This is a genomic window from Pseudomonas sp. Irchel 3H3 (genome assembly GCF_900187635.1).
GTDB lineage: Bacteria > Pseudomonadota > Gammaproteobacteria > Pseudomonadales > Pseudomonadaceae > Aquipseudomonas.
Genome location: NZ_FYEC01000016.1, coordinates 1 through 57,671 on the forward strand (window position 1 = coordinate 1; position 57,671 = coordinate 57,671).

Annotated in this window: 46 protein-coding genes and 3 tRNA genes; 13 read left to right on the forward strand and 36 right to left on the reverse strand. The window is 59.1% G+C overall.

Features of this window, described 5'->3' with window-relative positions:
- Positions 1-776, forward strand: a 776-nt coding sequence (locus tag CKW24_RS17535; protein WP_095169431.1) for a dipeptide ABC transporter ATP-binding protein, incomplete at its 5' end; no start/stop codon positions are given.
- 566 nt (positions 777-1,342) lie between these two features.
- Here the strand turns inward: CKW24_RS17535 and CKW24_RS17540 are convergent.
- Positions 1,343-1,606: a hypothetical protein gene (locus tag CKW24_RS17540; protein ID WP_095169432.1), complete on the reverse strand. Its 264-nt coding sequence runs from the start codon at positions 1,604-1,606 to the stop codon at positions 1,343-1,345.
- A gap of 193 nt (positions 1,607-1,799) precedes the next feature.
- On the opposite strand from CKW24_RS17540, the gene CKW24_RS17545 reads away from it, so the two are divergent.
- Positions 1,800-2,150, forward strand: a complete 351-nt coding sequence (locus tag CKW24_RS17545) for a DUF4440 domain-containing protein (RefSeq protein WP_095169433.1) — start codon at positions 1,800-1,802, stop codon at positions 2,148-2,150.
- A gap of 85 nt (positions 2,151-2,235) precedes the next feature.
- Here the strand turns inward: CKW24_RS17545 and CKW24_RS17550 are convergent, their stop codons facing one another.
- Entirely contained in the window at positions 2,236-3,819 is a 1,584-nt protein-coding gene (locus CKW24_RS17550) for a peptide chain release factor 3 (protein ID WP_095169434.1), read from the reverse strand.
- Between the two features lie 327 nt (positions 3,820-4,146).
- On the opposite strand from CKW24_RS17550, the gene CKW24_RS17555 reads away from it, so the two are divergent.
- The 5 genes from CKW24_RS17555 to CKW24_RS17575 all read left to right on the forward strand — a co-directional run bounded on the left by CKW24_RS17555 (position 4,147) and on the right by CKW24_RS17575 (position 9,228).
- On the forward strand, positions 4,147-4,863 hold the full coding sequence (locus CKW24_RS17555; protein WP_095169435.1) for an ABC transporter permease: 717 nt from the start codon (positions 4,147-4,149) through the stop codon (positions 4,861-4,863).
- 23 nt (positions 4,864-4,886) lie between these two features.
- Complete coding sequence (locus tag CKW24_RS17560; protein WP_095169436.1) at positions 4,887-5,789, forward strand: glycine betaine ABC transporter substrate-binding protein; 903 nt, start codon at positions 4,887-4,889, stop codon at positions 5,787-5,789.
- 15 nt (positions 5,790-5,804) lie between these two features.
- Positions 5,805-6,458 carry an ABC transporter permease gene (locus tag CKW24_RS17565; RefSeq protein ID WP_095169437.1) on the forward strand — a complete coding sequence of 218 codons (654 nt, stop codon included), beginning with the start codon at positions 5,805-5,807 and terminating at the stop codon, positions 6,456-6,458.
- Positions 6,455-7,612, forward strand: a complete 1,158-nt coding sequence (locus tag CKW24_RS17570) for a betaine/proline/choline family ABC transporter ATP-binding protein (protein WP_095169438.1) — start codon at positions 6,455-6,457, stop codon at positions 7,610-7,612. The genes CKW24_RS17565 and CKW24_RS17570 overlap by 4 nt, the downstream gene beginning before the upstream one ends.
- Positions 7,613-8,064: 452 nt before the next feature.
- Positions 8,065-9,228, forward strand: coding sequence for a type III PLP-dependent enzyme (locus tag CKW24_RS17575; RefSeq protein WP_095169439.1), 1,164 nt, complete (start codon positions 8,065-8,067; stop codon positions 9,226-9,228).
- Between the two features lie 43 nt (positions 9,229-9,271).
- Here CKW24_RS17575 and CKW24_RS17580 read toward each other — a convergent pair whose 3' ends face one another.
- The 4 genes from CKW24_RS17580 to CKW24_RS17595 all read right to left on the reverse strand — a co-directional run bounded on the left by CKW24_RS17580 (position 9,272) and on the right by CKW24_RS17595 (position 14,149).
- A complete protein-coding gene (locus tag CKW24_RS17580; protein ID WP_143501229.1) occupies positions 9,272-10,144 on the reverse strand; it encodes a hypothetical protein in 873 nt (290 codons plus the stop codon).
- Positions 10,145-10,196: 52 nt separating this feature from the next.
- A complete protein-coding gene (locus tag CKW24_RS17585) occupies positions 10,197-12,401 on the reverse strand; it encodes an alpha-xenorhabdolysin family binary toxin subunit A (RefSeq protein ID WP_095169441.1) in 2,205 nt (734 codons plus the stop codon).
- Positions 12,402-12,709: 308 nt separating this feature from the next.
- The gene (locus tag CKW24_RS17590) at positions 12,710-13,465 is read right to left on the reverse strand and encodes a tetratricopeptide repeat protein (protein WP_095169442.1); all 756 of its coding nucleotides are present in this window, start codon (positions 13,463-13,465) and stop codon (positions 12,710-12,712) included.
- Between the two features lie 3 nt (positions 13,466-13,468).
- Entirely contained in the window at positions 13,469-14,149 is a 681-nt protein-coding gene (locus CKW24_RS17595) for a Fe2+-dependent dioxygenase (RefSeq protein ID WP_095169443.1), read from the reverse strand.
- Between the two features lie 208 nt (positions 14,150-14,357).
- Here CKW24_RS17595 and CKW24_RS17600 point away from each other — a divergent pair, with 208 nt between their 5' ends.
- A complete protein-coding gene (locus CKW24_RS17600) occupies positions 14,358-16,685 on the forward strand; it encodes a TonB-dependent siderophore receptor (RefSeq protein WP_095169444.1) in 2,328 nt (775 codons plus the stop codon).
- Positions 16,686-16,815: 130 nt separating this feature from the next.
- A complete protein-coding gene (locus tag CKW24_RS17605) occupies positions 16,816-19,347 on the forward strand; it encodes a sulfite reductase flavoprotein subunit alpha (RefSeq protein ID WP_095169445.1) in 2,532 nt (843 codons plus the stop codon).
- A 44-nt stretch (positions 19,348-19,391) separates the two neighbouring features.
- Here CKW24_RS17605 and CKW24_RS17610 read toward each other — a convergent pair whose 3' ends face one another.
- The 5 genes from CKW24_RS17610 to ptsP form a co-directional block, all read right to left on the reverse strand.
- Positions 19,392-20,339 (reverse strand): hypothetical protein, encoded by a 948-nt coding sequence (locus CKW24_RS17610; protein WP_218274102.1) that lies wholly within the window; start codon positions 20,337-20,339, stop codon positions 19,392-19,394.
- Positions 20,340-20,382: 43 nt separating this feature from the next.
- A complete protein-coding gene (locus CKW24_RS17615) occupies positions 20,383-22,632 on the reverse strand; it encodes an alpha-xenorhabdolysin family binary toxin subunit A (protein ID WP_095169447.1) in 2,250 nt (749 codons plus the stop codon).
- Between the two features lie 276 nt (positions 22,633-22,908).
- Complete coding sequence (locus CKW24_RS17620; RefSeq protein ID WP_095169448.1) at positions 22,909-24,648, reverse strand: PTS fructose-like transporter subunit IIB; 1,740 nt, start codon at positions 24,646-24,648, stop codon at positions 22,909-22,911.
- A gap of 11 nt (positions 24,649-24,659) precedes the next feature.
- A complete protein-coding gene (gene pfkB / locus CKW24_RS17625) occupies positions 24,660-25,601 on the reverse strand; it encodes a 1-phosphofructokinase (protein WP_095169449.1) in 942 nt (313 codons plus the stop codon).
- The gene (gene ptsP / locus CKW24_RS17630) at positions 25,601-28,462 is read right to left on the reverse strand and encodes a phosphoenolpyruvate--protein phosphotransferase (RefSeq protein WP_095169450.1); all 2,862 of its coding nucleotides are present in this window, start codon (positions 28,460-28,462) and stop codon (positions 25,601-25,603) included. Before ptsP ends, pfkB begins: the two co-directional genes overlap by 1 nt.
- A gap of 303 nt (positions 28,463-28,765) precedes the next feature.
- Here ptsP and cra point away from each other — a divergent pair, with 303 nt between their 5' ends.
- Both cra and CKW24_RS17640 read left to right on the forward strand, forming a co-directional pair.
- Entirely contained in the window at positions 28,766-29,761 is a 996-nt protein-coding gene (cra, locus tag CKW24_RS17635; RefSeq protein WP_095169451.1) for a catabolite repressor/activator, read from the forward strand.
- Between the two features lie 3 nt (positions 29,762-29,764).
- A complete protein-coding gene (locus CKW24_RS17640) occupies positions 29,765-30,541 on the forward strand; it encodes a TatD family hydrolase (RefSeq protein WP_095169452.1) in 777 nt (258 codons plus the stop codon).
- A gap of 4 nt (positions 30,542-30,545) precedes the next feature.
- Here CKW24_RS17640 and CKW24_RS17645 read toward each other — a convergent pair whose 3' ends face one another.
- The 4 genes from CKW24_RS17645 to ampD all read right to left on the reverse strand — a co-directional run bounded on the left by CKW24_RS17645 (position 30,546) and on the right by ampD (position 34,714).
- On the reverse strand, positions 30,546-30,932 hold the full coding sequence (locus CKW24_RS17645) for a hypothetical protein (protein WP_095169453.1): 387 nt from the start codon (positions 30,930-30,932) through the stop codon (positions 30,546-30,548).
- 177 nt (positions 30,933-31,109) lie between these two features.
- Positions 31,110-33,140: a methyl-accepting chemotaxis protein gene (locus CKW24_RS17650; RefSeq protein ID WP_095169454.1), complete on the reverse strand. Its 2,031-nt coding sequence runs from the start codon at positions 33,138-33,140 to the stop codon at positions 31,110-31,112.
- Between the two features lie 180 nt (positions 33,141-33,320).
- A complete protein-coding gene (gene ampE / locus CKW24_RS17655) occupies positions 33,321-34,157 on the reverse strand; it encodes a regulatory signaling modulator protein AmpE (protein WP_095169455.1) in 837 nt (278 codons plus the stop codon).
- A complete protein-coding gene (ampD, locus tag CKW24_RS17660) occupies positions 34,154-34,714 on the reverse strand; it encodes a 1,6-anhydro-N-acetylmuramyl-L-alanine amidase AmpD (protein ID WP_095169456.1) in 561 nt (186 codons plus the stop codon). The genes ampE and ampD overlap by 4 nt, the downstream gene beginning before the upstream one ends.
- A 180-nt stretch (positions 34,715-34,894) precedes the next feature.
- Here ampD and nadC point away from each other — a divergent pair, with 180 nt between their 5' ends.
- A complete protein-coding gene (gene nadC / locus CKW24_RS17665) occupies positions 34,895-35,743 on the forward strand; it encodes a carboxylating nicotinate-nucleotide diphosphorylase (RefSeq protein WP_095169457.1) in 849 nt (282 codons plus the stop codon).
- 83 nt (positions 35,744-35,826) lie between these two features.
- Here nadC and CKW24_RS17670 read toward each other — a convergent pair whose 3' ends face one another.
- The 17 genes from CKW24_RS17670 to rlmE form a co-directional block, all read right to left on the reverse strand.
- Positions 35,827-36,132: a DUF6388 family protein gene (locus tag CKW24_RS17670; protein WP_095169458.1), complete on the reverse strand. Its 306-nt coding sequence runs from the start codon at positions 36,130-36,132 to the stop codon at positions 35,827-35,829.
- Between the two features lie 134 nt (positions 36,133-36,266).
- Positions 36,267-36,342: transfer RNA gene (locus tag CKW24_RS17675), tRNA-Thr, on the reverse strand.
- Between the two features lie 139 nt (positions 36,343-36,481).
- Entirely contained in the window at positions 36,482-38,587 is a 2,106-nt protein-coding gene (gene pnp / locus CKW24_RS17680; RefSeq protein ID WP_095169459.1) for a polyribonucleotide nucleotidyltransferase, read from the reverse strand.
- A gap of 194 nt (positions 38,588-38,781) precedes the next feature.
- The gene (rpsO, locus tag CKW24_RS17685) at positions 38,782-39,051 is read right to left on the reverse strand and encodes a 30S ribosomal protein S15 (protein WP_003177875.1); all 270 of its coding nucleotides are present in this window, start codon (positions 39,049-39,051) and stop codon (positions 38,782-38,784) included.
- A 115-nt stretch (positions 39,052-39,166) separates the two neighbouring features.
- The gene (truB, locus tag CKW24_RS17690) at positions 39,167-40,084 is read right to left on the reverse strand and encodes a tRNA pseudouridine(55) synthase TruB (protein WP_095169460.1); all 918 of its coding nucleotides are present in this window, start codon (positions 40,082-40,084) and stop codon (positions 39,167-39,169) included.
- Positions 40,085-40,087: 3 nt separating this feature from the next.
- Positions 40,088-40,489 carry a 30S ribosome-binding factor RbfA gene (rbfA, locus tag CKW24_RS17695; RefSeq protein WP_095169461.1) on the reverse strand — a complete coding sequence of 134 codons (402 nt, stop codon included), beginning with the start codon at positions 40,487-40,489 and terminating at the stop codon, positions 40,088-40,090.
- A 159-nt stretch (positions 40,490-40,648) separates the two neighbouring features.
- Complete coding sequence (infB, locus tag CKW24_RS17700) at positions 40,649-43,174, reverse strand: translation initiation factor IF-2 (RefSeq protein WP_095169462.1); 2,526 nt, start codon at positions 43,172-43,174, stop codon at positions 40,649-40,651.
- Between the two features lie 26 nt (positions 43,175-43,200).
- Positions 43,201-44,682, reverse strand: a complete 1,482-nt coding sequence (nusA, locus tag CKW24_RS17705) for a transcription termination factor NusA (RefSeq protein WP_071485563.1) — start codon at positions 44,680-44,682, stop codon at positions 43,201-43,203.
- 59 nt (positions 44,683-44,741) lie between these two features.
- Positions 44,742-45,200 (reverse strand): ribosome maturation factor RimP, encoded by a 459-nt coding sequence (gene rimP / locus CKW24_RS17710; RefSeq protein WP_159987310.1) that lies wholly within the window; start codon positions 45,198-45,200, stop codon positions 44,742-44,744.
- A 138-nt stretch (positions 45,201-45,338) separates the two neighbouring features.
- Positions 45,339-45,415 (reverse strand) — tRNA-Met (locus CKW24_RS17715).
- Positions 45,416-45,511: 96 nt separating this feature from the next.
- A tRNA-Leu gene (locus tag CKW24_RS17720) sits at positions 45,512-45,597 on the reverse strand.
- A gap of 22 nt (positions 45,598-45,619) precedes the next feature.
- Positions 45,620-46,003, reverse strand: coding sequence for a preprotein translocase subunit SecG (gene secG, locus CKW24_RS17725; RefSeq protein WP_095081642.1), 384 nt, complete (start codon positions 46,001-46,003; stop codon positions 45,620-45,622).
- A 4-nt stretch (positions 46,004-46,007) separates the two neighbouring features.
- Positions 46,008-46,763 (reverse strand): triose-phosphate isomerase, encoded by a 756-nt coding sequence (tpiA, locus tag CKW24_RS17730; protein WP_095169464.1) that lies wholly within the window; start codon positions 46,761-46,763, stop codon positions 46,008-46,010.
- 66 nt (positions 46,764-46,829) lie between these two features.
- A complete protein-coding gene (gene glmM, locus CKW24_RS17735; RefSeq protein WP_095169465.1) occupies positions 46,830-48,167 on the reverse strand; it encodes a phosphoglucosamine mutase in 1,338 nt (445 codons plus the stop codon).
- 16 nt (positions 48,168-48,183) lie between these two features.
- Positions 48,184-49,035 carry a dihydropteroate synthase gene (folP, locus tag CKW24_RS17740; protein WP_095169466.1) on the reverse strand — a complete coding sequence of 284 codons (852 nt, stop codon included), beginning with the start codon at positions 49,033-49,035 and terminating at the stop codon, positions 48,184-48,186.
- 8 nt (positions 49,036-49,043) lie between these two features.
- Positions 49,044-50,954, reverse strand: a complete 1,911-nt coding sequence (gene ftsH, locus CKW24_RS17745; protein WP_095169467.1) for an ATP-dependent zinc metalloprotease FtsH — start codon at positions 50,952-50,954, stop codon at positions 49,044-49,046.
- 202 nt (positions 50,955-51,156) lie between these two features.
- Positions 51,157-51,786, reverse strand: coding sequence for a 23S rRNA (uridine(2552)-2'-O)-methyltransferase RlmE (rlmE, locus tag CKW24_RS17750; protein ID WP_095169468.1), 630 nt, complete (start codon positions 51,784-51,786; stop codon positions 51,157-51,159).
- A 101-nt stretch (positions 51,787-51,887) separates the two neighbouring features.
- Here rlmE and CKW24_RS17755 point away from each other — a divergent pair, with 101 nt between their 5' ends.
- Positions 51,888-52,196 carry a YhbY family RNA-binding protein gene (locus CKW24_RS17755; protein ID WP_095169469.1) on the forward strand — a complete coding sequence of 103 codons (309 nt, stop codon included), beginning with the start codon at positions 51,888-51,890 and terminating at the stop codon, positions 52,194-52,196.
- A 9-nt stretch (positions 52,197-52,205) separates the two neighbouring features.
- Here the strand turns inward: CKW24_RS17755 and CKW24_RS17760 are convergent, their stop codons facing one another.
- The 4 genes from CKW24_RS17760 to carA all read right to left on the reverse strand — a co-directional run bounded on the left by CKW24_RS17760 (position 52,206) and on the right by carA (position 57,591).
- Positions 52,206-52,610, reverse strand: a complete 405-nt coding sequence (locus tag CKW24_RS17760; protein WP_095169470.1) for an MFS transporter — start codon at positions 52,608-52,610, stop codon at positions 52,206-52,208.
- 28 nt (positions 52,611-52,638) lie between these two features.
- A complete protein-coding gene (greA, locus tag CKW24_RS17765) occupies positions 52,639-53,115 on the reverse strand; it encodes a transcription elongation factor GreA (protein ID WP_095169471.1) in 477 nt (158 codons plus the stop codon).
- Positions 53,112-56,333, reverse strand: a complete 3,222-nt coding sequence (gene carB / locus CKW24_RS17770; protein ID WP_095169472.1) for a carbamoyl-phosphate synthase large subunit — start codon at positions 56,331-56,333, stop codon at positions 53,112-53,114. Before carB ends, greA begins: the two co-directional genes overlap by 4 nt.
- 121 nt (positions 56,334-56,454) lie before the next feature.
- Positions 56,455-57,591, reverse strand: a complete 1,137-nt coding sequence (gene carA, locus CKW24_RS17775) for a glutamine-hydrolyzing carbamoyl-phosphate synthase small subunit (protein WP_095169473.1) — start codon at positions 57,589-57,591, stop codon at positions 56,455-56,457.
- Between the last annotated feature and the right edge of the window lie 80 nt (positions 57,592-57,671).

The following is a 57,671-nucleotide window of genomic DNA, read 5'->3' on the forward strand; positions in this document are numbered from 1 at the left end:
GCTCGTTGAAAATCGCCGGCCAGGAAGTCACCGGGGCCAACAAGGCCGAGCGCAAGCAGTTGCGCAAAGACGTGCAGATGGTGTTCCAGAGCCCGTACGCGTCGCTCAACCCGCGGCAGAAAATCGGTGACCAATTGGCCGAGCCGCTGCTGATCAACACCAACTTAAGCGCTGCCGAACGGCGCGACAAAGTCCAGGCGATGATGAAGCAGGTCGGCCTGCGTCCCGAGCACTACCAGCGTTATCCGCACATGTTTTCCGGCGGCCAGCGCCAGCGGATCGCCCTCGCCCGGGCGATGATGCTGCAACCGAAAGTGCTGGTGGCGGACGAACCGACCTCGGCGCTGGACGTTTCGATCCAGGCCCAGGTGCTGAACCTGTTCATGGACCTGCAGCAGGAATTCAACACCGCCTATGTGTTCATCTCCCACAACCTGGCGGTGGTCCGCCATGTGGCCGACCACGTGATGGTCATGTACCTCGGCCGGCCAGTGGAAATGGGCCCGAAAGAGGACATCTACACCCGCCCCCTGCACCCCTACACCCAGGCCCTGCTGTCGGCCACACCGACCATCCACCCGGACCCGGACAAACCGAAAATCAAGATCGTCGGCGAACTGCCCAACCCGCTGAACCCACCGTCCGGCTGCGCCTTCCACAAGCGCTGCCCGTACGCCACCGAGCGTTGCAGCAGTGAAGAGCCGGCCTTGCGTTTGCTCGACAGCCGCCAGGTAGCGTGTCACTACGCCGAGCAATTTCTCGAGGGTGCGGCCTGACAAAACCGCTGTAAATGTAGGAGCGAGTGCCCGCTTGCGGCTTGCTCGCGATAGCGGAGTATCAGTCACCGTAAATGTTGATTGATCCACCGCCATCGCGAGCAAGCTCGCTCCTACAGAGTAATTTCAACCCAACCAGGAAAAACAGGCCGGCCGGTAGGCCGCCTCGCCCGCCTTTACCACTCAGGCCGACTGTCAGGTCGCCGTGCTCTGGCTTTTGATCTTGATCCACCCGCCCCTTCGGCAGGCTGAGCGAAGGTGTCCATCAGGGGGGAGGCGCGTAGCGCCGTGCGGCGAAGCCGCATGCATCGAGAGGAGGTGCAGCGAAGCAAACCGTAGGCGATGCCCCCTGATGGGCACCGCAGCGAAGGTACCCCGAGCCTTAGCGAGGGGCCGAACGCTGGGGCAAGACTTTTTGGGTACTTTGGGCTGGGCCGGCACTCCGGCGTTTGACAAAAGTGCCTCGCCGTAAGGGCGAAACCCTAAGCCGCCATCACCGCAGCAACGGATATACCCCCAAATCGCAGCCTTCAGCAGCTCCCACAAAAGATTGGAGCAATGACGAGCTACGTCTGGCTATCACCCTCATCCGCATCATCACTATCCGGCTCGTCGGTGGTCGAGTCATCGTCGCCCGCGCTACCTCCCTGGCCCTTGTCCCCCGGCTCGGATTCGGACTTGGCCAGCATCAATCCGCCGTCTCCGACCTGATCGCTCGACACCTGCTCACCATGGCGAGTGCACTCAGCCCACGCCGAAGACATACCCACCGACAGCAACAGCAACAGCAACACCTTAAGCAACAGCACACTGCGTTGAAAAATGCTCATAGCCGATTCCATCCTTTCAGGGAGAGCCTGGCGGCGACGAACCCGCTCGCCATGGCGTTGGCTGCAATCTAGTTGTGATCGGTCGGGTTCTCCAGATAGGACGCTGACTAAAGCCTGGAAATGCCACATCCTTCCAGATTGGTTGTGAATAACAGTTAGAGCCAATCCAGCTAACACGACGAGGCCACCTGCCATGGATCTTTCGCAAACACTGCTGCAACTGGAACAACGCCTGCTGTCACAGGGGGTTCGACGCGATGCACAAGAACTCTCATCCTTGATCGCCGATGACTTCCGCGAGTTCGGCGCCAGCGGCGGCACCTGGACCAAAGCAGACTTGATCGAACAGTTGCCTCAGCAAGCCTTCGTTCAACGCACCATCAGTCAATTCGCGGTCAAGCCGTTGTCGGAACACACTGCACTGGTGACGTATCACTGCCACAACACCCAAGCCGACAGCCTGCGCAGTTCGATTTGGCGTAAACAAGGCGAGTATTGGCAAATGCTATTTCACCAAGGCACCCATATCCCCACGTCCCTATAAACACGGGAGCGCCACAGCGACTCGCGTCGCCAACAAAAAACCCCGCGGCTTTCGCAACGGGGTTTTGGGTGTGACGGTTCAGCGCTTAGTGGTGTTCACGGGTCGCGCGGAATTTCACGTCTGGCCAGCGCTCTTCCATCAGCGCCAGATTGACCCGGGTCGGGGCCAGGTAGGTCAGGTGACCACCGCCGTCGACCGCGAGGTTTTCCACGGCCTTGACGCTGAACTCTTCAAGCTTCTTCTTATCGCTGCAATCGATCCAGCGCGCGGACCACACGGTGATCGGCTCGTAGGCGCACTCGACCTTGTATTCCTCTTTCAGGCGGCTGGCGACCACATCGAACTGCAGGACACCCACGGCGCCAAGGATGATGTCGTTGCTGCGCTCCGGGAAGAACACCTGGGTGGCGCCCTCTTCGGCCAGTTGCTGCAGGCCCTGGCGCAGTTGCTTGGATTTCAGCGGGTCCTTCAGGCGTACGCGGCGGAACAGTTCCGGGGCGAAGTGCGGGATACCGGTGAACCCCAGGGCTTCGCCTTCGGTGAAGGTGTCGCCGATCTGGATGGTGCCGTGGTTGTGCAGGCCGATGATGTCGCCGGCAAACGCTTCTTCCAGTTGCTCGCGCTCGGAGGAGAAGAAGGTCAGCGCATCGCCGATCCGCACGTCCTTGCCGGTGCGCACGTGGCGCATCTTCATGCCTTTTTCGTACTTGCCGGAGCAGATGCGCATGAAGGCAATTCGGTCGCGGTGCTTGGGGTCCATGTTCGCCTGGATCTTGAACACGAAGCCGGTGAATTTCTCTTCCACCGGTTCCACGGTCCGCTCGTTGGCAACCCGGGCCAGCGGTTTTGGCGCCCAGTTGACCACGGCGTCGAGCACGTGATCGACACCGAAGTTGCCCAGCGCAGTACCGAAAAACACCGGCGTCAGCTGGCCGTCCAGGAACTCCTGCTGGTTGAACTCGTGGCAGGCGCCCTGCACCAGCTCGAGCTGTTCGACGAAGCGGTCGTACTCGTCACCCAGGTGATCGCGAGCCTCATCGGAGTCGAGCTTCTCGATGATCTTGACTTCGGTCCGCTCGTGGCCGTGGCCCGCGGTGTAGACGATGATGTAGTCGTCGGCGAGGTGATACACGCCTTTGAAGTCGCGGTAGCAACCGATCGGCCAGGTGATCGGCGCAGCCTTGATTTTCAGGACCGCCTCGATTTCGTCGAGCAGTTCGATCGGGTCGCGGATGTCACGGTCGAGTTTGTTGATGAAGCTGACGATCGGCGTGTCACGCAGCCGGCAGACGTCCATCAGGGCGATGGTCCGTGGCTCTACACCCTTACCGCCGTCGAGGACCATCAAGGCCGAGTCGACTGCCGTCAGGGTACGGTAGGTATCTTCGGAGAAGTCTTCGTGGCCCGGGGTGTCGAGCAGGTTGATCATGTGATCGCGATACGGAAACTGCATGACCGACGTGGTAATCGAAATACCCCGCTGCTTTTCCATTTCCATCCAGTCGGAGGTGGCATGGCGGTCGGATTTGCGAGATTTCACCGTGCCGGCAACCGCAATCGCCTTGCCCATCAGCAAGAGTTTCTCGGTGATGGTGGTCTTACCCGCATCGGGGTGGGAAATAATGGCGAAAGTGCGGCGTTTCGCGACTTCGGCGGCCTGTTTGGTCATGGGAAATCGCCTGGCAGGTGATTCAAAAAAGGGCGGCGATTATAGCCCAAGTTGAACCCAGAACCGAACCGTTGAGCACATTAAGGGTGGCCAAATGCTGCCTAAGATGGGAACCTTTTAAAGCGTAGAGACGTCCACTCCCCTGTTACGACCTTTCGTCAGGGGCTGAAATATCTGCAAGTCAGCCTGACGAGGCTGTGCTCATGGCTCGACCTCATGCCGTTTTGCCGGCATTGGCGAGCTGCTTTTCGCGAACACCTTCCCGGCAGCCAGGCATGGCGTTGCCACACGGGAAGTGTGCGCCGACTGAAATAAAGGAGTCCGCCTGTGGCTATTCGCTATGGCAAAGGGCTGATAGGGGGAGCGGTTGTCGTCGCCCTCCTGGCCCTGCTGATCCACTGGATCGGCATCAACACGATCGAACTGTACCGCGACGATTTGTTGTTTTACCTGCAAGCTCACCTGATCCTCGTCCTCGCTTCCATGCTGGCCGCCCTTGTCGTGGGCATCCCTGCCGGCATCCTGCTCAGCCGCCCGACCCTGGTCGGACGCGCCGAACGCTTCATGCAAATCTTCAACATCGGCAACACCGTCCCCCCCCTGGCCGTACTGGCCATCGCCCTGGGGATCCTCGGGATCGGCAGCGGCCCTGCCATCTTCGCCCTCTTCCTCGCCTCCCTCCTGCCCATCGTGCGCAATACCTACGAGGGCCTGAAAAACGTCCAGGGCTCACTCAAGGAAGCCGCCGTCGGTATCGGCATGACCCCGCGTCAGGTGCTCTGGCGGGTCGAACTGCCGAACGCCGTGCCGATCATCATCGGTGGCGTGCGAGTAGCGCTGGCGATCAACGTCGGTACCGCGCCCCTGGCGTTCCTGATCGGCGCCAACAGTCTGGGCAGCCTGATTTTCCCCGGCATTGCCCTGAACAACCAGCCGCAACTGATCCTCGGCGCGGCGTGTACCGCCCTGCTGGCATTGCTGTTGGACGGTCTGGTGACACTGAGCAGCCGCCTCTGGCTGGAACGCGGGTTACCCCAGTCCTAACCCGGCTGAGCGAAGGAATCACGATGAAATTACCAAGCTTGTTACTGGGCTGCGTCCTGCTGTGCGCAGGATTTGCCCAGGCCGCCGAAAAACCCCTGATCCGCATCGGCGCACGGGTCTTCACCGAGCAGACCCTGCTCGCCGAAATCACCGCCCAATACCTGCGCGCCAAAGGCTACAACGCCCAGGTCACCGGCGGCCTGGGCAGCAACCTGGCCCGCAGCGCCCAGGAAACCGGGCAACTGGACATGGTCTGGGAATACACCGGGGTCTCCCTGGTGTCCTACAACCACGTCACGGAAAAGCTCGACAGCCAGCAGTCCCTGGCCCGGGTCACTGAACTGGATGCGAAGAAGGGCCTTACCTGGCTCTCGCCGTCGAAATTCAGCAACACCTACGCCCTGGCACTGCCCGAGAAAATCGCCGAGCAATTCCCCGAGGTCAACAGCATCAGCGAGCTGAACACGGCGCTGCGCAATCAGGCCGAGGACAACCCGCTGGTGGCCCTGGACACCGAGTTCGCCAACCGTTCCGACGGCCTGGCAGGCATGGTCGAGCGCTACGACATGGACCTGACCCGACGCAACATCCGCCAGATGGACGCGGGCCTGGTCTACACCGCACTGCGCAATGGCCAGGTGTTTGCCGGCCTGGTGTACACCACCGACGGGCGCCTGAGTGCGTTCAAACTCAAGTTGCTCAAAGACGACAAGCATTACTTCCCCGACTACACCGCCGCCCCCGTGGTGCGCCAGGTGTACCTCGACGCCCATCCGCAACTGGCTGGCCAACTCAAGCCGCTGGCCGATCTGTTCGATGACGAGACCATGCGCCAGCTCAATGCCCGGGTCGACGTCAATCATGAAAGCCCGTCGGCCGTGGCCGCAGACTTCCTGCGCCAGCACCCACAGCTTTCGAACAACTGAACCGGAGGAAAAGCCATGGATTTCCTGAACGCCTTTTCCCATCTGGACTGGCCACTTGTCCTGCACCTGACCTGGCAACACATCACCCTGGTCGGGATCGCCGTGACCCTGGCGATTGTCGTCGGCGTGCCCCTGGGCATTGTGATGACTCGCTTTCCGGCACTGGCCGGCCCGCTACAGGCCAGCGCCACCGTGCTGCTGACCGTGCCCTCGATTGCCCTGTTCGGCCTGCTGCTGCCGTTCTATTCGAAGTTCGGCCAGGGCCTGGGACCGATGCCGGCGATTACCGCGGTGTTCCTGTACTCCCTGCTGCCGATCATGCGTAACACCTACCTGGCGCTGACCGGCGTCGAGCCGGGTATTCGCGAAGCCGCCCGGGGCATCGGCATGACATTCGGCCAGCGCCTGCGCATGGTCGAACTGCCGATCGCGGTGCCGGTGATTCTCGCCGGTGTGCGCACCGCCGTGGTGATGAACATCGGGGTGATGACCATCGCCGCGACCATCGGCGCCGGCGGCCTGGGCGTACTCATTCTCGCCTCCATCAGCCGCAGCGACATGTCGATGCTGATTGTCGGCGCGGTCCTGGTCAGTGTGCTGGCCATCTTCGCCGACCTGCTCTTGCAATGGCTGCAACGCTCGCTGACTCCAAAAGGACTCCTGAAATGATCGAACTTCAAAACCTCAGCAAAACCTTCCGCAGCAACGGCAAAGACGTCAAAGCCGTGGACTCGGTAAGCCTGACCGTCAATGAAGGCGAAATCTGCGTGTTCCTCGGGCCATCGGGCTGCGGCAAAAGCACCACGCTGAAGATGATCAACCGCCTGATCAAACCGACCTCGGGCAAGATCCTGATCAACGGCGAAGACACCACCGACCTCGACGCAGTGACCCTGCGCCGCAACATCGGCTATGTGATCCAGCAGATCGGTCTGTTCCCCAACATGACCATCGAGGAGAACATCACCGTGGTCCCGCGCCTGCTCGGCTGGGACAAACAGAAGTGCCACGACCGCGCCCGCGAGTTGATGAGCATGATCAAGCTCGAACCCAAGCAGTACCTGCACCGCTATCCGCGTGAACTGTCCGGTGGCCAGCAGCAGCGCATCGGCGTGATCCGCGCGCTGGCCGCCGATGCCCCGTTGCTGCTGATGGACGAACCCTTCGGCGCAGTCGACCCGATCAACCGCGAGATGATCCAGAACGAATTCTTCGAGATGCAGCGGGCGCTGAACAAGACGGTGATCATGGTCAGCCATGACATCGACGAAGCGATCAAGCTGGGGGACAAGATCGCCATCTTCCGCGCCGGCAAGCTATTGCAGATCGACCACCCGGACACCTTGCTCGCCCACCCGGCGGACGACTTTGTCAGCAACTTCGTGGGCCAGGACAGCACCCTCAAGCGCCTGCTGCTGGTCAAGGCCGAAGACGCCGCGGACAACGCCCCGTCCGTGAGCCCGGAGACCCCGGTGGCCGATGCGCTGGAATTGATGGACGAGCACGACCGCCGCTATGTGGTCGTCACCTGTGCCGAAAACAAGGCCCTGGGCTACGTACGTCGCCGCGACCTGCACCGCCAGGGCGGCTCATGTGGCCAGTATCTGCGCGAGTTCAACGCCACTGCAGCCTACGACGAACACCTGCGCATCCTGCTGTCGCGCATGTACGAGTTCAACCGCTCGTGGCTGCCGGTGCTGGATGCGGAGCGGGTGTTCCTCGGTGAAGTGACCCAGGAATCAATTGCCGAGTACCTGAGCTCCGGCAAGTCCCGTGGCGGCAAGACCAGCATTGTGTCGCCGGCCGAGACTGCGTTGGCCTGACAAAAAATACCTGTAGGAGCGAGCTTGCTCGCGATGCACTCGATGGCACCACAGGGTACCAGGCTCCACGCGTTATCGTTGACGTCCATCGCGAGCAAGCTCGCTCCTACAAGTATTCAAATCTCCCTCTTGGAGGAACATCACACTGTCATGCAGGTCGGTTACATCAGTAGCTGTCCGGGACCGCACGACGGAAGCGTGCAAAAACGCGACATTTTTTGTTGATCTCAAGCCCCTCACGCCCTAAAGTTCGCGCCGAACGTCCATGCTGGAAACGATCCATCCGGCTCAAGTACTGACGACGAGACAGCAAGGCCAAGGGACGCAGGTGATCCCATGGCCTTTTTGCTTTCGGCGACATGCCTTGGGAAGTAGGCGAACCAAAGTGGGGATACGGAGGACGTTCATTTGCACCCATTGTTAATTTCAGTTTGCCAGTAGGAGTTCCCAGCATGTCGATCAACGTCGAAGACTATTTCGCGCGCGCCACTTTTGACAAAATGAAGGCGTTCGCCGACAAACAAGAAACCCCGTTCGTGGTGATCGACACCGCGATGATCAGCCAGGCCTACGATGACCTGCGCGCCGGTTTCGAATTCGCCAAAGTCTATTACGCGGTCAAGGCCAACCCGGCCGTCGAGATCATCGACCTGCTCAAGTCCAAAGGTTCGAGCTTTGACATCGCGTCGATCTACGAGCTGGACAAGGTGATGGACCGTGGCGTCAGCGCCGACCGCATCAGCTACGGCAACACCATCAAGAAATCCAAGGACATCCGCTACTTCTACGAGAAGGGCGTGCGCCTGTTCTCCACCGACTCCGAAGCCGACCTGCGCAACATCGCCAAGGCTGCCCCGGGTTCAAAAGTCTATGTGCGGATTCTCACCGAAGGCTCGACCACGGCTGACTGGCCTTTGTCGCGCAAGTTCGGCTGCCAGACCGACATGGCCATGGACCTGCTGATCCTGGCTCGTGACCTGGGCCTGGTGCCGTACGGTATTTCGTTCCACGTCGGTTCGCAGCAACGCGACATCAGCGTCTGGGACGCAGCGATCGCCAAGGTCAAAGTGATCTTCGAGCGCCTGAAAGAAGAAGACGGTATCGAGCTCAAGCTGATCAACATGGGCGGTGGCTTCCCGGCCAACTACATCACCCGCACCAACAGCCTGGAAACCTACGCCGAGGAAATCATCCGCTTCCTCAAGGAAGACTTCGGTGATGACTTGCCGGAAATCATCCTGGAGCCGGGCCGTTCGTTGATCGCCAACGCCGGCATCCTGGTCAGTGAAGTCGTACTGGTCGCGCGTAAATCCCGTACCGCAGTAGAGCGCTGGGTGTACACGGACGTGGGCAAGTTCTCCGGTCTGATCGAAACCATGGACGAAGCCATCAAGTTCCCGATCTGGACCGAGAAGAAAGGTGAGATGGAAGAAGTGGTGATCGCTGGCCCAACCTGCGACAGCGCCGACATCATGTACGAAAACTACAAGTACGGCCTGCCGCTGAACCTGGCCATCGGTGACCGCCTGTACTGGCTGTCCACCGGCGCGTACACCACCAGCTACAGCGCCGTCGAGTTCAATGGCTTCCCACCGTTGAAGTCGTTCTACGTGTAAGTATCTGCAGTGATGAAAAAGGTCCATATCAATGGACCTTTTTTTATTGCCTCAACCACAATTCGATGTGATTCAACATGCTCATGAGTTCTTCAGCATTCTCCTGAGCAGCAGCCAGCTTCACATTCAGTCTTCCCACGGTCGTCATGTCATCTGTTTGCGTGAGCTCGACTCGTGCACTGTCAAAACGCAGGCTGAGCTCCTCAAAAAAACCTCCCATCCAGACACCCAATAATTCCATCCGCCTGAAGAGAGCCATTACGTCGGCCTCATACTCCCTTGCCTTGATCAGAGGATCAGCGCTGGAATACTCGATATCCCAGAGAGGGGTCGTGTCATCTTCCCTGAACAGCTCTGGGGCCACGCTCGGTTGTGCATGACATTCACAGGTGCGATAACCCATTGCCCTGGTGAATATCGATTTCAGCCCAAAGGAATGCTCGCATACGTCTTGAACGGTCTTCTCGACTGGAATCATGTCCCCCTTACCCGCAAAAAACAGGTTACCCAAACCGTAAACCAAGCCCTGGATGGTCCGAGGAGCAGAGGAGTTCCAGATTGGTGAGCGAGCCAGGCTGAAATTGCTGAGCTCCACCCCGTGGATCGGCTCGCGTCGAGACGTCCGAGCAGTGAACGCCAAAACCTCTTCCCTGAATGTCACCAGCGCCCCTATATAACCAGCAGCGCCATCTCTCAGGTCTGCAATGCGCTTCCACAGCCCTTGCAGATTTCGCTCATCCCAAGTGACATGATTCAGACGCGAGTCGTAGGGTAAACCTGTCCGCTGATGACCGCTTTTTGCTCGCCGAACAAAGAGCAGATTGACTTTGTCATGTGTCGAAACGACCGTAGAGAGGAAAAAGGTATAACGATCCAGTGTGCGACGCTGACCACTGACAAACGTGTAGACAGCCATATGCATACCCCCTTGAAGCGGAGGATGTCTGACCCACCCTCCGGCTGTGTATTTACAGCGTCAGTGACTTCAAATAGTTGATGTCCTGTTTAATCTCGGCAATCGCAAACTCGACCCGAGCCTCGACAGGTTCCGCCTCATTCTCGGTAAACTTGCGGGACAGGCTCTCAAAGTAAACGAGCAAAGCGGAGAATTCAGCCACATAGCCCGAGCGTTCCTCATCGACTTTATCCAGTGCTTGCAACAACTCGATTTGTCCATCAGCACGCTCAACATCACTGCTACATTTTCTCGCTTGATCCTTCAGCTCGGTCAATCTCACTCTGAGCCTGTTCAGCTCCGCGACCATATTTAGATAGGAGACGGTCGTACCGATATCCTCGATTAAGTTTTTCAACGTATCGATGGCAAACATGACAACTTCAACTTGCGGCGGAGTCATGCCCAGCTCCATCACCTTATCCTTCGACAACTCCATTTGCTTGCCAAGTTTTTCGATGCCTGCCTTGGCGATCAAGTCAATGCCATCAGATACCGACTTAATCTTTGGCTCCAACTCATCCCGCTGCTTTTCCAGGACAGCCTGACGTTCTTCGGCATACTTGCGCTCAACGTGCACCTCCTTCGCCAACTGCGCCGAATCATCCCGACTGTAGGACACCAGCAGCTTTTTATTGAGGCGCTTAAGTTCGTCGAAAGGCCCAGTCAGCCGGCCAGATAATTTCTTCAACTCATTTTGCATATCTGTACGAACTTCGTCCGCATCGATGGGCGATTCAACCTCCTCCTGCAACCCACCCAACTTCTTTTGTGATTGTTGCAGATGAATAATCGTCGCATTACTGATCACCCGCAAGTTGGCCGTAGCCTCATTCGCAGCGAGCGCCAGCCCTTGGATTTTTTCAACGCTGCCCTTTTGATAACTCCAGCGTTCGAACAGCATCTGCGCGGCAATATTGGCATCCTGGATTTGAGCGTTAGCGGCACGCAACTTAACAACATTGAATATTGAAATATCCGACTCAGCAAACGACCTGAACATTCTCACACCCTCTATACCCAGCAACTGGCCGGACTCATACTCTTTATCCGCCTCTGCAAATACACCAAGCAGTTGATCCGCACTGTTTTTTATTTGATTCCAAGGCTCGACGATACTCAGCACTTGATTTTTAAATTGCCTCAGCGACAACGCATTATCGAGTAGATCTGCATCCTCTTTCGAAGCCTCGATATAGAGCGCCAGCGAATTCCATACCAACATAAGATTTTGCGTCGCAACTTCAGCCTCAATGGTCACGTCCCTGAGTTCCTGAAGATCAGTGCGTATTCGGTTCAATGAACTCAGCGTCTTGTTTTTGCTGAGCATTTGCAGATTGTCGTGCTGCTGAGCTTCTTTCAGGGCATTTCGTTGCTTGCGAATTTCTTCGGCTTTGACGCCAGTGTAAATACCGAGAACCAACCCCGCGATATTGAGAGACGCTGCCGCCATGATCGCGTCCTGGACCATCTTGTCATACTGCTTGCTGACCTCCTCAATCTCCTCCGAGCGCTCATCAATTTTCTGTTGAAGTTCCTTGATGTCGCTTTGATAAGTATTCTCCGACACGGCTTTCAACCGCAGCTTGATACTCGGCAACACCTCTTCGCGCATCACGGATCCAAACCTGTCGATTCCATCCCTCACCAACGTCGCCTCGGTATGGGCACGCTGTACTTTGTTTAGCATTTCATCAAGGTAGCTTCTTAAATCACGTAGATCGCCCGCAGACAAATCGAGGGTAGGAAGCTCGGGATTCTGGATTTTCTGCTGGAGATACCTCTCCGGGGTATCGATACCGTGCTCTTCCAGGTAGCGCGATATTTTTTGGTCCTCGTAGATCTCGACGATTCCATTGCCAGTCCGCAGAATGCTGCCGGCAAAGATCTTCAGATCAGTGCCCGTCAACATTATTTTTTCCCGCAGTGGCGACCAACTCCTGGCATGATCATAGGTTTTCCTGAACGTCATCTGGAAGTCACGGGCGGTCAGCCCCGGACTGCCAGTATCCCCTTGGCCATAGTCCAGATACACAATGACATCGTCAATTTCCACGGGAAGCGACAAGCCAAGGACTTCATACTTTCGCAAACTGACAATTTGTTCTTTAGTCAGCTGAAAGCCCGGCTCTCGATTGTATTCTTCGCCATCACCAACTGAAGCATCCACAAATAGCTTTGGCGCCAAGACTGCCGCATCAAGTATTTTATCATCCATCACTGAACTCCATTTCAGTGCCCCTACGGGCAGAATCAAATATCCTATTGTTGGCACCACTAATCTGTCATAAACCCAATAAAGATTTACCCGGGGTGCCCACCAACATTAGTACCCAACCAAGCAAACTTCCACAGAGCAAATGTTAAAAATAAACTCAACAACTGTTAGCTCAGCACACAAAACACAACACCCTAAGCAACACTTGTTGTTCGCGCACAGAAACGCCACCCTCAAACTTAGTTTGGTGGCGCCGTCTTATACAATAAAAATCTTATCCCCAGAGTTCAGGCGCTAAACTTGAACACTTACAACTCGATTAGTTGAGATAAGCGCACTTGATAGGCGTCCGCCATCTCGCGGATTTTTGGATGATCTGCGCCGAGCAGCGATGCACTGCTGACCCGCAGGAAGTTCACATTGCCACCGACCAAGGCTTTCCTGAGCCACACGAGCGCTTCATCGACGTGACCGTCCTGCGCCAGCAATGTTGCATGGCTAAATTGCCCGCGAAAATCGCCACCTTCGGCTGATCGTCGATACCAGGCGCGCGCCGCTGACGGATCGGCCGTGCAGGCCAGGCCTTCTTCCAGATAGCGCCCCAGCAGGTTCATTGATTTGGCGTGACCGGCGTCAGCAGCGCGCCGATACAGGTTCAACGCCTGGACCTGATCCTCAGCCACTCCGCGCCCGGTTGCCAGCAGATTGGCATAGTTGTACAGCGCCCAGTCCAGGCCCGCATCGGCGGCGATTGCATAGTGCCGTGCGGCAGCCGAAGCATCCGCCACACAACCCCAACCATGCTCATGGCAACGGCCGAGCATGTTGCGCGCCATCAGGTGTCCGCCCCGGGCTGCGATTTCGAACCAGCGCACGGCCAGTGCCTGGTCCTTGGCAATGCCTCGCCCTTCCAGCAGGATCTGCCCCAGCAGCGCCTGGCCGTCGATGCTCTCGGACTTGGCCGCCAGTACAATCGCCTGGGCCGCGCGGGCCGGGCTTTCGCCGAGCATGGCCCGCAGTTGCTCGCCGTTCAGGACTTCTTCACGGCGCAATCGAAAGTCCACGGCTCAGACCTCGACCCAGCGACGCAGCAGGTTGTGGTAGGTTCCGGTCAGGCGGATCAGCGACGGGTGATCTGGCATGTCCTGGGTCAGTTGCTGGATCGCTTCATCCATCTCGAACAGCAAGGCGCGCTGGCTGTCCTCGCGCACCAGGCTTTGGGTCCAGAAGAACGACGCGTACCGCGTGCCGCGCGTGACCGCATTGACCTTGTGCAGGCTGGTGCCCGGGTACAACACCAGGTCGCCGGCCGGTAACTTCACGCGTTGGGTGCCGAAGGTGTCCTGGATTTCCAACTCGCCACCGTCGTATTCGTCCGGGTCACTGAAGAACAGGGTCGACGACAGGTCGGTGCGCACGCGTTCGACACTGCCCTTGGGCTGGCGCACGGCGTTGTCGATATGAAAATCGAAACTGCCACCGGCGGTGTAGCAGTTGAGCAAGGGCGGGAAGACCTTGTGCGGCAACGCGGCGGACATGAAGCGCGGGTGTTTCCACAGCCGGTCGAGCATCGCCGCGCCGATTTCCTGGGCCAGCGGGTGGCCTTCGGGCAGTTGCAGGTTGTGCTTGGCCTTGGCCGATTGGAACCCGGCAGTGATCTTGCCATCGGCCCAATCAGCCTGCTGCAGCGCCTCGCGGATGCGCTGCACCTCTTCACGGGAGAACAAGCCGGGAATATGCAGCAGCATGGGGGCGACACCTGAAAGTCAAAGGATCGCAATGGTATTGATTCTTATTGACTATGTAAAACCGGCGTGACGAACGAGAACGTAAAAACCGTAAGGATAAATTGTAAAGAATGTAAATTAAATGCAAATGGCAATATTTCGCAATTGATACAAATACGTGTTTACCCTATATTCCGCGGCCTCAAATCCTTGGGGAGGGGAATTCACCATGTCACGCCAGCCACAACAATCACCGGTCAGCTCACCACGTTTGCTCGCGTCTGCAATTGGCGTGGCGATTACCGCCAGCTCCGCCGGCCACATGGTTTTCGCCGCAGAAAAGACTGACGCGAAAACCTCCGGCAATGCGATCGCACTGGACGCTACCAGCGTGACCGGTGAAGCCTCGGACGCGACCTCCTACCAGGTTGAAAAGGCCTCTTCGCCCAAGTACACCGCGCCGCTGATTGACACCCCACGCTCCGTGACCGTGATTCCACAGCAGGTCCTCAAGGACACTGGCGCCCTGAACATGCAGGATGCGCTGCGCACCGTGCCAGGCATCACCTTCGGTGCCGGTGAAGGGGGCAACCCGCAAGGCGACCGCCCATTCATCCGTGGTTTCGATGCCCAGGGTGACACCTACCTGGACGGCGTGCGCGACACTGGCTCGCAAAGCCGTGAAATCTTCGCCGTGGAGTCGATCGAAGTCAGCAAGGGCCCGAACTCCGCCATCGGCGGTCGCGGCGCCGCTGGCGGCACCATCAACCTGGTGAGCAAAAAAGCCCACCTGGGCGATTCGCTCGACGGTGGTTTCACCTGGGGCTCCGACCAGACCCAACGCTACACCCTGGACGGTAACTACCAGTTCAACGACAACGCTGCTGGCCGCCTGAACCTGATGAGCCACGAAAGCAACGTGGCCGGTCGCGACAGCGTCGACTACGACCGTTGGGGCGTCGCACCATCCCTGGCGTTCGGCCTGGGTACCGACACCCGCGTCAACCTTGACTACTACCACCTGGAAAGCAACGACACTCCGGATTCGGGCATTCCCTACAGCATGCCGGCGTCAGGTCTTTCGGCCGACCGCAACAAGGGCAACCCGGATAAGCCGACCACCGGTGGCGGCAGCGACAGCAACTTCTACGGCCTGACCGACCGCGACTTCCGCAAGACCCGTACCGATACCGCGACCTTCGCCATCGAGCACGATCTGAACGACGCGCTGACCGTCAAGAACACCCTGCGCCACGGCAGCAGCATGCAGGACTACATCCTGACCCAGCCGGACGACAGCAAGGGCAACGTCAACAACGGCACCGTGTGGCGCCGCGCCAACACCCGTGTCAGCAACACCGACACCACCACCAACCAGACCGACCTGTTCGGCGACGTGTACATCGCCGGCTTCAAGAACAGCTTCTCCACCGGCATCGAGTTCAGCCGTGAAGAAAGCGAGAAGTCTTCGTACAACGTCAACACCAACACCGGGCTGAGCACCAGCAAGTGCAACCCGTCGCTGATCGGTGCTTCCAGCGGCTACAACTGCACCTCGCTGTCCAACCCGACACCGAGCGACCCATGGAACGGCGCGATCTCGCGTAACTACGCCGGCACCGATACCAAAGCCGACACCCGCGCCATCTACGTGTTCGACACCCTCGAACTGTCGCAGCAATGGCTGGTGAACATGGGCCTGCGTTACGACCATTTCGATACCAAGTACCGCACCTACGATGGTGCCGGTGCGACTGTCGTGAACAAAGGCATCGAAGCCAAGGGCGAGGACACCAGCGAGTTCATCACCGGTCAGTTCGGTGTGGTCTACAAGCCGGCGGAAAACGGCAGCATCTACGCTTCCTACGCCACTTCCGCGACGCCACCGGGCAACTACGTCGGTGAAGGCATGGAAGGCAACTCGCTGGCAGGTACCCCTGACCGTGCGGGCAACCAGCTCAAGAGCGACATGGAGCCGGAAACCACCAAGAACTACGAAATTGGTACCAAGTGGGACCTGCTGAACGATCGCCTGTCGTTGACCGCCGATATCTTCCGCACCGAGAAAGACAACGCCCGCGTCCAGGTCGATAGCACCACCTACGAAAACGCCGGCAAAACCCGGGTCCAGGGTCTCGAACTGTCGGCCAGCGGCAAGCTCACCGACAAATGGCAAGTCTTCGCCGGCTATGCCTACATGGACAGCGAGCAAGTCGACGGCGGCCCGCTCAGCGTGACCGACGGCAACGAGTTGCCGAACACCCCGAAAAACAGCGCCAGCGTCTGGACCACTTACCAGGTCACGCCGAAGCTGACGGTCGGTGGCGGTGCGTTCTACGTCGATGACGTATTCGGCAGCGTGGCCAACACCACCATGGTCGACTCCTACGTGCGTTACGACGCGATGGCTGCCTACAAGCTGAGCAAAAACGTCGACCTGCAACTCAACGTGCAGAACCTCACCGACGAGACCTACTACGACAAGGCGTTCTCGACCCATTTCGCCAACCAGGCGGCGGGCCGGACGGCATTGTTGAGCACCAACTTCCACTTCTAAAGGAAGCGTGCAGCCCAAGGCCCCGTTCATCTCGATGAGCGGGGCTTTTGTGCGTAAAGAACCAGGCTTACCGATAACACACGGCATAATGCGCGCCGTGAAATACATTTGAACGAACAAGGCGGTCGACGTGTTGAAGAAAACCCTGTTCCAGCTGCACTGGTTCTTCGGTATCAGCGCGGGGCTGGTCCTGGCGCTGATGGGCTTTACCGGGGCCACCGTGTCGTTTCAGGACGAGATCCTGCGCGCACTCAACCCCCAGGTGCTGCAGGTGGAAAAACTTCCTGCCGGGGTGTTGCCACCCGCCGACCTGGTGGCCAGGGTCGAAGCCAGCGAGGGCAAAAAAGTCTCGATGCTCTGGGTCGACATCGACAACGGTTATGCCGCGCGCCTGTTCTTCACCCCACCGCCGGGCGAACGACGCGGGCAGATGCGCTACGTCAATCCCTACACCGGCGAGCTCATGGGCGAGGTGGTTGGCCAGGACTTTTTTGGCCTGATGCTGCAACTGCACCGCTTTCTCGCCATGGGTGATCTCGGTCGACAAATCACCGGTGCCTGTACCCTGATCCTGGTGTTTTTCTGCCTTTCCGGGCTGTACTTGCGCTGGCCACGCCAGTGGCGCAGCTGGCGCGTCTGGCTGACCCTGGACTGGCGTAAAAAAGGCCGGGCCTTCAACTGGGACCTGCACTCGGTGGCCGGCACCTGGTGCCTGCTGGCGTACCTGCTGGCCGCGCTGACCGGGCTGACCTGGTCCTACGAGTGGTATAGCAAGGGCGTGACCAAACTACTCTCCGACGGACCGCAAATGGAGCGTGTACGCCAGCCGCGCGGTGGGCCGCCCCCGACCGGTCCGGCGCTGGTGGTCGACTACAACGCCGTCTGGAGCAGTATCTACAGCGTTGCAGGCCCGGACCTGAGCGCATACAACGTGCGCCTGCCGCCAGTGGCCGGCCAGCAGGCCACGGTCTACTACCTGTTGAAGACCTCGCCCCATGACCGCGCGCTGAACCAGATCAGCCTCGACCCGGCCACCGGGATCATCAAGCGCCATGACCGCTACAGCGACAAGAGCCTCAATGCGCAATTGCTGACCAGCATCTACGCGCTGCACGTTGGCAGTTACTTCGGGCTCGCCGGGCGCATCGTGCTGATGGTCACATCCCTGCTGATGCCGCTGTTTTTCATCACCGGCTGGTTGCTGTACCTCGATCGACGACGCAAGAAACGCCAGGTCCAGCAAGCTCGCAAAGACCTCGCGCCAGCCACCGGCGATGCCCCGGCCTGGCTGATCGGGTTTGCCAGCCAGAGCGGTTTTGCCGAGCAACTGGCCTGGCAGACCGCCAGCCAACTGCAGGCCGCCGGCTTGCCGGTCAAGGTCCAGCCGTTGGCCGACCTGAGCGAACAGGACCTGCGCGACTCAAGCAACGCGCTGTTTGTAGTCAGTACCTTTGGCGACGGGGAAGCACCGGACAGTGCCCGTGGTTTCGAGCGCAAGGTGCTGGGCCGGGCGGCGAGCCTGTCCAGCCTCAACTATGCGGTGCTGGGGCTGGGCGACCGGCAATACCAGCACTTCTGTGGCTTCGCCCGACGCTTGCATGGCTGGCTGGCCGAGCACGGCGGCACCACCCTGTTTGCCCCGGTGGAAGTCGACAGTGCCGACCCCTACGCCTTGAGTCATTGGCAGCAGCAACTCGGCCAACTGACCGGCCACGCCCCGGTCACCACCTGGCAAGCCCCAAGCTACAACCATTGGACCTTGAGCAAACGTGAGCTGTTGAACCCGGACAGCAGCGGTGGCGAAGTGTATTTGCTTGGCCTGACCGCCCCCGACACCAGCAGTTGGCTGGCCGGCGACCTGGTGGAAGTGCTGCCACGCAACTGCCCGTGGGCGGTCGAGCACTTCCTTGAGGGGCTGGGTATCCCGGGCGAGACGGCGGTACAGCTCGATGGTTTGCTCGAGACCCTCGAGCAGGCCTTGGCCAGCCGCCAGTTACCGGACAATCGCACACACTTGGTCGGCTTGCATGCCCAGGCCCTGGTGGACGCCTTGGTACCCCTAGCGATGCGTGAGTACTCGATTGCCTCGATTGCCGCCGACGGCGTGCTCGAGTTGATCGTGCGCCAGGAGCGTCGCCCCGACGGCAGCCTGGGCATCGGCTCTGGCTGGCTGACCGAACACGCGACCGTCGGTTCGGCGATCAGCCTGCGGGTGCGGCGCAACAGCGGCTTCCATCTGCCGGCCGCCCCGGCACCAATGATCCTGCTCGGCAACGGCACTGGCCTGGCCGGCCTGCGCAGCCTGCTCAAGGCCCGCATCGCCGACGGCCAGACCCGTAACTGGTTGCTGTTTGGCGAACGTAATCGCGCGCATGACTACCTATGCCGCGACGAGCTGGAAAGTTGCTTGATCGAGGGCGACCTGGAACGCCTGGACCTGGCCTTCTCACGGGACCAGGCCGAGAAAATCTACGTTCAGGATCGCCTGCGCGAACACGCCAGCGTGCTCAAGCAATGGCTGGCCGATGGCGCCGTGATCTACATCTGCGGCAGTCTGCAAGGGATGGCTTCAGGGGTGGACCAGGTGCTCAACGAGGTGTTGGGCGCCGAGGTGGTGTTGCAGTTGATCGAGCAAGGGCGTTATCGCCGCGACGTTTACTGACCTTGGCCGGACGCAGCCAAAGGCGCGTCCGGCGCCCTAAAAATTCATTCTTCATCCGCACCAAAAGCGGTGTGATTCCTCTCGAACTCCGACCACTCTCCAAGGCGCTCAGCCCTTACTCGAAGACCAACAAGCACCTCGGCGAGCAATTCACACGCCAGCAACAGCGTAGAGAACCTCGACACGGCTGTGATCGTAGAGAGTCGCTTTATCATCGTGCGAAAAAAATACTGAATCCGATACAGGAAGTCCCCAAGGTTTAACAACGCCGAGGACGTAGAAGCATAGATTCGTGCCAACCGGTCCAGCTCGGCTTTCCTATTCAAGTCATCCTCAATGACGCTTTCCCACAACTCGGCAAGGAAAGTCGCCCGCTCCCCACAGAGGAACCAGGTTTCACATATGCTCTGTGGCGCTTGCGTGGAAGGAAGAGAAAGTTCAGACGCTCTCGTCTTCAAGATCGGGGCAAACAGCTTGTGGATATCCTGCCGAAGCGAACTCACTTCAGCTGAGAATTCCTCCACAAATGACAGCGCATTGGCATACTCTCTCGACAACTGATCTGTGACACCGACAACTTGGTACTTACGGCAAATGCTTTTGTCAGTGTCGGTAAAATCGAACGAATCGCACAACATCGAGTTCAACAGTAAGCGCCGGTCCTTCGGAGCGTGAAGCAAGGCTCGACGACAGGCCCCGTGAAATACTTCGCCCCTGTTGACACACCCTAGAATGTCTTCACTTAAAGCACCCGCCTGACGCATCAAATAACGACACCGATCGAGATTCGTTTTCGCTGCCTCACTGAGATCGTTGGCGTACAGCGCCAACACCGGCGCGAACTCCGGTCGATGGGTTACGACATCCCCACACCCTACCTGCAATAAAAACTTATAGTACTTTCGAACAACGATGTAATCTTCGGCACCCAATAAAAGCACATCCATGGCTGATACCCCAGTAAATGAACGCAAGAAAAAATCGCGTGCCATTAACCCTTGCACGCGACTTTTCGGGGTGTTTAGTTAACTGCAGTTACAGATAGGTTACCGGATCGAGAAACCTGACAAAGGTGCTCGCCTCTTGCATGAATCCAGCAACCTGATCCTGTAGGCCACTGGCCTTATAGTCCTCCAGGCTCATCAGGAATCGGCTGACTGCGGCAGCCGCAACCGCATACTCCTCGACATACAGTTTTCGCTGATCATCCATCGCATGAAAGGCTTTGATCAACTCCATTTTATCGTTGATATTTCGCCCCCTTCGACTTTCAACGGCTATTTCTTGATAAATCTCCTCGACAGTCACCCGCAGCGTGTGACTTTCCTTAATCATCGATACAAACGAAATACTTTTGACCACTCCTTCCAAATCCTGTTTCAGCTTCTCGACCGCGGCCATCACCAATTGCACCTGAGGCGGAGTTGCCCCTAACTCCTTTACTTTATCCAGAGTGAGCTCCACAGACTTAAAGGCCTCTGAAAGCCCAATTTTATTGAGCTCATCCACCGCATCTGAAATAGTTTTCAACTTCTTTTCAGGCTCAACCAACTTGCCGTTCAGACGCACAAGTACAGCTGCATGATCAACTAAATCCGTCTGGAGCGCGGCCATGAAGCCTGCGGTCATACCTTGATCAAATGGCACGCTGATCGCGGCCCTGCGCTCAATCACTTTGATTGACATGCGAGAGGCCGCTTCATGCGCTTGCGCCAATAACTCAACCTGCTCGCTGTGGATATCTTCAACCTCATCGGATCCATCGGCCAATTCTTGATTGAGCGCGGTCAACTGGGCGATTCGGGATTTAAGATCAAGTTTTGTCGTCAAGGCTGACTCTGCCAGATCACGTAAGCTGCCGCTGACCTCGCCCTGCACGCCCTTAAACACTTCATTCACTGTGGGTAAATAGTTGCTCTTGAAGAAATACATCCTGGCTTTGACAGCCTCATCGCGCAACTGCCCACTGCAATTACGCAGGACATCAATCTTCAACTCTGGATAGGTTTGAGTTTGCACCAGCGTTTTCATGCTCTTCGCTCCTTGAATACCATATCCAGCCTTAAACTCTTCGTCGGCCTCCTTGAACAGTGCCACCAGTGCATCAGCGTTCTGATGAATTTCGGCCCACGGTGCCGCCACCAATCTGAACTGAGTCATGAACTGCCTCAGTTTGACAGCGTCCTCCATTTTCGAGATCTCCTTGGCGGACTGACTCGTATAGTTATGAATCACGTTCCAGACATGAATCAGATTTTTTGTCGCCACGTCGGCCTCGACCGCAACGACAGTCAGATTCTGCATATCTGATCTGACCCGTTGAAGTGAACCCAGAGTTTTATTCATGCCGGAAAGCTGCTTGATTGCGTCATCCTGCTCTTCGCCCAGGTTATTGCGCTCGGCACGGGTATTTTCAGCTTCAACACCGTAATAAATCGCAACACCCAACCCAATGAGAGAAAAGCTCGAGGCTGCCGTCAACGATTGACTGACCAACGCCTTGTATTGAGCGTTCAACTCATCGATACGGCTCGCACGCCGATCAATCCCCTTGTTCAGCTCTTCAATATCAGAAGCGTAGGTATTATTTGAGATGAAGGCTGTTAACAATTTTATGCGAGGCGTTACTTCTTCACGTAGTTCTACTGCAAAATTATCCAGATCATTTTTTATGCTGACGACATCGTCCAGATACTCCAGGATTTGGTGGGCAATCGAGTCCAGCACATCACCTAAATCAGATACGATCTCGTTATCCAGTAGCAACCCAGGGAACTCGTTCCCTGCCTTGAGCTCCCACTCCCGCAATTGCTCATAGGTCGAAATATTTTGGGTTTCCAACCTGTTGACGGCCCGCACATCACTGTAGATTTCCTCTACCGACTGACTGTAAACGGCCATGTTCAAACCAAACAGTCTCAAGTGAGTACCGGTCAGCATGATGCGTGCACGCAATGGTTGCCATCTGATGGCATGGTTGAATACTTTATTGAATGTTGCTAAAAAATCCGCTGCCCGAAATCCGTCCCCTCCGTCGTGCAGATCGCCGAAACTCAAATAACGGTCAACATCGCCACTGGTTTGCGGGAGTGCCAACCCAGCTGCTTCATACTTTCTAAGATCAATGATCTGTTTTTTGGTGAGCAACAATCCTGCCGGGCGAATAATCTCACTCGACGAGCCGCTCGACAAGGACACCATGCCCTTTGGAACCGCCGCGGCAAAACTGGCAATTTCTTCCGTGGTTTTATTTTTTAACGAGGCTTCCCACAACTGCACGTCCATAACAACTCCTTTTGATATGAAAAACCAATCACTGGCTTAATTATGTCCATCAAGTGAAGTAACGACTCCACTTAGCAGACACCATATTCAAAAGATTAGACAGCCAACACGACACTACGCAAGCCAGAAAAAAAGCGCTTTGTATGCACATATTCCAGAAGCGCCAGCACAAACAAGATCTTAATATTCACACCAACTTAAACCGACATAAGTGGAATACAGTAGGCTGGGCAACAACCTGGCTAGCTCAGGTCGAGTCGAGCCTACTGCTTGTCCTTATACGCTGGCCGGCTCCAGCACCAGTTCGGTCGCCTCTGGACGCTTGAGCAGCGCATACACCACTGCCGTCAACAGGCTACCCGCGACAATTGCCAGCAAGTACAACAGGGCATGGTTGATCGCGTTGGGGATCAGCATCACGAACAGCCCGCCGTGGGGCGCCATCAGTTTGCAGCCGAAGTACATCGACAGCGCACCGGTCAGGGCGCCCCCGGCGATGCTCGCCGGGATCACCCGCAGCGGGTCCTTGGCGGCGAACGGGATCGCCCCTTCGGAAATGAAACACAGCCCCAGCACCAAAGCCGCTTTACCCGCCTCGCGCTCAGCCTGGGCGAACTTGCGCCGGGCGATGAAGGTGGCGATACCCAAGCCGATTGGCGGCACCATGCCGGCGGCCATGGTGGCGGCCATCGGTGCATAACTCTGCGAGGCCAACAGCCCCACCGAGAACGCATAGGCCGCTTTGTTGATCGGCCCACCGAGGTCAACACACATCATCCCACCCAGTAGTACCCCCAGCAGGATCGCATTGGTGGTACCCATGCTATCGAGGAAGTGGGTGAGTCCGGTGAGCATCCCGGCCACCGGCTTGCCCACCACGTAGATCATCACCAACCCGGTGAACAGGCTCGCCAGCAGTGGAATGATCAGGATCGGTTTCAGCGCTTCCAGGCTTTGCGGCAAACGAGCATAACGATTGATCGCCTGCGCGGCGTACCCGGCGATAAAGCCGGCAATGATCCCGCCGATGAAACCGGCGCCCAGAGTGCTCGCCAGTAAGCCGCCGATCATCCCCGGCGCCAGGCCCGGACGGTCGGCAATCGAATAGGCGATGTAACCCGCCAGCAACGGCACCATCAACTTGAACGCGGTTTCGCCGCCGATCTGCATCAAGGCCGCCGCCAGGCTGCCCTGCTCCTTGAACGCCTCGATGCCGAACACGAAGGACAAGGCGATCATCAGGCCACCCGCCACCACCATCGGCAGCATGAACGAGACGCCAGTCAGCAGGTGTTTGTAGACGCCAGTCTTCTGCGTCTTGACCGGGCTACCCGCCACGGCCGCTGCACTTTCCAGCTTGCCTTCGGCCAGCGCCTTGTTCAGGGTCGCCTCGGCTTGCTTGAGGGCGATGCTGGTGCCACAACGGTAGATTTTCTTACCGGCAAAACGCTCGGTTGGCACTTCAATATCTGCCGCCAGCAGCACCACGTCGGCCTCACTGATCGCCTGGGCGCTCAACGGATTGCGCGCTCCCACCGAGCCCTGGGTTTCCACTTGTAATTCGTAGCCCAGGCGCTTGGCCGCTTGCTGCAAGGCCTCGGCCGCCATGAACGTGTGGGCCACGCCCGTCGGGCACGCCGTGACCGCTACCAGGCGCGGCGCTGAGTGACTGGCGCTGACCGGCTCGGCCATGGCCAGCGGCGCGCTGTAGACCTGCGCTTCCTCCGCGCCCCGGCGCAGCACCCCATCGACATCCTGCAGGGCCTGGGACGGCGTGCTCTGGAACAGGCGCTTGCCGACGAACCGCGACAGGTCTACCGCACCGGTGCTGACCAGCAACACCCATTCGGCATCATCGATGACGGCAGCCGACAGCTGACGCTCCGGGTGCGCCCCATCGTGCACTTCGACACTGGTGCTCCAGCCCTGGCGCTGCGCCGCAGCGTCCAGCAGCCGGGCGCACAGCACACTGGTGACCATGCCATTGGGGCAGGCAGTAACAATGGCTAACTTCATGACCAACCCTCTTATTGTTCTGTCAGGGGGCGAACACGCACCGCCTGTTCAAGCTGCGCCAACTGCGCCGTGTCGTGGATGCCAAAACCGATCTGGGTTACTGCCTGCGCGGCAATCGCGGTGGCGGTGCGCAGCGTCTGCTCCGGGGTGTCGGCACTGAGCAGGCCGTGCAACATGCCCGCCAGCAAGGAGTCGCCGGCGCCCACCGTGCTGGCCACGCTGACCCTGGGCGGCGTGGCATGCAGCGCCGAGCCGACACTGAACCAGTTGACCCCATCGGCGCCGTGGGAAATCACCACGTGCTCGATACCTTGCGCGTGCAAGCGGCTCGCCGCCTCGGCCTGGGCCGCCAGCGACACCACCGCGCAATCGAGCACCTCAGCCAGCTCTTCGCTGTTGGGCTTGATCAACCATGGTCCGGCTGCCAGCCCTGCGCGCAGCGCTTCGCCGCTGGTGTCCAGGGCGACTTTCAAGCCCTTGGCCTTGAGCCGGCGCAACAGTGCCTGCAACCACTGGGCGCTGACGCCACGAGGCAGGCTGCCGGCAACCACCACCGCAGCATGCCCGGGGGCAATCTGCTCCAGCCGATCAAGCAACGCTTGCTGCGCCACCGCACTGATCACCGGGCCTGGACCATTGAGGTCGGTGATGCGTCCGTCGTCTTCGGCCACCTTGATATTGCTGCGGGTTTCCCCTGGAACGCGGACAAAGGCATCGACAAAACCACGACGGGCGAACAACGCCTCGAACGCCTGCAGGTTGTCCTCGCCGAGAAAGCCGCTGACGGTCACTTGGTGCCCCAGGTCGGCCAGCACCTGCGCCACGTTCACGCCTTTACCGGCAGCGTGGGTGTGCATGGCGGTGCTGCGATTGACCTGGCCGGGCGCCAGCAGCGGCAACTGCACCGTGAGGTCCAGGGCCGGATTGAGGGTCAGGGTTAAGATGCGGGCCATTACAGCGTCTCCACTAATTCACGCACTTGCTGTGCGCTGCCCACGGCCAATGCCTGTTGGGCCAATTGTTGTACCTGCGCCAGGCTCAGTTCACGCACCCGCGCCTTGACCTCGGCGATGCTGCGCGCGCCGACGCTCAATTCGTCCACCCCCAGGCCGACCAGCACCGGCACCGCCAGCGGATCCGCCGCCAGCTCGCCGCACACCCCCACCCATTTGCCATGGGCATGGGCGGCACGCACGGTGATGTCGATCAGTTGCAGGACCGCCGGGTGCAGGCCATCAGCCTGGGCCGACAAGGTCGGGTGACCGCGGTCGATGGCCAGGGTGTATTGGGTCAGGTCGTTGGTGCCGATGCTGAAGAAGTCGACTTCGCGGGCCAGGACCGGCGCCAGCAACGCAGCCGACGGCACCTCGATCATGATCCCCAGTTGCAGGTCGGCCACCGGGATTTCCAGGCGCAGGCGCTCGGTCATGTCCCGCGCCTGCCGCCACTCGTCGACGCTGCCGACCATGGGGAACATGATCCGCAGCGGGCGGTTGTCGGCGGCGCGCAACAAGGCGCGCAACTGCCCCTCCATGATTTGCGGACGCTGCAGAGTCAGGCGAATGCCGCGCACGCCGAGGAAGGGGTTTTCTTCCTTGGCGATCGGCCAGTAAGGCAGCGGCTTGTCACCGCCGACATCGAGGGTGCGCACCACCAGCGGACGTGCGCCCAAACCATCGAGCACCCGCCGGTATTCTGCTTCCTGGGTGGCTTCATCAGGGGCTTGCGGGTGGGCCATGAAAATCAGTTCGGTGCGCAGCAAGCCGATACCTTCGGCGCCCTGCTCCACCGCGCTGGCCACTCCGGCGCTTTCGCCAATGTTGGCGAACACTTCCACGGCATGCCCGTCGCGGGTCAGTGCCGGTTGATGGCGTTGTTCGGCGGCAGCCTTGAGGCGTTGCTCGCGGGTATCGCGCTCCTGGCTGGCGCGCTGCAAGGTTGCGGCATCGGCGTCGACATGCAATCGCCCACGCTGGCCATCGAGCAGCAACGGTGTGCCCGGGGCCAGCAGCAACACCGCCGCGCCGGCACCGACCAGCGCCGGGATTCCCAGTGCACGGGCGACAATGGCGCTGTGGGCGGTGGCGCCACCACGGGCGGTGAGAATGCCGGCCACGCGGGCCGGGTCCAGGCGGGCCACATCCGAGGGACCGACTTCATCCATTACCAGGATGTAGGGTTGCTCTGGCTCGCTTGGGGTCGGGATGCCACACAGTTGCGCCAGCACCCGGCGCCCGATGTCGCGCAAGTCCGCGGCCCGCTCGGCGAGCAAGGCATCCTGCAACGACTCCTGCTGCCGGGCCGCAGCCTCGATCACGGCCATCCAGGCCGCTTCGGCGCTTTCGCCCTGCTTCAGACGCGTATCGACTTCGTCCGTCAGCTCCGGGTCGTCGAGCATTTCCTGGTGGGTAATGAAAATCTCGCGAATGGCCTTGGCCTTGCTGCGCTGGATCAGGCCTTCGATGTCGCGGCGCACCTCGGCCAGGGCGGCGTGCAGACGCTCGCGCTCTGTCGCCGTGGACTCGCCGCGCAACGGGTATTCGATGGTTTGCTGGACCTGGATATGGGCAGGACCGATGGCGATTCCGGGGGCGGCGGAGATCGCCTGGATCAGGCTGCCGGAAGCCGGTGCGACCAGCACCTCGGTGATATCGGCGATGACTTGCGGCTGTGCGCTGATGGCGGGCAAGGGTTCAACCTCTTCACCCAGGCCCTCTTCGATCGCCGCCAACAAGGCCGGTAGCGCGTCGCTGGCAATGCTCGGCTCGGCGATCAGCTCCAGCACCTGGCCACGACGGGCACCCAGGCTCAGCAACTTGCTCAGGCTTTTCACCGAGACGGCACTGTCCTGGCCATCGACGATGCGCACGCGAATCTCACCCTCAAAACTCTTCGCCAACTGCGCCAGGATCTTCGCCGGGCGGGCATGCAGGCCGTGGGCGTTGGCCAGGGCGATCCGGGCGCTCGGCCAATCGGCCGGCAGCTCGCCGCCCAGCACTTCCAGCACCGCGCGCCGGCTGGTAGCGCGGCCCAACTCGTGGCCACGACCTTCAATCAGCAACGCGCACAAGCGTTCCAGCAAGGCCTGGTGGGCCTCGCCGAGGCTGGCCAGGCAAAACAGCCCGCTCAGCGGTTGGCCCAAGTAACGAATCGGCTTGTCCGGGGTGACAAACGCCAGGCCCGGACGCTTGACCGTTTGCTCGCTGTGCAACCACCACAACCCATCGCCCAGCGGCAACGCCTCGACCTGTTGCAAGACTGCCGAGAAGCCGTTGCTCACGCAGTCGGCCTGGCGCAACAAGCGCGCGCCGCGCCATACCAGTTCTTCAAAGTCGTCAGCGGACACGCCCAGGCCGATCATCTGCGCATCCAGCGCCAGTTCCTGCGGTGCCCCCTGCAGCAGTTTGAGCAACGCTTCGGCGCTACTGGCGCGGCGCAGGGCCTGGCCCAGGTCGGTTTCGCCGAGGGCGCGGGTGAGCAATTGCAGCAGGCGCAGGTGCTCATCGGACTTGGCCGCAATACCGATCGCCAGGTACACGATCTGCCCATCGCCCCAGTCCACGCCTTCAGGGAACTGCAACAGGCGCACGCCGGTGGTGTGCACCAGCTCGCGGGTATCCGGGGTGCCGTGGGGGATGGCAATACCTTGACCGAGAAAGGTCGAGCCCTGGGCTTCTCGCGCCTGCAACCCGCTGAGGTAACCCTCGGCCACCAGGCCATCGGCGACCAGTTTGTCGGCCAGCAGGTGCAATGCAGCGGCTTTATCCACAGCGCTCTGGGCCATGGATATCTGCTCTATGGTGAGCTCGAGCATCGGTTCTCCTTTTTGGTGCCTTGGGGCACCAGGTATTGTTTTGAATGAATCAGCTTAGGCTTTTATCCGTGCACTTTTTCAGGGCATTGTTTGGCAGTTACGCGGCAGACCGGACAAAAGAGTCAATAGTGCAGAAAATACGCCTGCTGAAACGTTTAATCTAGATTAGATGGCACGTTACTCGATAATCTCTCAGGCTTGAAGTCCAACCGGTCGGTTGCGTGCGACATTGGTCGGCTGCCTTATTCAGGTAGGATTGGCGAAAATGTCGGGGCACGCTCGAAAAAACAAGGAACTCCCGAGTTGAAACTCAGTGATATCGCCCAGCTCGCCGGTGTGTCCGTGACCACCGCCAGCTACGTCATCAATGGCAAGGCCGAACAGCAGCGCATCAGCAGTGCCACCGTCGAGCGCGTGCGCGCGGTGGTCGAACAGCACGGCTTCACCCCCAATCCGCAAGCGGCCGGGTTGCGCAGTCGGCATACCCGCACCCTGGGTTTCATTCTGCCGGACCTGGAAAACCCCAGTTATGCACGCATCGCCAAGCTCCTGGAGCAAGGCGCGCGGGCCCGTGGCTACCAGTTGCTGATTGCCAGCTCCGACGACGCCCCGGACAGCGAGCGCCAGTTGCTCCAGCTGTTTCGCGCACGCCGCTGTGATGCGTTGTTTGTCGCCAGTTGCCTGCCGGCCAGCGACGACAGCTATCGCCAGTTGCAGGCCAAGGGTTTGCCGATCATTGCCATCGACCGGGTGATGGAGCCAGAGCATTTCTGTTCGGTGATCAGCGATGATCGCGAAGCCAGTCTGCAGCTCACCCGCAGTCTGCTGACACCGGCGCCCCGGCAGATCGTACTGATCGGCGCACGGCCCGAACTGAGCATCAGCCAGGAGCGTGCCGCCGGATTCAAACAGGCGCTGGTCGACTTCCAGGGCCAGGTGCTGATCGAGCACAGCGAGTCGTTCAGCCGTGATGGCGGCCGGCAGTTGATGGAGGAGTTGCTGCAACGCCTCGGGCATTTGCCGGATGCACTGGTGACCACCTCCTACGTCCTGCTGCAAGGCGTGTTTGATGCCCTGCATGACTTCCCGCTGAAAAGCCGCCCGCTGCGCCTGGGCACCTTTGGTGACACCCAGTTGCTGGACTTCCTGCCCCTGCCGGTCAACGCCATGGCGCAGCAGCATCAACTGATTGCCGAAAAGGCCCTGCAACTGGCCCTCGCGGCCATCGAGGAAGCCCACTACCAACCCGGCGTCCAGGCCATCGCGCGGACTTTCAAGCAGCGTATTCATCAGGACTGAGCCGTGGAGCTGATCGACAGCCACACCCATCTGGACTTTGCCGACTTCGACGCCGACCGCCAGGCGCTGCTCACGCAAAGCCGTGCGCTGGGGGTCAGGCGCATGGTGGTGCTGGGGGTGTACCAGGCTAATTGGCAGCGCGTCTGGGACCTGGTGCAAAGTGACCCGGACCTGCACGCCGCATTCGGCCTGCACCCGGTCTATCTCGATCAGCATCGTCCCACCGACCTCAACGAACTGGCGGACTGGCTGACCCGCCTCGCCGGTCATCGGCAACTGTGCGCAGTGGGCGAGATTGGCCTGGATTTTTTTCTGCCAAGCCTGGATCGCCAGCGCCAGCAAGTGCTGTTTGAAGCACAACTGCAACTGGCCAAGGATTTTGCGCTACCGGCGCTACTGCACGTGCGCCGTAGTCACGCCGCGGTCATCGCCACCTTGAAGCGCTTCAAGTTGCCCCGCGGCGGGATCATCCATGCCTTTGCCGGCAGCCGGGAAGAGGCCCGCGAATACCTGAAGCTCGGCTTCAAGCTCGGCCTGGGCGGGGCCGCCACCTGGCCACAAGCCCTGCGCATGCACAAGGTGATCGCCGGGTTGCCGCTGGATTCGGTGGTACTGGAAACCGATTCGCCGGACATGGCGCCCGCCATGTACCCCGGCCAACGCAATAGCCCGACTCACTTGCCTGCGATTTGCGCGGCGCTGGCCGCAATCATGGCCATCAGCCCCGAACAACTGGCCGCGGCCAGCACCGCCAATGTCTGCCAACTTTTCAACTGGTAACCGGCTAAGCGTGTGCCCTGGCGGCCTGCAGCACCAACTTCAAGTGTTGCCGTTGCCGCGCATAACGCATCGCCACGAAGTAGATGAACAGCGCCAGTAGCGACACATTCAGTTGCTCGATTCCCGTCAACAGCCCCAGCCATTCCATCACCAGGGCCACCAGCAAGGCGCTGGCGATCATCACCCGCAGACTCGCGCGCAGCATGGTCAGTGAATCCAGGGCCTTGAGGCGCTTGAGCTCGGCAGGACCGCTGAGCTGCAGGCTTTTCTGGCAGTGATGACAGGTAAACGTCTCGTTGATCGCCATGGCATTCAGTTGCCAAGGCTTGAGCATCAGGGTGACCTGGCAATGAACACATTGCCCGGTGATTCCCTGGGAGGTGGCCGTCATGAGTTTGATCCTCGAGGCAGTGGCACATTCGCGGGTGCCAGTAAGCGCGCGAGCCACTGCTTATTGAAGACTAAAACCGCAGGCGCGCATTGGTTTCGGACCGAAGCCACAGGCGGAAGGAACTTGTACTACAGAGCATTCGAAGTCAGGCCGCCCCAGTCGACCTGACGCTGAGCATCACACGCGAAAGGCACTGATCAGATGTTTCAACTGCACCACCTGGGCCGACAACGCACGGCTGGCGTCCTCGGTCTGGTGCGCTCCTTCGGCGGTGCGCTCGCCGGCGCGGTTGATCTCGACGATGTTGCGGTCGATATCGTGGGCCACCGCCGTCTGCTGCTCGACCGCCGCGGCAATCTGCTGGTTCTGATCGACAATCATACCCACCGCCCCAAGGATGTTGGCCAGGGCCTTCTGCACCTTGTCCGACTGCCCCACCGTGCCACTGGCCATCTGGTGACTGATCCCCATGGCCTTGACCGCCGCGCCCACGCCACTGTGCAGCCTGGCGATCATCTGCTCGATTTCTTCGGTCGATTGCTGGGTACGCTTGGCCAGGGTGCGCACCTCATCGGCCACCACCGCGAACCCACGCCCCTGCTCCCCGGCACGAGCGGCCTCGATGGCCGCATTGAGGGCCAGCAGGTTGGTCTGCTCGGCGATGCTCTTGATCACTTCCAGCACCCGACTGATGGACTGGCTGTCACTGGCCAACTGGTTGATCACCAGCACCGATGCGTCGATTTCATGGGCCAACTGCGCAATGCTGCCCTGCTGGGACTCCACTAGCCCACGGCCACTGATGGTTTCGTCGTTGACACTTTGCGCGCTGTTCACCGCTGTCGCGGCACTGCGGGCGACTTCCTGGGCGGTGGCTGACATCTGGTTCATCGCCGTGGCCACCTGCTCGATCTGCGAGCGCTGCCCGGCCACTGCCTGATTGCTGCGGGCCGAGACCGTCTCCACTTGGCCGGCCTGACGCTCGACTTCGTTGACGGTTTGCCCCACCAGCTGGATCAGGTCGTGAATTTTTGCCACGGTGGCGTTGAACACCTTGCCCAGCTCCCCCAACTCGTCGCGGCTGTGCGCGGTGAAGGTGACCGTCATGTCGCCTGCGGCGACTTTGTCCATCACCGCCCCGAGGCGCTTGAGGGTGGTGCGCGTGGAAACGTAGAAACCGCCGTAGAGGTAGAAAATCAGCACGAACACCACCGACAGGGCCACGGCCTGCAGGATCATGTGCGTGCGGTTCTGCTCCAGGCGTTGCTGCAACTGCACGCCGAGAAAGCTCAGGGTCGCGTCGTTGAGTTGATAGGTCTGTTGCATCAGGGCGCTGACCTGGTCGTAGAATCCCTGCCAGGGCGCATCGAGGGTATCGGCCATCACCACTTGCTCTTCGAACAGCTCGCTGGCTTGCTTGAGCGTGGCCTGGCTGGCAGTAGCTGCCGGCTCCAGCACCTCACGCGCGGCATTGCTGGCGCCCAGCGCATCCTGCAGCTTGAGGGCGTACTCGGCCTGGAGCTTTTCCATCTGCGCCAGCAGCTCATCGAAGCGGGTGGAGGATGCCGAATTGAGGAACCCCTGCCCCAGGGAAAATGCGCCCATGGCCCGACCGTCGCCGAGGATCTGGGTAATGCGTGGGGTGACGGTGGTCAGCAGTTCACTCAGTTGGCGGATATCGCTCTGGTTGTCGCGGCTCAAGCCCGCCTGGCTGCTGATGATCTGACCAAAGATCTGCGCGTTGCCCAGCAGCTTGGCGATCATCGCGCTTTTGCTCTGCAGGGACTTTTCCGTCTGCTGGGCCTTGAACGCGGCAAGCATTTCATCGCGCTTGGCCTCGAACACGCTGACGTGCTCCGGGTTGTCGCTCATGGCGCTCAGGCCCTGCAGGCGGGCCAGGACCTGTTGCTCCAGGGCGCTGATTTTCGTTTCGATATCGCCAGCCTTGCCGGACTGCCCCAGGGTCGAGTTGATCTGCACCAGGTTGTTCAGGGTCTCCAGGTCGCGCCGCAGAGCCAGGCCACTGCCCAGCAGGTCGAGACTCTGCAATTCAATGCGGGTGCCCTGGAATTCGCGATAGGAGTCGCGCACCAGGTAGAAGTTGGTCACCAGCATCGGCAGCAGGAACAGCACACTGATCAGGCTGAACTTCATGCCGAAGCTCAGGCGATTCATCAGTGCCACGGCGGGATAGAGCAAACTCTTCACAAGAAGTCCCCCTTTTCATTTCTTATTTTTATCGGCAGGCACGCAAAGAAAGCAGATAGCCACTACGGCGCGCTGCTTCTGTATAGCTTAAATCGGCAGGAGTTTTTGTAACTTAAGGTTAACGAGCCGCAGACTGGGTTGGCGACCGCTTCGCGATCGGACGCAGCCTGCGGGATCGAATTAGAGCAGGACGGTCCAGAGGGCGAACCCGGCGTACCAGACCACGGCTGCGCGCAGCAGCAATTCCCACAATTGGTCCAGGCTGTTGATGCCCTCGGGGCCCGCTACGGGTGCCGGGATTTCACCCGCGACCTTGCCGGTTTTCTCGATCAACTGCGCGGCGCTGATGTTCCAGTTGAGCAATTCATGCAGCATCACCCGGCTGACCGCGACAAAGTTGCCCACCAGGGCAAAACTCGCTGCCAGCAGGCGCACCGGCAACCAGTCGAAGGCATGGCGCAACTGCGCCGCACGCTCGGCCAGTGCCGGCTGCTTGCTGTGCTCGGCCGCCAGGGCCAGCAAGCGATAACTCAAGGCCGCGACCGGACCGAGCAGGAAATACCAGAAAATCACCGCAAAAAAGCTCTGGTAGGCCTGCCACAACAAGCGGGCTTGCACCAGTTGCAGCAACTGCTCACCGCTGTCGGCACAAATCCCCAGGTCACGCTGGGCGACATGGGCGGCTGCTTGCAGGTCTTCGCGGCGCCAGGCATCGCGAAACGGCCCAAGCTCACCCAGAATGTCGCCCCGGCCCAGGCTGTAGATCACCACCAGCAAATGCACCGGCAAGGCCAACAGGCCATAGGCGACCGGCTCCAGCACCAGCAACAGCAAGCCGAGCAAGGCCACCGGCAACAACACCAGCAGGGCCAGCACCAGCCAGGGTTGGCGGCTCAGCCGGGGATGGCTTTCAAGCTTGGCCAACTCGCGCAGCCAACCGCTGTCGCGTTGTACCCGGTGGCGCAGTGCCGAAAACTTCTCGATCCATACGGCCAGCAGTAACACCACAAAACTCATTGTCCTTCCCCTTGTGCCAGGGCGGCGCGGTATCGCGTCCAGTCGAACGCCGGCCCCGGGTCAGTCTTGCGTCCAGGCGCGATATCGCTGTGACCCTGGATACGTTCAGTGGAGATCGCCGCAAACGCGCCCTGCAACTGCAGGGTCAAGGCTGTCAGCGCCTGGTACTGGGTGTCGGTGAACGGCAGATCATCGGTGCCCTCCAGCTCGATGCCCAGGGAAAAATCATTACAACCTTCGCGCCCCTCGAACAGCGACACACCCGCGTGCCAGGCCCGCTCAAGACAAGAGACAAACTGGGTGACGCTGCCGTCACGTTCGATCAGGAAATGCGCAGACACGCGCAGGTGAGCGATCCCTGCAAAATAGGGATGTTCGGTGACATCCAGGCGGTTCTGGAAAAACTCCTGCACCTTGCCCGTGGCGAACTGCGCCGGCGGCAGGCTGATGTTGTGGATCACCAGCAGGGAAATTTCGCCCGAGGGGCGCGCATTGAAGTTGGGTGACGGGCAATGACGCACACCTTCAAACCAACCACTCGCGGGGTCCAGCTGCATACAGGTTCCTTCAACAACGGCTTTGACAGGCTCCAGTATGCCGCGATCACCCCACGGGTGCGATCACTTGCCGCGATTGAGGCGCTGTCTGCGGCGTAATGCCCCGGCCAGGCATTTGTGATCTTGGGTTCACTCCCGGCATGGCCCTATAATCGTGACACTTTGTTTGTGGAGCCCGTTATGCCGAATCTACGCCTCGCCGACCTGACTGCCGAAATCGAAGCCAATGTGCGCCGTGCGCTGCTGGAAGACATCGGTAGCGGCGACATCACTGCACAACTGATCCCGGCCGAGCGCCTGGCCAAAGCCACCATCATTACCCGTGACGCGGCCGTCATCAGTGGCACCGCATGGGTCGATGCCGTGTTTCGGCAACTGGATCCGCGCGTCGCGGTGCACTGGCAGGTGCGCGACGGTGAGCGGGTGAACCCCAATCAACCGTTGTTTCATCTCGAAGGCCCGGCCCGTTCGCTACTGACCGGTGAACGCAGTGCGCTGAACTTCCTGCAGTTGCTGTCGGGGGTCGCCACCCGCGCCCAGTACCTGGCCGACTTTGTCGCCCAGACCCAGGTCAAGCTGCTGGACACCCGCAAGACGCTGCCTGGGCTACGCCTGGCGCAAAAGTATGCGGTGACCTGTGGTGGTTGCCATAACCACCGTATCGGCCTGTACGACGCCTTCCTGATCAAGGAAAACCATATCGCTGCCAGTGGTGGCATCGCCCAGGCCATTGCCGCCGCACACAAGATCGCCCCGGGCAAACCGGTGGAGGTGGAAGTGGAAAGCCTGGCGGAGCTCAAGGAAGCGCTGGCGGCCGGTGCCGACATCATCATGCTCGATGAGTTGAGCCTGGATGATATGCGCGAAGCGGTACGCCTGAACGGCGGCAAGGCGAAACTGGAGGCCAGCGGTGGGATCAACGAAAGTACGCTGCTGCCCATCGCCGCGACCGGCGTTGACTACATTTCGATTGGTGCGCTGACCAAGGATGTGAAGGCGATCGACCTGTCGATGCGCTTGAGCCTCTGAGGAGCATTTACAAGCGGCAAGCAACAAGCGGCAAGCGGATCTGCTTTGACTTGTAGCTTGCTGCTTGAAGCTTGAATCTGCCTTCAAACCACCAGATTGTTCATCTCGCAGTACTCCTGCCACTCGACACCCAGCACTTCGGCAGCCTCCTTGTGCAGCACCAGGCGTGCAGCCTCGAACTCTTCAGGGGTTGAGGTGTACTTGAGCGTCAATTCCCACGGCTGCAAGCCCTGGGATTCTGCCTCGTCTTCGAAGGCCCACTGGATCTGGTCTTTCTGATCGTCGGCACTCAAGTCCTTGATCTCTTCAGCCAACTGGGGCGACTCCTGCAGATAGGACTGCAGCGCTTGTTCGTGCCTGGCTTCTTGGGTCAATGCGTTAACGGTCATGGCGTTCTCTTTGATCTGGGGAATGGAAGATGGATCTGGATCATCAAGGATCTCTCTGACGCAAATAAACCGCGTGTTGCCTGGTGTATCTGGCCTTCAGAACCATTCGGGATCATTGGAAAACAGGTACTGCCTGGTGCCCGAGACAGGAATCGAACCTGCGACCTTCGCGTTACGAGTGCGCTGCTCTACCGACTGAGCTACACGGGCGGTGGGCTAAACCTAGCACTGACTTTGGGGTCAGGCAACTTCCCCAGTGGTGTCAATTTCTTGCAGGCAAAAAAATGCCCCGCAGCTTTCACTGCGGGGCATTTCTCGGAACGTTGAAGCGGTCAGGCGCAGGGCGTGATTAAACGCCCGAAGCCTTGGCTGCTGCTACGTCTTTGATGGACAGCTTGATACGGCCGCGGTTGTCCACGTCCAGTACCAGTACTTCCACTTCCTGGCCTTCTTTGAGGATGTCGGTCACTTTCTCTACGCGAGCGTCGCTCAGCATCGAGATGTGAACCAGACCGTCCTTGCCCGGCAGGATGTTGACGAATGCGCCGAAGTCGACGATGCGCTCAACCTTACCGACGTAGATCTTGCCGATCTCGGCTTCTGCGGTGATGCCCAGGACGCGCTGACGAGCAGCTTCAGCAGCTTCCTTGGTTTCGCCGAAGATCTTGATCGAACCGTCGTCTTCGATGTCGATCGAAGCCTTGGTTTCTTCACAGATCGCACGGATGGTCGCGCCGCCTTTACCGATGACATCACGGATTTTGTCGGTGTCGATTTTCATCGCGATCATGGTCGGAGCATTTTCCGACAGCTCAGTGCGGGACTGACCAATGATCTGGTTCATCTGACCGAGAATGTTCAGGCGCGCTTCCAGGGCTTGGCCCAGAGCGATTTCCATGATTTCTTCGGTGATGCCCTTGATCTTGATGTCCATCTGCAGCGCGGTAACACCTTTGGCGGTACCGGCTACCTTGAAGTCCATGTCGCCGAGGTGGTCTTCGTCACCCAGGATGTCGGTCAGGACGGCGAACTTCTCGCCTTCTTTAACCAGACCCATGGCGATACCGGCAACCGGTGCCTTCATCGGCACACCAGCGTCCATCAGGGCCAGGGAAGCGCCGCAAACGGAAGCCATGGAGCTCGAACCGTTGGATTCGGTGATTTCCGATACCACGCGGATGGTGTACGGGAACACATCGGCAGCAGGCAGCATGGCGGCGATCGAACGACGAGCCAGACGGCCGTGACCGATTTCGCGACGACCAGCGCCACCCATGCGACCACACTCACCTACCGAGAACGGAGGGAAGTTGTAGTGCAGCATGAACGGGTCTTTTTTCTCGCCTTCCAGGGTGTCCAGCAGTTGTGCGTCACGGGCAGTGCCCAGAGTCGCGACTACCAGGGCCTGGGTTTCGCCACGGGTGAACAGAGCCGAACCGTGAGTCTTGGGCAGAACGCCGACTTCGATGTTCAGCGGGCGTACGGTCTTGGTGTCGCGACCATCGATACGTGGCTTGCCGTTGACGATGTTTTCGCGAACGGTGCGGTATTCGATTTCGCCGAAAGCCGCTTTCACTTCGCTGGAAGAAGGCTGGCCTTCTTCACCGGACAGCTTGGCAACGACCTGATCCTTCAACTCGCCCAGGCGAGCGTAACGGTCGGCCTTGACGGTGATGGCGTAAGCCTGGGAGATAGCGTCGCCGAACTCGGCACGGATAGCGCCCAGCAGTGCAGTGGCTTCAGGCTGTGGAGCCCAGGTCCAGGTTGGCTTGGCAGCTTCGGCAGCCAATTCTTTAACAGCGTTGATCACCACCTGGAACTCGTCGTGAGCAAACAGTACCGCGCCCAGCATCTGGTCTTCGGTCAGCTCTTTGGCTTCCGATTCAACCATCAACACGGCTTCCGAAGTACCGGCAACGACCATGTCCAGGCTCGAAGCTTTCTGTTGTTCGTAAGTCGGGTTCAGCAGGTAGCCGGTGCTTTCGTGGAACGCAACGCGGGCAGCGCCGATCGGGCCATCAAAAGGAATACCGGAGATGGCCAGGGCAGCCGAGGTACCGATCATCGCAGCGATGTCCGGATCGGTCTTCTTGCTGGTGGAAACGACGGTGCAGACAACCTGCACTTCGTTCATGAAGCCTTCTGGGAACAGCGGACGGATCGGACGGTCGATCAGTCGGGAAGTCAGGGTTTCTTTCTCGGAAGGACGGCCTTCACGCTTGAAGAAACCGCCCGGGATCTTACCGGCAGCGTAAGTCTTTTCCTGGTAGTGAACGGACAGAGGGAAGAAGCCTTTGCCTGGATCGGCTTGCTTGGCACCAACGACAGTCACCAACACGCTGACGTCGTCGTCAACGGTGACCAATACTGCGCCGGAGGCCTGACGGGCGATACGGCCAGTCTCGAGGGTAACGGTCGACTGACCGAACTGGAATTTTTTGATTACCGGGTTCACGGTGTCCTACCTTCTTTGTGGCTCTTGGGGAACTTGTCTTCTTGCGAAATTCTTGGGCAATGTCGGGAATCGGCCCAACGCCTGTCCAGGGTAAAACGTGTATCCAGATAAAACTTGAGGCTGGGAGCCTGCCATGCGCCAGCGGGAATCCCACTGACGTACGACAGACAACCAACCTCTAGCGCAATCGCTTATTAGCGACGCAGACCCAGGCGACCGATCAGAGTCTGATAACGACCCAGATCCTTGCCTTTCAGGTAGTCCAGCAGCTTACGACGCTGGTTTACCATGCGGATCAGACCACGACGGGAGTGGTGATCTTTACCGTTGGCCTTGAAGTGACCTTGCAGCTTGTTGATGTTGTGGGTCAGCAGTGCAACTTGCACTTCTGGCGAACCAGTGTCACCAACAGCTTGCTGGTAGTCAGCTACGATTTGTGCTTTTTCTTGAACGTCGAGAGCCATGAGGCAATCCTTTTATCAGGAAACCACCCAAAGGGCAGTTTCAACAGGCCAGGGACAAATCCCTGTATCTAAAAATGAGTAGTGACCGTGCCTGTTAACAGCCACCCTCGTCCGGTCATTCTGACCGAATCAGTCGACGTGGCGCGATGCGCCCGTCTTCGCTCACTTCACCGATACCGATGAAGCGACCGTTGTGATCCTGTACCCGTACCATGCCGAACTTCGGTGCATCCGGGGCGCGAACCGGCTGGCCGTTGAGCCAGTAGAACGAGCTGTGCTCCGAGAACTGCAGCAGCGGCCAATCCAGCAAGCCGCTGTCCGATGGCATCAGGAAACGGTCAACCGCTTCGTTGCCGCCTTCGGCATGTACCGCTTCCAACTCTTCCAGCGTGACCGTCTGGGCCAGGCTGAATGGACCGGCTTGGGTACGTCGCAGTTCTGCCACGTAAGCGCCACAGCCGAGCTGTTCACCAATATCCTCCACCAGGGTACGGATATAGGTGCCTTTGCTGCAATCTACGGCAAAGCGCGCAGTGTCACCTTCAAAGGCCAGCAATTCCAAGCGCGCAATAGTAACAGATCGCGGTTCGCGCTCCACCACTTCGCCTGCTCGTGCCAGCTTGTACAACGGCTGGCCATCGCGTTTGAGTGCCGAGTACATCGGCGGTATCTGACTGATTTTCCCGCGAAAACTGGGCAATACAGCTTCGATATCGGTGCGACCAACGGTCACCGGGCGTTCCTGCAAAACGTCACCCTCGGCATCCGCCGTGGTGGTGGTCTTGCCCAATTGCGCCAGGGTTTCATAACCCTTGTCGGAATCAAGCAGGTATTGCGAGAACTTGGTCGCCTCACCGAAGCACAGCGGCAACACGCCGGTGGCCAACGGGTCGAGACTGCCAGTGTGGCCAGCCTTTTCGGCATTGAGCAACCAGCGCACCTTCTGCAAGGCAGCGTTGGAGGTGAACCCCAACGGCTTGTCGAGCAGGATGATGCCGCTGACGTTACGACGGATACGTTTGACCTGAGCCACCGATTACTCCTTGGTGTCTTCGGTTTCTGCCGCGACCGGGTGCTGATTGTCTTCAGCCACGGCGCGCTCGATCAATGCCGACAGATGAGCACCACGTACGACACTTTCGTCATAGTGGAAGTGCAGCTGGGGAACGCTGCGCAGCTTCATCTCGCGAGCCAGCTGCATGCGCAGGAAGCCTGCAGCAGAGTTCAGCACCTTGATGCTTTGTGCGATGTCCTCGGCACTGTCCTGGCCCATCACGGTGATGAAGATCTTGGCGTGACCGACGTCACGGCTGACTTCAACAGCGGTAATGGTGACCAGACCAACACGCGGGTCTTTGACTTCACGACGGATCAGTTGTGCCAGCTCACGCTGCATCTGATCGCCGATACGTTGGGTACGGCTGTATTCTTTTGCCATGTCTTGTTACCTGTTACTGCCTCACGGTGAAACCCGTGTGGTCTGAAAGCGGCAAACGCCCGGCCTGACAGAAGCCAGACCGGGCGTTGCGTTTAGAGTCCGGGCGATGCGCCGTGCATTTGCATGCGGCTGCCCATCACGGCTCTTGAAGTGCGCGAGTTAGAGGCTGCGAGCAACCTGAACCTTCTCGAAGACTTCGATCTTGTCACCGACTTTGACGTCGTTGTAGCTCTTCACGCCGATACCGCATTCCATGCCAGCACGTACTTCGGAAGCGTCATCCTTGAAGCGGCGCAGGGATTCCAGCTCGCCTTCGAAGATAACGATGTCTTCACGCAGTACACGGATTGGACGGTTACGGTGCACGATACCTTCAACAACCATGCAACCGGCGATCGCGCCAAACTTCGGCGAACGGAACACGTCGCGGACTTCAGCAATACCCAGGATGTTCTCCCGGACGTCGCTGCCAAGCATGCCGGTCAGGGCCTTCTTGACGTCTTCGATGATGTCGTAGATCACGTTGTAGTAACGCATATCCAGGCCTTCCTGCTCGACGATCTTGCGCGCGCCAGCATCGGCACGCACGTTGAAGCCGAACAGTACAGCGTTGGAGGCCAGTGCCAGGTTGGCGTCGGACTCGGTGATACCACCGACACCGCCACCCACTACACGCACTTGCACTTCGTCGTTACCCAGGCCGTTCAAGGCGCCGTTCAACGCTTCCAACGAACCACGAACGTCAGATTTGAGGACGATGTTAAGCGTCTTCTTCTCTTCCTGGCCCATGTTCTCGAAGATGTTTTCCAGCTTGCCTGCGTGAGCACGAGCCAGTTTGACTTCACGGAACTTGCCTTGACGGAACAGAGCCACTTCACGGGCTTTCTTCTCGTCGGCAACCACGCTCATCTCGTCGCCAGCGTCCGGGGTACCGTCCAGGCCGAGGATCTCGACAGGGATGGAAGGACCGGCTTCCTTGATTGGCTTGCCGTTCTCGTCGAGCATGGCACGTACACGGCCATAGTTCGAACCGACCAGGACCATGTCGCCTTGGCGCAGGGTACCGTCTTGAACCAGAACGGTTGCAACCGGGCCACGACCTTTGTCGAGACGCGATTCAACCACAACACCGCGACCTGGGGCCGATGGGGTTGCTTTCAGTTCGAGAACTTCGGCTTGCAGCAGGACGGCTTCGAGCAGTTCGTCTACACCGGTACCGACTTTCGCCGAAACCGAAACGAATGGCGTATCACCGCCCCACTCTTCCGACGTCACGCCGTGAACCGACAGTTCGCTACGGATGCGATCGAGATCGGCGCCCGGCTTGTCGATTTTGTTCACTGCAACGACCAGAGGAACACCAGCGGCCTTGGCGTGCTGGACAGCTTCAATGGTCTGCGGCATCACGCCGTCGTCCGCTGCAACTACCAGGATCACGATGTCGGTCGCCTTGGCACCACGGGCACGCATGGCGGTAAACGCGGCGTGACCAGGGGTGTCAAGGAAGGTGACCATGCCGCGTTCGGTTTCAACGTGGTATGCACCGATGTGCTGGGTGATACCGCCGGCTTCGCCCGCAGCTACCTTGGCACGACGGATGTAGTCGAGCAGCGAGGTCTTACCATGGTCAACGTGGCCCATTACGGTCACGACTGGCGCACGGGAGAAGGTCTCGCCTTCAAACTTCAGGGACTCAGCCAGGGAATCTTCCAGGGCGGTGTCGCTGACCAGGGTCACTTTGTGGCCCAGCTCTTCAGCAACCAGTTGAGCAGTTTCCTGATCAAGCACTTGGTTGATGGTCGCTGGAGTACCCAGTTTGAACATGAACTTGATGATTTCAGCAGCCTTGACCGACATCTGCTGGGCGAGATCGCCCACAGTGATGGTCTCGCCGATCTTCACTTCACGCACGACAGGGCCGGTTGGGCTCTGGAAACCGTGGGCGTTGCGTTTTTTCAGCTTGGCCTTGCCGCGACCACCACGACGGAAGCTGTCGCTTTCTTCGTCGGTAGTACGTGGCGCAACACGTGGAGCAGGCGCTTTTTCCTTGACCGAAGCACGATGCGGAGCGTTTTTGCGCTCACCATCGCCACTGCCACGACGACTGTTGTCGTCTGCACGTGGTTTGTCCGGACGGCGCTGTTCGTTCTGCTTGTTGCGAACGTCAGCAGACGGTGCTGGAGCAGCAGCCACCGGTGCGCTCTCACGCACTGGCTCGGCAGCCGCAGCAGGCGCTGCAACAGCGCCGGAAGTAGCGGTTTGCGCAGCAGCAGGCTGGCGACGCGCTTCTTCTTCGGCGCGGCGCTTGGCTTCTTCTTCAGCCTTCTGACGTGCAGCATTTTCTACTGCGCGACGTTCTTCCAGTTCGCGTTTGCGCTCGGCTTCGATTTCTTCCGGGCTGCGCTGTACGAAGACTTTCTTCTTGCGTACTTCAACGCTGATGCTTTTGCTGCCAGCAACACGCAGGGTGCTGGTGGTTTTACGCTGCAACGTGATCTTGCGCGGTTCTTCCACTTTCGCCTTGTGGCTGCTTTTCAAGTGAGTCAGCAAAGATTGCTTCTCACTGTCGGTCACATGTTCCTCGGCGGCGGTGTGCGGCAGACCTGCCTCACGCATCTGCTGCAGCAGGCGCTCTACCGGTGTTTTGACCTCATCGGCCAGTTGTTTCACCGTGACTTGCGTCATGCACTTCTCTCCTCAGGCCGCGCCTATTACTCGAACCAATGGGCTCGGGCGGCCATGATCAACTTGCCGGCACGATCATCGTCAATGCCGTCGATGTCGAGCAGGTCGTCAATAGACTGCTCGGCCAGGTCTTCGCGGGTAATTACGCCGCGCACCGCCAGTTCCATCGCCAAATCCTTGTCCATACCCTCAAGCGAGAGCAGGTCTTCGGCCGGATGGGCGTCTGCCAGCTTTTCCTCAGTAGCGATGGCTTTAGTCAACAAACGATCCTTGGCCCGAGCGCGAAGCTCGTTGACGGTGTCTTCGTCAAAGCCGTCGATGTTGAGCATTTCTTCCAACGGTACGTAGGCAATCTCTTCCAGGCTAGTGAAGCCTTCATCTACCAGCACCTGTGCCAGGTCTTCGTCGACTTCCAGCTCGTCGATGAAGTTGCGCAGGATATCGCCGGTTTCTGCTTGCTGCTTAGCCTGGATGTCCGATTCGGTCATCACGTTCAGGGTCCAGCCAGTCAGCTGGCTAGCCAGACGCACGTTCTGACCACCGCGACCGATGGCCTGAGCCAGATTGTCTGCGCCAACGGCGATGTCCATTGCATGGGCATCTTCGTCAACGATAATTGCCGCAACCTCAGCCGGGGACATGGCGTTGATCACGAACTGCGCTGGGTTGTCGTCCCACAGGACGATATCCACACGCTCACCGCCCAACTCACCGGACACTGCCTGGACACGCGAACCGCGCATACCAATGCAAGCGCCCTGCGGGTCGATGCGTTTGTCTTTCGAGCGGACTGCGATCTTGGCACGCGAACCCGGGTCACGGGAGGCAGCCATTACTTCGATCAGGCCTTCAGCGATTTCCGGCACTTCAATGCGGAACAACTCGATCAGCATTTCCGGCGCGGTACGCGACAGGATCAACTGCGGGCCGCGGTTTTCAGTGCGGATTTCCTTGAGCAGCGCACGCAGACGCACGCCCACCCGGAAGGTTTCGCGAGAAATGATGTCTTCACGGGCCAGCAACGCCTCGGCGTTGTTGCCCAGATCGACGATCACGTTGTCGCGGGTGACTTTCTTCACGGTCCCGGAGATGATTTCCCCCAGGCGCTCGCGATAGGCATCAACCACTTGTGCGCGTTCTGCTTCGCGAACTTTCTGCACAATGACTTGCTTGGCAGTCTGTGCCGCGATACGGCCGAACTCGATCGACTCGATCTTCTCTTCGACGACATCGCCTACCTGGGCGCCCGGATGCGTTTGCGCAACCTTGCTCGGCCAGGTTTCGATGGCCGGGTCGTCCAGGTCTGCTTCTTCGACGACCGTCCAGCGACGGAAAGTCTCGTAAGCACCGGTGTGGCGATTGATTTCCACACGCAGATCGACTTCGTCCTCGAACCGCTTCTTGGTAGCAGTGGCCAGGGCCAGCTCCAGCGCTTCAAAAATTACGTTAGCCGGTACGCCCTTTTCATTGGATACCGACTCAACAACCAGCAGTACTTCTTTGCTCATCGTACGCCTCGCCTTTCGCAAGCCATTGGATCCGCGGGATCCGCAGTTTCTGGCACGTCTCAGTCAAAACTGGGAATAATGTTGGCCTTGTCGATCATATCGATCGGCAACAGGAACTCATGGTCTTCAACCTGCACCACGACGTCCTGCTCTTCTACGCCGCGCAGAAGGCCCTGAAAGTTGCGTCGACCTTCAAAAGGCGAGCGCAGCTTGATCTTCACTTGTTCACCGGCAAATTTTGCAAACTGCTCAATAGTGAACAGCGGGCGTTCCATGCCAGGCGAGGAAACTTCAAGGGTGTACTCAACGGCGATTGGATCTTCAACATCCAGCACACCGCTGATCTGACGGCTGACGATGGCGCAATCGTCCACCAGCACGCCGCCCTCTTTATCGATATAAACGCGCAACATGGAGTGACGACCTTGAGCCGAAAACTCAATACCCCAGCATTCATAGCCTAGGGCCACGACCACCGGGGCCAGCAAGGCCTGCAACTGTTCTAGCTTGCTCGACACCTGAACCCCCTCGTGCATGTATGTGCATGCTTTGCAAAATAAAAAAATGGGCGAAAAGCCCATCCCTGAAACGCCGTCGAATAGCGGCGTTGAAAGTGTCCAGCTAACAAAAAGCCCCTTAAAAGGGGCTCCTGAAACTGGTTGCGGGGGCCGGATTTGAACCGACGACCTTCGGGTTATGAGCCCGACGAGCTACCAGACTGCTCCACCCCGCGACAAAGCTGGGGCGGAAGTATACGACCGATCCCTGACAGGGTCAATGTAACCTTCCACCTACAAGAAAGCCCGCAACAGCGGGCTCTCCTGATAATTGGTACCGAGAAGGGGACTCGAACCCCTACACCCTATGGGCACAACCACCTCAAGGTTGCGTGTCTACCAATTCCACCACCTCGGCAATACTACGTTTGAAACCCTTCTTACTTTTGCTCTTGAGCTGGAGGTACGTCAGTCGCATTGGTTGCCGACTTTTGCTCTTCAAGCACCGGCACATCATCAGAAGCCGGTTTTTGCACTGGTACTTCAAGAACCGCTGGGTTTGGCAAACCTACTTGAGTCAGCTGTTGAGCTTTCTCTTTAGCAAAGTAACCTAACCCTAAGCTGGTTATGAAGAAACCTGCGGCAAGTATAGCAGTAAACTTACTAAGAAAGGTAGAGGAACCTTGGCTTCCGAACACAGTATTTGAAGCACCTGCTCCGAAAGACGCGCCAGCGTCCGCACCCTTACCCTGCTGCAGCAATACCAGAGCAACTACGCCCAATGCACCCAGCAGATGAAAAACGACTACGACTGTTTCCAGCATTTTCTCAGTTTCCCGCGGCACGAATAATCGCACCGAACTCATCTGCATTCAGGGAAGCCCCACCAATGAGCCCCCCATCGATATCCGGCATGCCGAACAGTTCGACCGCATTGGCCGCCTTCACGCTGCCGCCGTATAGAAGCCGCACACCTTGTGCGACTTCAGAATTCTTTGCCGCCAACTGCGCGCGAATGGCTGCATGCACATCCTGCGCTTGTTGCGGCGAAGCAGTCAGCCCGGTGCCAATGGCCCAGACCGGCTCGTAAGCAATGACTGCCTTGGCAAAGACACCAACACCCAGCTCCTCGATGATGCTGTCCAGCTGACGCCCGACAACTTCAAGAGTTTGTCCGGCTTCACGCTGCTCGAGGGTTTCCCCTACACACAACACCGGAGTCAAGCCACATGCCTGTGCCGCTGCGAACTTGCGAATCAGCATCTCGTCGCGCTCGCCCATTATCTGGCGGCGTTCGGAGTGCCCTACAAGCACCAGGGAACACCCTGCATCCACCAACTGACTCGGCGCAACTTCACCCGTCAGTGCACCTTGCATGGCTTCCACCGCAGAATTCTGCGCGCCGACCGAAATCGACTTGCCTTCCAGGCCATCAACCACTTGGTTGATAAACAAGCAAGGTGGGAATACCGCGACATCAACACCGCTCGGCAAGGCCAGACCACCGAGACCTTCGATCAGCTCAGCGACGCTGGCGCGGGTACCGTGCATCTTCCAGTTACCAGCTACCATAGGGCGACGCATGCTTTACCTCGTCGGTCAAAGTGGGCGCAGATGTTACCCAACCACATCATTGCTGGCAAGCCGAATTCAGGCAGAAACTTCACCAACCAGTTTTGCCAGCTCTTCAGCGTATCCACGAACCAGGGTTTCATCCTCGCCTTCGACCATCACACGCACCAGCGGCTCGGTACCGGACTTGCGCAGCAAGACCCGACCACGCCCTGCCATTGCCTTGGTAACGCGGGCGCTCGCCTCCTTGACGGCCGCGTGCTCGACAGGATTTACCCCGCCCGCAAAGCGCACATTGATCAATACTTGAGGGCATTTGCGCAGCGCCTGGCGCGCCTGGGCGAGACCTTCGTCGCGATCTTTCAAGGCCATCAACACCTGCAACGCAGCAATGATCGCATCACCGGTGGTGGTGTGATTGAAGCAAACGATATGCCCGGAGTTTTCACCCCCGACCTTCCAGCCGCGCTCCAACAGGTCGGCAATCACGTAGCGGTCACCGACATTGGCCCGCACAAACGGGATCTTCAGCTCTTCCAGGGCCAGCTCCAGCCCCAGGTTACTCATCAGCGTGCCCACTACCCCGCCCTGCAGGATTCCACGCTCGTGCAGATCGCGGGCAATGATGAACAACAGCTCATCGCCGTCGACGATCGCACCCGTGTGATCAACCATCAGCACCCGATCGCCATCACCGTCGAAGGCGATACCCAGGTCGGCTTGCTCGGCCAGGACCGCAGCCTGCAACTGCCCCATATGGGTCGAGCCGCAGTTGTCATTGATGTTCAGGCCATTGGGTTGTGCAGAGAGCACCACCACTTCGGCGCCCAGCTCGCGAAAGACACTCGGCGCGACCTTGTACACCGCGCCATGGGCGCAATCGATGACAATCTTCAGCCCGGAAAAACTGGTACCGGTCGGCACGCTGCTTTTGCAGAACTCAATGTAGCGGCCGGACGCATCGTTGATGCGCGACACTTTGCCGATCTTGCTGGACTCGACTACCACCATCGGGGTGTCGAGCAGTTCTTCGATCATCAGCTCGATGTCGTCCGGCAGCTTGGTGCCCTGTCCGGAGAAAAACTTGATGCCGTTATCGTCATGAGGATTGTGCGAAGCACTGATCACGATGCCGGCTTCAGCATGAAAGGTACGCGTCAGGTAGGCGATGGCGGGCGTAGGCATTGGCCCCAGCAGCATCACATCCGCCCCGGCAGACGTCAGTCCGGCCTCCAGCGCCGATTCGAACATGTATCCCGAGATCCGCGTGTCCTTGCCCACCAGGACTTTGCAGGCGCCCATTTTCCGGAACGCCATGCCAGCAGCCCAGCCGAGCTTGAGCATGAAGTCAGGGGTAATCGGGTAGGTACCGACCCGACCACGAATACCGTCGGTGCCAAAATATTTTTTACTCATAAGTGCTCCATCGTTCTTATTCGGCTGATTCTACCGCTGTGATCATCCGTACCACATCCATCGTTTCGGCGACGTCATGCACACGCAGGATTCGCGCACCCTTGACCATCGCCAGCGCTGCGAGCGCGAGGCCGCCATGCAGTCGCTCGCCCACCGGGCGATTAAGCGCCTGCCCTATCATGCTTTTGCGAGACACCCCAACCAGCAGCGGGCGCCCCAATGCATGCAGGGCCTCCATATGCTTGAACAGACTCAAGTTGTGCTGCAGGTTCTTGGCGAATCCGAAGCCGGGATCCAGAACAATCCGCTCGACCGGGATACCGACTGCAACACACTGCGCCATGCGCTCGGCGAGAAATCCTGCGACTTCGCGCGTTACATCAGCATAGTGGGGGTTATCCTGCATATCTCCCGGCTCGCCGAGCATATGCATCAGGCATACCGGCAGGCCGGTAGCTGCTGCAGCGTCCAGCGCACCGTCGCGCCGCAGCGAGCGAACATCATTGATCAACCCCGCACCCAGGCGCGCAGTTTCACGCATGACCGCAGGCGTGGAGGTATCGACCGAGATAATCACATCTAGTTCACGGTGCAGGCGCTCGACAATCGGCGCTACACGCTCGAGCTCCTCCAGCGGCGAGACCGCCCGCGCACCTGGCCGAGTCGACTCACCGCCGACGTCGATCAAGGTAGCGCCCGCGGACACCATCGCCTCGGCGTGCTTCAGGGCAGCATCGAGCTGACTGAAACGACCGCCGTCGGAGAAAGAATCAGGAGTGACATTGAGAATACCCATGACATGCGTATGGGCCAAATCAAGAACCCGGTTGCCGCAAGGCAACCGGGTTGAGGACTGTACAAGAGTCATTTCAAACCTTAGACGTCAGCAGCCGGGCCGCCGATAGGGGTTTGCGGACGCTCGTCCTGGACTACAGGAGGCGTACCGGGAGTGCCCGTGCCACCAGACCAGTCACGCGGTTCACGCGGCGTGCGGCCCGCCATGATGTCGTCGATTTGATCGGCATCGATGGTTTCGTACTTCATTAGTGCGTCGGCCATCGCGTCGAGCTTGTCGCGGTTGTCCGTCAGGATCTGCTTGGCGGTGCCATAGCACTGGTCAATGATGCTGCGCACTTCCGAGTCGATCAGCTTCGCCGTCTCACCCGAGAAACTGGCGTGCTGACCGCCGCCGCCACGACCAAGGAATACCTCACCCTCTTCTTCGGCGTACATCAGAGGACCGAGTTTTTCCGACAGACCCCACTTGGTCACCATGTTCCGTGCAATCTGGCTGGCACGCATGATGTCGTTCGAGGCACCAGTGGTGACACCGTCGAAGCCCAGGGTCATTTCCTCGGCGATACGGCCACCATACAGCGAGCAGATCTGGCTGATCAGCGCACGCTTGGACAGGCTGTAGCGATCTTCTTCCGGCAGGAACATGGTCACACCCAGCGCACGACCACGGGGAATGATCGAAACCTTGTAGACCGGATCGTGCTCAGGCACGACACGACCGACAATTGCGTGACCCGCTTCGTGATAAGCAGTGTTGCGCTTCTCTTTCTCGGACATGACCATGGATTTGCGCTCGGCGCCCATCATGATCTTGTCCTTGGCCAGTTCGAATTCCTTCATCTCGACGATGCGCTTGCCGGTACGGGCAGCGAACAGCGATGCCTCGTTCACCAGGTTGGCCAGGTCGGCACCGGAGAAACCCGGGGTACCACGGGCGATCACCGCTGGAGCGACGTCGTCACCCATTGGCACTTTACGCATGTGAACCTTGAGGATCTGCTCGCGACCACGGATATCTGGCAGGCCGACCACCACCTGGCGGTCGAAACGGCCCGGACGCAGCAGCGCCGGGTCGAGTACGTCCGGACGGTTGGTCGCGGCAATGACGATGATGCCGTCATTCATTTCGAAGCCGTCCATCTCCACCAGCAACTGGTTGAGAGTCTGCTCACGTTCGTCGTGACCACCGCCCATGCCAGCACCACGATGGCGACCGACAGCGTCGATTTCGTCGATGAAGATGATGCAAGGTGCGTGCTTTTTCGCCTGTTCAAACATGTCACGAACACGGCTGGCACCCACACCCACGAACATTTCGACGAAGTCGGAACCAGAGATGGTGAAGAACGGCACCTTGGCTTCGCCAGCAATGGCCTTGGCCAACAGGGTCTTACCGGTACCCGGCGGGCCAACCATCAGCACACCACGAGGAATACGGCCGCCCAGGCGCTGGAACTTGCCCGGGTCACGCAGGAACTCGACCAACTCGCCGACTTCTTCCTTGGCTTCGTCGCAACCAGCAACGTCAGCCAAGGTGGTTTTCACCTGATCTTCGGAGAGCAGGCGTGCCTTGCTCTTGCCGAAGCTCATCGGCCCGCCCTTGCCACCTGCACCGCCTTGCATCTGGCGCATGAAGAACATGAACACGGCAATGATCACCAGGATCGGGAAGCTGGCAACCAGCAGTTGGGTCCAGATACTTTGCTGCTCAGGCTGCTTGCCTTCGACTACCACGTGGTTATCCACGAGGTCGCCGATCAGACCGTTGTCCTGAATGGCCGGACGAATGGTCTTGAAGCTGTCGCCATCATTGCGCTTGCCAGTGATGACATAACCGTCCACGGCTACGCGCTCGACCTTGCCATCCTTGACCTGCTGGATGAAGTCGGAATAGTTGAGGGTCTGTGGCTCGTTAGGGCTGGAGAAGTTGTTCATCACCGTCACCAGGACAGCCGCGATGATCAACCACAGGATAAGATTCTTTGCCATATCGTTCAATTAACTACCCTCTGAAGCAAGCTCCGCAACTGGCGCGCGCTTCGCATGATATTCACCGGCCTAACTTACTACATTACCTACAGCTCTGGCAGGCGCCGTCTGTAACCCTTTGTGAAACATTGACTACACAATATTCGCTATTGCTTGTGGGGCGAAATACTAAAAACCTATCGCCCCGCAAAAAAACCTCGTTTTACTCACTACGGCCGCGGTAGCCCCAAGCCAGCATATATTGCTCGCGGGAACTGCCACGGGAAGAGTCCGGCTTGATCATCTGGACCTTGTCGAACTTCTGACGAGCGTCCTTCACGTAAGCGTCAAACCCCTCACCCTGAAAAACCTTGATCACGAAATTGCCACCGGGCTTAAGTATCCGGGCGGCCAAATCAAGCGCCAGCTCACAAAGGAACATGGCTTTTGGCATGTCTACCTCAGGCGTACCACTCATATTGGGGGCCATATCGGAAATCACAAGGTCCACCTGCGAATTACCCACGGCCTCAAGGATCTGCGCGAGCACTGCGTCCTGAGTGAAGTCACCCTGAATGAAGGTCACGTCCGGAATGCTGTCCATTTCCAGGATGTCCGAGGCGATCAGGCGCCCCTGACCACCGATCAGCCGACTGGTGACCTGCGACCAGCCACCGGGCGCCGCACCCAGGTCGACAACGCTCATGCCCGGACGGATCAGCTTGTATTTCTCCTGGACCTCCAGAAGCTTGTAACTGGCACGCGAACGGTAGCCATCCTTCTGCGCCTGCTTCACATAGGGATCATTGACATGTCTTTTCAGCCAACCAAGGCTTGTCTTGGAACGCGCCATTGGGCACCTCGATGATAAGGGTCGTGATTAATTGGGCGGATCCACGCACCCTCGGGTAAAATGGCCGCCATTTTACAGAATCCAGACTAAAGGGTCAGATTATGCCGCTCACTCAAGAGCAGAAGAAACAGTACAAATCCATTGGCCACCATCTGAAACCAGTTTTGACGGTGGCTGACAACGGTTTGACTGAAGGTGTGTTAGCCGAACTGGAACGCGCATTGGGCGATCACGAGCTGATCAAGATCAAGCTCAACATCCTCGATCGCGAATCGCGCCTGGCTGCCATTGCCGAACTGTGCAAGGTCGGCAAGGCGGACCTGGTACAGGTCATCGGCAAGATGGCGCTGATTTACCGCAAGAACTTCAGCGTAAACAAGCAACTGTCGAACGTCCACCGCTTCAAGTGATGAAACGGGTCAAGGGTGTGCTTCGCGCACCCTGCCACCCCATCCTGGCACCGGCTGCAGCACCAGCAGCAAACCGGAAAACCCCAGCACCAGGTAGCTGAACAACAGCCAATGCTCCGCCTCCGGCCATTGCATGCGTACCACCAGGTACATCGTGCTTGCATACAACGCCATCAACAGCAGTTGCCCGCGAATATCGCGCCATAGACTGACAAGGCCCTTGGCCTGAACCAGCACCAAAACCTGAGAAACCACGCACGCCGCTGAAAAACCCACCAGCAGCGTATTCAGCATGCTTGAAATTTCATTGATCAGCAGCGGCGCCAGGCCAATCTGGCCCAGCACCGGCAGCAAACCCAAATGCAGCAGCCACAGGCCGCCAACCCACAACATCTGGGTCAGCTGCCAGAGCATGGCGCCCGCACGCAGCGGGCGCCAGCCTTCAGATATGGCGGACTTCGACAATCTCATACTCGATCACGCCACCAGGCGTCTTGACCGCCACCACATCACCCTCTTCCTTGGCAATCAAGGCGCGGGCCAAGGGCGAACCGACGGAAATCTTGCCGAGTTTGAAGTCAGCCTCGTCCTCACCCACGATGTGGTAAGTAACGCGCTCATCCGTCTCGACGTTGGCGATTTCCACGGTAGTGCCGAAAATCACTTTGCCGGTGTGCGGGATGCTCGTGACATCGATGATGACCTGGTTCTGAATCCGGCCTTCAATGTCACGAATCCGCGCCTCGACCATACCCTGCTGCTCGCGGGCAGCGTGGTACTCGGCGTTTTCCTTCAAGTCACCCAGCTCGCGGGCCGTACCGATGTCCTGGCTAAGCTTTGGACGTACGACCTTGGTCAGGTGAGTGTGCTCTTCTTCCAGGGCGCGCGCGCCCTGGACGGTCATTGGGTATTTGATCATGCCTTCAATCCTGCGTGTAGATCCTGCAAGCGGCGCACGGTCTTCTCGGGACCGAACTTCAACGCTTCGCAGATGGCTTCGCCAGCAGCAATGGTAGTGGTGCAGTAGATCTTGTGCTGCAAGGCATTACGACGAATGGAATAGGAATCAGCGATCGACTGACGGCCTTCGGTGGTGTTGATGATCAGCGTGACTTCGTCATTCTTGATCATGTCGACCACGTGCGGACGACCTTCGGTCACCTTGTTCACACGACGCACTTTCAGGCCAGCAGCTTCGATCAGCTTGGCTGTCCCGGCAGTGGCAACCACTTCAAAGCCCAGGCTGATCAGATCACGCGCTACGCCGGCAACCAGTGGCTTGTCGTCGTCACGCACGCTGATGAACGCGGTACCGCCGGTCGGCAGCACTTCGCTGGCGCCCATCTGGGCCTTGGCGAACGCTTCACCGAAGGTGTCACCCACGCCCATCACTTCACCCGTAGACTTCATCTCTGGGCCCAGGATCGGGTCAACGCCAGGGAATTTGGCGAATGGGAACACCGCCTCTTTCACGCTGTAGAAGTTAGGAATGATTTCCTTGGTGAAGCCGATTTCCTTCAGGGTCTTACCGGCCATCACGCGAGCCGCGATCATGGCCAGGGAAACACCGATGCACTTGGACACGAACGGCACGGTACGCGAAGCACGTGGGTTGACTTCGATCACGTAGATGTCGTCGCCTTGCAGCGCCAACTGTACGTTCATCAAGCCGACCACGCCCAGTTCCAGGGCCATTTTCTTGACCTGTTCGCGCATCTCGTCCTGGATGTGCGCCGGCAGCGAGTACGGCGGCAGCGAGCACGCGGAGTCACCGGAGTGAACGCCGGCCTGCTCGATGTGCTGCATGATCGCGCCGATCACCACGTCGGTGCCGTCACAGACCGCATCCACGTCCATTTCGATGGCGCAGTTGAGGAAGTGGTCGAGCAGCACTGGGCTGTCGTTGGACACTTTCACCGCGTCACGCAGGTAGCGCTTGAGCTCTTCTTCTTCGTAGACGATTTCCATCGCACGGCCGCCCAGTACGTAGGACGGACGCACCACCAGCGGGTAACCGATCTTGCCGGCGGCGCGAATGGCTTCGTCTTCGCTGCGCACGGTAGCGTTAGGCGGCTGACGCAGATTCAGGCGCTCGACCATCTGCTGGAAGCGCTCACGGTCTTCAGCGCGGTCGATGGCGTCAGGGCTGGTGCCGATGATCGGTACGCCAGCCTCTTCAAGGGCACGCGCCAGTTTCAGCGGGGTCTGGCCGCCGTACTGGACGATCACGCCTTTAGGCTTCTCGACGCGGACGATTTCCAGCACGTCTTCCAGGGTCACTGGCTCGAAGTACAGGCGATCGGAAGTGTCGTAGTCAGTGGAAACAGTTTCCGGGTTGCAGTTGACCATGATGGTCTCGTACCCGTCGTCGCGCAGCGCCAGTGCCGCGTGAACGCAGCAGTAGTCGAACTCGATGCCCTGGCCGATACGGTTTGGACCGCCGCCCAGGATCATGATCTTGTCGCGACCCGATGGCGCAGCCTCGCACTCCTCCTCGTAGGTCGAGTACAGGTAGGCGGTGTCGGTGGCGAACTCGGCCGCGCAGGTATCAACGCGCTTGTAGACCGGGTACACCTCGAGCTTGTGGCGGTGACGGCGCAGGGCCTTCTCGGTCACACCCAGCAGCTTGGCCAGGCGCATGTCGGAGAAGCCTTTGCGCTTGAGACGGAACATCAGGTCGCGGTCAATGCTGGTCAGACCCAGGGTCTTGACCTTCTCTTCGTCCTTGATCAGATCTTCCATCTGCACCAGGAACCAACGATCGATCATGGTCATGCTGAAGATGTCGTCAACACTCATGCCGGAGCGCATTGCGTCCGCCACGTACCAGATACGCTCGGCACCCGGTACGGTCAGCTCGCGCTTGAGCACGCTCATGCTTTCCGGGTTGCTCAGGTCAACTTTCTCGTCCAGGCCGCAGACGCCGACTTCCAGGCCGCGCAGGGCTTTCTGCAGGGATTCCTGGAAGGTCCGACCGATGGCCATGACTTCACCAACCGACTTCATCTGCGTGGTCAGGCGCGCGTCAGCCTTGGCGAATTTCTCGAAGGCGAAGCGCGGCAGCTTGGTCACGACGTAGTCGATGGACGGCTCGAAGGACGCCGGGGTCTTGCCGCCGGTGATGTCGTTCGACAGTTCGTCGAGGGTGTAGCCAACCGCCAGCTTGGCCGCGACCTTGGCGATCGGGAAGCCGGTAGCCTTGGAAGCGAGTGCCGAGGAACGGGATACACGCGGGTTCATCTCGATGACAACCATGCGGCCTGTGTCCGGGCAGATGCCGAACTGCACGTTGGAGCCACCGGTTTCCACGCCGATCTCGCGCAGTACCGCCAGGGAGGCGTTACGCAGGATCTGATATTCCTTGTCCGTCAGGGTCTGTGCTGGCGCAACAGTGATCGAGTCACCGGTGTGCACGCCCATCGGGTCGAAGTTTTCGATCGAGCAGACGATGATGCAGTTGTCCTTCTTATCGCGGACAACCTCCATTTCGTACTCTTTCCAGCCGATCAGGGATTCGTCGATCAGCAGTTCCTTGGTCGGCGACAGGTCCAGGCCACGGGCACAGATTTCTTCGAACTCTTCACGGTTGTAAGCGATACCGCCACCGGTACCGCCCATGGTGAAGGACGGACGGATGATGCACGGGAAGCCCAGCTTCTCGAGGACCGCATTGGCCTCTTCCATGCTGTGGGCGATACCGGAGCGCGGGCAGTCCAGGCCGATGGATTTCATCGCCTTGTCGAAACGCGAACGGTCTTCAGCCTTGTCGATGGTGTCGGCGTTGGCGCCGATCATTTCCACACCGAATTTTTCCAGAACGCCTTCGCGCTCCAGGTCCAGGGCGCAGTTCAGCGCGGTCTGGCCGCCCATGGTTGGCAGCAGTGCATCTGGACGCTCTTTCTCGATGATCTTGGCAACGGTCTGCCACTTGATCGGTTCGATGTAGGTGGCGTCAGCCATGGCCGGGTCGGTCATGATGGTGGCTGGGTTGGAGTTCACCAGGATGACGCGGTAACCCTCTTCGCGCAGGGCTTTGCAGGCCTGAGCGCCGGAGTAGTCGAATTCGCAGGCCTGGCCGATAACGATCGGGCCAGCGCCGAGAATCAGGATGCTTTTAATGTCTGTACGTTTTGGCATGGGTTTGTCACTCAAATCCGCAGGTCAGTCGGCAAGCCGTCTTGTTCAATCTGTGAAGCCTTGAGGGGGTCACCGCAGCGGTGGCCACCCTCAGGCTTTGCTACATCTAGTAGGCCCGCGCTCAGCGACGCTTGGCCATCTCGTTGATGAAGCGATCGAACAGTGGCGCTACGTCGTTCGGGCCAGGGCTGGCTTCAGGGTGACCCTGGAAGCTGAAGGCGCTCTTGTCGGTACGCTCGATACCTTGCAGGGTGCCGTCGAACAGCGATTTGTGGATCGCACGCACGTTGGCTGGCAGGGTCGCTTCGTCCACGGCAAAACCGTGGTTCTGGCTGGTGATCATCACCACACCGCTGTCCAGGTCCTGGACCGGGTGATTGGCACCGTGGTGGCCGTGGCCCATTTTCAGGGTCTTGGCACCGGAGGCCAGGGCCAGCAGTTGGTGACCGAGGCAGATACCGAACACCGGGATCTCGGTTTCAAGGACTTCCTTGATCGCCTGGATCGCGTAGTCGCAAGGCTCCGGGTCACCCGGGCCGTTGGACAGGAACACGCCGTCTGGCTTGAGGGCCAGGACGTCGGCCGCCGGGGTTTGCGCTGGCACCACGGTGACGCGGCAGCCGCGCTCGACCAGCATGCGCAAGATGTTCAGCTTGACGCCGTAGTCGTAAGCCACCACGTGATGGGGCAACTCGCTGGCTTCGATGGTCGCGTGGCTGTCGGTTTTCAAGTCCCAGACAGTCGAGCGCCATTCATATTGCTCTTTGGTGCTGACGACTTTCGCCAGGTCCATGCCCTTCAGGCCTGGGAAACCGCGCGCTGCTGCCAGAGCGGCTTCTTCAGAGATATTGTCACCAGCCATGATGCAGCCGTTCTGCGCGCCTTTCTCACGCAGGATGCGTGTCAGGCGGCGGGTGTCGATACCAGCAATAGCCACCACATTGTTGGCTTTCAGGTAGTCGGACAGGGACATGGTGTTACGCCAGTTGCTCGCAACCAGAGGCAGGTCACGGATGACCAGGCCGGCAGACCATACGCGGTCGGACTCGGCATCTTCTGGCGTGGTGCCAGTGTTGCCGATATGCGGGTAAGTCAGGGTAACGATCTGTTGGGCGTAGGAAGGATCGGTAAGGATTTCCTGATAGCCGGTCATGGCGGTGTTAAACACCACCTCTCCAACGGTTTGACCGTCGGCTCCAATGGCTTCGCCGCGAAAAATGCTGCCATCAGCAAGGGCGAGTATGGCTGGCTTAGTCAAGAAGACCTCCCGTAAATAAAGCCTGAAGGGGCGATCGCAGGTTGTAAAAAAGCGGAGTGACGTATGGACACGTCACCCCG

What these genes read in the sequence shown, in the direction of transcription:
- nadC (WP_095169457.1), top strand. Translation starts at nt 34,895, where the DNA reads ATGCCGAATCTACGCCTCGCCGACCTGACTGCCGAAATCGAAGCCAAT.
- CKW24_RS17540 (WP_095169432.1), bottom strand. Translation starts at nt 1,606, where the DNA reads ATGAGCATTTTTCAACGCAGTGTGCTGTTGCTTAAGGTGTTGCTGTTG.
- CKW24_RS17560 (WP_095169436.1), top strand. Translation starts at nt 4,887, where the DNA reads ATGAAATTACCAAGCTTGTTACTGGGCTGCGTCCTGCTGTGCGCAGGA.
- CKW24_RS17620 (WP_095169448.1), bottom strand. Translation starts at nt 24,648, where the DNA reads ATGAAGTTAGCCATTGTTACTGCCTGCCCCAATGGCATGGTCACCAGT.
- CKW24_RS17570 (WP_095169438.1), top strand. Translation starts at nt 6,455, where the DNA reads ATGATCGAACTTCAAAACCTCAGCAAAACCTTCCGCAGCAACGGCAAA.
- rbfA (WP_095169461.1), bottom strand. Translation starts at nt 40,489, where the DNA reads ATGGCAAAAGAATACAGCCGTACCCAACGTATCGGCGATCAGATGCAG.
- greA (WP_095169471.1), bottom strand. Translation starts at nt 53,115, where the DNA reads ATGATCAAATACCCAATGACCGTCCAGGGCGCGCGCGCCCTGGAAGAA.
- glmM (WP_095169465.1), bottom strand. Translation starts at nt 48,167, where the DNA reads ATGAGTAAAAAATATTTTGGCACCGACGGTATTCGTGGTCGGGTCGGT.
- CKW24_RS17760 (WP_095169470.1), bottom strand. Translation starts at nt 52,610, where the DNA reads ATGCTCTGGCAGCTGACCCAGATGTTGTGGGTTGGCGGCCTGTGGCTG.
- nusA (WP_071485563.1), bottom strand. Translation starts at nt 44,682, where the DNA reads ATGAGCAAAGAAGTACTGCTGGTTGTTGAGTCGGTATCCAATGAAAAG.
- CKW24_RS17610 (WP_218274102.1), bottom strand. Translation starts at nt 20,339, where the DNA reads ATGGCACGCGATTTTTTCTTGCGTTCATTTACTGGGGTATCAGCCATG.
- CKW24_RS17585 (WP_095169441.1), bottom strand. Translation starts at nt 12,401, where the DNA reads ATGGATGATAAAATACTTGATGCGGCAGTCTTGGCGCCAAAGCTATTT.
- carB (WP_095169472.1), bottom strand. Translation starts at nt 56,333, where the DNA reads ATGCCAAAACGTACAGACATTAAAAGCATCCTGATTCTCGGCGCTGGC.
- CKW24_RS17615 (WP_095169447.1), bottom strand. Translation starts at nt 22,632, where the DNA reads ATGGACGTGCAGTTGTGGGAAGCCTCGTTAAAAAATAAAACCACGGAA.
- CKW24_RS17575 (WP_095169439.1), top strand. Translation starts at nt 8,065, where the DNA reads ATGTCGATCAACGTCGAAGACTATTTCGCGCGCGCCACTTTTGACAAA.
- CKW24_RS17645 (WP_095169453.1), bottom strand. Translation starts at nt 30,932, where the DNA reads ATGACGGCCACCTCCCAGGGAATCACCGGGCAATGTGTTCATTGCCAG.
- infB (WP_095169462.1), bottom strand. Translation starts at nt 43,174, where the DNA reads ATGACGCAAGTCACGGTGAAACAACTGGCCGATGAGGTCAAAACACCG.
- ampE (WP_095169455.1), bottom strand. Translation starts at nt 34,157, where the DNA reads ATGAGTTTTGTGGTGTTACTGCTGGCCGTATGGATCGAGAAGTTTTCG.
- ampD (WP_095169456.1), bottom strand. Translation starts at nt 34,714, where the DNA reads ATGCAGCTGGACCCCGCGAGTGGTTGGTTTGAAGGTGTGCGTCATTGC.
- CKW24_RS17550 (WP_095169434.1), bottom strand. Translation starts at nt 3,819, where the DNA reads ATGACCAAACAGGCCGCCGAAGTCGCGAAACGCCGCACTTTCGCCATT.
- ftsH (WP_095169467.1), bottom strand. Translation starts at nt 50,954, where the DNA reads ATGGCAAAGAATCTTATCCTGTGGTTGATCATCGCGGCTGTCCTGGTG.
- pfkB (WP_095169449.1), bottom strand. Translation starts at nt 25,601, where the DNA reads ATGGCCCGCATCTTAACCCTGACCCTCAATCCGGCCCTGGACCTCACG.
- CKW24_RS17670 (WP_095169458.1), bottom strand. Translation starts at nt 36,132, where the DNA reads ATGACCGTTAACGCATTGACCCAAGAAGCCAGGCACGAACAAGCGCTG.
- rlmE (WP_095169468.1), bottom strand. Translation starts at nt 51,786, where the DNA reads ATGGCGCGTTCCAAGACAAGCCTTGGTTGGCTGAAAAGACATGTCAAT.
- secG (WP_095081642.1), bottom strand. Translation starts at nt 46,003, where the DNA reads ATGCTGGAAACAGTCGTAGTCGTTTTTCATCTGCTGGGTGCATTGGGC.
- folP (WP_095169466.1), bottom strand. Translation starts at nt 49,035, where the DNA reads ATGACTCTTGTACAGTCCTCAACCCGGTTGCCTTGCGGCAACCGGGTT.
- CKW24_RS17545 (WP_095169433.1), top strand. Translation starts at nt 1,800, where the DNA reads ATGGATCTTTCGCAAACACTGCTGCAACTGGAACAACGCCTGCTGTCA.
- tpiA (WP_095169464.1), bottom strand. Translation starts at nt 46,763, where the DNA reads ATGCGTCGCCCTATGGTAGCTGGTAACTGGAAGATGCACGGTACCCGC.
- CKW24_RS17755 (WP_095169469.1), top strand. Translation starts at nt 51,888, where the DNA reads ATGCCGCTCACTCAAGAGCAGAAGAAACAGTACAAATCCATTGGCCAC.
- CKW24_RS17580 (WP_143501229.1), bottom strand. Translation starts at nt 10,144, where the DNA reads ATGGCTGTCTACACGTTTGTCAGTGGTCAGCGTCGCACACTGGATCGT.
- CKW24_RS17600 (WP_095169444.1), top strand. Translation starts at nt 14,358, where the DNA reads ATGTCACGCCAGCCACAACAATCACCGGTCAGCTCACCACGTTTGCTC.
- ptsP (WP_095169450.1), bottom strand. Translation starts at nt 28,462, where the DNA reads ATGCTCGAGCTCACCATAGAGCAGATATCCATGGCCCAGAGCGCTGTG.
- CKW24_RS17565 (WP_095169437.1), top strand. Translation starts at nt 5,805, where the DNA reads ATGGATTTCCTGAACGCCTTTTCCCATCTGGACTGGCCACTTGTCCTG.
- CKW24_RS17595 (WP_095169443.1), bottom strand. Translation starts at nt 14,149, where the DNA reads ATGCTGCTGCATATTCCCGGCTTGTTCTCCCGTGAAGAGGTGCAGCGC.
- rpsO (WP_003177875.1), bottom strand. Translation starts at nt 39,051, where the DNA reads ATGGCTCTCGACGTTCAAGAAAAAGCACAAATCGTAGCTGACTACCAG.